Genomic DNA, 57,671 nt, shown 5'->3' on the forward strand with positions numbered 1-57,671 from the left:
CGGAGAAGCCCTGCACACTCGGCCGCACCGATGCCGGCACCGACTCCGACAGCAGGGTGGAGCCGCCCACCATGGTGCCGGACCAACCCAACCCGAGCAGGACCAGACCCACCGAGAGCTGCGGCGTGTGGTGGCCGGCGGTGCCGGCGACGGCGCACGCGGCGAGCAGCAGCCCAACCCCGCCGAGGATGACCGCCGGCCGGCCGAGCCGGTCGGCGAGCCAGCCCACCAGCGGGGACAGCGCGTACATGCCGGCGATGTGCAGGCTCAGCACGATCCCGACCACCCGTAGGACGTCCGCGTCGCCATGCGACTCGCCGAGCCGTACCGGGGTCATCGACATCACCGCCACCATCACCGCGTGCCCGACCGCCACCGCCGCGACGCCGAGCCGGGCCGCCGGGCGGTCGCGGACCACCTGCCAGGCCGCCCGCATCCCCGCGCCACGCCGGGCCGCCGGGCGCGGGGGCGTCATGGGCTCGGCCTCCGGATGCGGAGGCGTCATGGGCTCGGCCTCCGGATGCGGAGGCGTCGTGGACTCGGCCGCCGGGCGCGGGGGCGTCATGGACTCAGCCACCGACAGTCGCCGCGCGGTGCGCAGCGGGTCGGGCCGAAGCAGCGCGAAGAGCACGCCAGCGGCCAGCACGAAGGCGACGGCGCTGAAGGCGAACGGGCCGGCCAGTGGCGGCAGCCCCCACCCGCCGGCGACCGCGTCGGCGAGCCCCGCGAAGTTCGGGGCGGCCACCGCCCCGATGGTGGTGGCCCAGACGATCAGGGCGAGCTGCCGGCCCCGACGCGCCGGCTCGGCGAGGTCCACCGCGGCGTACCGGGCTTGGAGGTTCGCGGCGGTGCCGCCCCCGAACAGCAGACTGCCGAGGAAGAGCAGCGGCACGATTCGGGTGACCGCGGCGAGCACCACCAGCGCCGCGCCGACCGCGCCGACCAGATAGGCGACGACCAGCCCTGGACGACGCCCGTGCCCGTTCGTGATCCGGGTGATCGGGATGGCGAGCAGCGCGGCACCCACCACAGTGGCGCTCTGGGTTAGGCCGGCGACCGCGGTGCCGGCGATCCGGGCTGCGAGCAGCGCCCCGACCGCGATCCCGATGGTGACGCCGATGCCACCGATGATCTGGGTGCCGAACAGCAGACCCAGGGTTCGCCGTTGGATCGGCGCCGCATCCGACCGGATCCGGGCCGGCGCGATCAGCTCGGTAGTCACAGACGACTCCCGTAGGTAAGGGGTGAACGGTACGCCTATCCTTGCGCATCCCGCCCAACCGACACCTCCGGGGCTCGCCGGAAACCGCACTGCCGACAACCGCACTGCCGGCAACCCCACCCGCAACCACTTCAGAGTGCGTCGTATCCGCGGCGTCCTCGGCTCGTTCGATCGCTTCGGCCACCTCGGCAGGGACCACAGCGGCGAGGCGCTGCCCGCGGCGGGTGACATAGGTGATTCGCCCGGCGTAGTGGGCGCGGGAGACCACATCCGCAAGGCTGTCGCGGGCGTCGGATATCGGGAGTTCGGCGGCGGGCTCACTCATGAGCCTTGCGTACAACTCGTACAAGTCGTACGGGTCAATCAGTGAGCCCGCCGATCCGCCGGCAGCGGCACAGCCGGCGGCCCTCCACCTCGTCTAGCGCACGCCGTCCGGGTCAGGTGGCCTTGAGAGCGGCCTGGGCGTCGGCCGGCGGGTGCCCGTCGGGCGTCTCCTCGGTCACGGGGGACGCCTCCAGGTCGACCCGGGGCATGAGCCGGTCCAACCAGCGGGGGAACCACCAGTTGGCGCGGCCGAGCAGCACCATGATCCCCGGCACCAGGAACCCACGGACGACCACCGCGTCGAGCAGCACCGCCACGCCGAGCCCCACCCCGAACATCTTGATCAGCGGGTTGTCCTGGCCGGCGAAGCTGATGAAGACGCTGAACATGATCAACGCTGCCGCGGTGACGACGCGTCCCGCCGAGCCGAGCCCGGTCACCACCGCACGCCGGTTGTCCCGGACCGCGTGCCACCGCTCGGCGATCGACGAGACCAGGAAGACCTCGTAGTCCATCGACAGCCCGAACAGGATCGCGAAGAGGATCAGCGGGATGTAGCTCTCGATCGGCACCGGCCCGTCCAGCCCGAGCAGCCCCGTGAGGTGCCCCTCGGCGAAGGCGAAGGTGAGGATGCCGTACGCGGCGCCCACGGAGAGCAGATTCATCAGCGCGGCGGTCAGCGGAATCACGAAGGAGCGGAACAGGACGACCAGCAGCAGCACGCTCAGCGCGATCACCACCGCCAACACCAGCGGCAGCCGCTCCGCCACCTGATCGGTGAAGTCAATCTTCGCGGCGGTCTGGCCGCCGACGTGTAGCTGCGTACCGTCGGTTGCCAGCGGCGGCAGGATCTCCTCGCGCAACTCGGTGACGAGGTCACCGGTGGTCGGGTCGCTGGGCGCGGTCGTCGGCACCACCTGCCAGAGCGCGCCACTGCCGTCGGTGGAGACCCGCGGCCCCTGGACGGACTGCACGCCGGGCACGTCCGCCAGGGCGGAGCTGAGGGCGGCGGCCTGCCGCTGCACCGTGACCGGGTCGGTCTGGGCGGCGTCGCCCAGGTCGGCGACGACCAGCAGCGGCCCGTTCACGCCCGGGCCGAACGCCGACTCCAGCAGGTCGTAGCTCTGCCGGGTGGGCGTACCGACCGGGTCGTGGCCACCGTCCTGCTGGCCGAGCTCCAGGTCCGCCACCGGCGCGATGAAGACCGCCAGCACCATCAGCGAGCCGACCACTGCCAGCCACGGCCGCCGGGCCGTCCCCTCGCCGATCCGGTGCCACCAGCCCGCCTTCGGTGTCTTCTTCGAGCGACGCCGTGGCAGCGCCCCGGCGTCGAGTCGCGAGCCGACGGCCCCGAGAACGGCCGGCAGCACGCCGACCGCGGCCACCACCGACAGCCCGACCGCTACGGCGGCGGTCCACCCCAGCGCGGTCAGCAGCGGCAGCCCGGCCAGCAGCAGGCCGCCCAGGCCGACGGCGACGGTGGCGCCGGCGAAGAGCACCGCCGCGCCCGCGGTGGCCACCGCGACCCCCAACGCCCGCTCGTGTGACTGCCCCTCCTGCCGGGCCGTGCGGTACCGCACGACGATGAAGAGCGCGTAGTCGATGCCGACGCCGAGCGAGATCATGCTCGCCACCGTCGTCGCGATATCCGGGATCGCTCCTACCTGGCTGAGCAGCCCGATGCCGGCGAGCCCGAGCACCAGCCCGACCAGCGCGGAGAGCAGGGGTAGGGCCATCGCCGCGGCCGCGCCGAGGGCCACCAGCAGGACGACGGCGGCCACGGCCAGACCGATCAACTCGCTGCGGTGCCCCGGACCGCCGGCCGCCGCCTGGGCGAGCTGACCCCCGGGGAGCACCTCCAGCCCGGCGTCCACAGCCGGGCTGGCGGCGGCCAACACGCGGTCGGCGTCCTGCTCGCTGAGGGCGGCGGATGGCACGTCGAAGTAGACCTGCGCGTACGCGGTGTGCCCGTCGGCACTGATCCGCGGCGCGGGCTGGCCGGGCTCCTGCGGGAATGGGGGCACCACCTGCGTCACCCCATCCACATCTCGCACCGCCAGCAGCGAGGCCTCGATCGCCGCCCGCCCCTCGGGCGAGGTGACCGAGGAGTCCGCGTCGTGGAATACCAGGGTGCCGTTGCCGAGCGCGGAGGCCGGGAAGACCGCATTCTGGATCTCCTGCGCGCGGCTGCTGTCGCTGCCCGGAATGGTGATGGCGTCGTCGATGCTGGTGCCCACCGTCACCCACGTGCCCACGACGGCCGCGGCCACCAGGAGCCAGCCGGTGAGCAGCTGCCAGGGCCGGCGGGCAGCCAGCCGGCCATACGAGTACAGGGCGCTACGCAAGGAAACCTCCGAAGGGAGTGGGGTGGGTCTGGGTCACTGGATCGAGGGGGTCACGCGCGGCAGTCGCCCGGGGCGGCGGAGGTGAGCTCGTCGGTGTCGACACTGGCGTGCAGGGTCAGGCCGTCGGGACCGGCGGCGACGCGGTCGGGCACCAGACCGCTCGGGAGGCCCGGCAGGGCGACCTGGCGCGGCTCCAGCTGCCCCGCGAGCTCCGGATCGCGTCCGGCGAGAAGCGGGGCGACCAGGTCCACCGGCAACTGTTGCCCGGCCACCTCGACCGTGGCCGGGGTGAGCACCAGCTCCTCGCCGGCCATCGCGAGGTCCATGAGCACGCGAATATCGCCGCCCAAGACCATGCCCGGCCGGACCACGGCGAGTTGGTCACCGGCGTTCTCGAACCGCTGCTGGCCCGCTTCGGTGCCGGGTAGCTGGTCGTACGGCATGGTCACCGTCGCCTCGGCCCCGGCGACGTCGACTGGCTCGTCCGAGAACGGCCGGGCGTGCACGTCGCGCAGGGAGAGCTGGAGCTGGGTGGGCCCGGCCGCGGTGTCGACGGCGCCCTGCACGGTCACGGTGCCCAGGTCCCCGGTCAGTAGCCGCGGAATGACGAGCGGGCCGGGCAGCGAGGTGGTCAGCTCGGCGCCGTCGAGGCGACAGCCGACCGCCGCGGACACCCGCCGTTCGACCGCGCCGGCGAGGAACCGGTCGGCGCCGTAGGACAGCACCAGCGCCACCACGACCAGCACCAGAGGCAACCGCAACCGGCGGGCCGGCGAGCGATCGGTACGGCGGGACCTGGTCCGGCTCGAGGCGGAGGTCCGGCGCGGTCGGCGGGCCTTGGTCGACAGGTCAGTCCGGCTCATGCCCCAAGGCAAACGCACCGACCTGCCGGTCCCCTCCGGCGTACCTTCCCGTTTGCTGACGATCCGGATCGGGCGACTCGGACCCGGCCCCCACCGGGGGCGTTGCGCGGACGAGCCGTCGGGTCTTCAGCAAACCGTCAGCCGTTCGGCAGGTTCCCCGGTCCCCGCGCCGGAGATACTGACGCCATGGCCGGACCCACAGGACGTTCCGCCCGGCAACCACGGCCGGGATCAACCGCCGAGCTGAGCTCGGTCTGGCGAGCCCGCGTGCTGGTGGTGGACGACGAGCCGGCGCTGGCCGAGCTGCTGCTGCGCACGTTATGGGTCGCCGGGTTCGACGCCCGATCCGCCGGCTCTCGGGCCGAGGCGCTGGCGGTCGCCGGCGAGCTGGCTCCGGAGTTGGCGATCGTGGACGTGATGCTGCCCGACGGCTCCGGCTTCGACCTGGTCCACGACCTGCGCCGCGGGCTCCCGGAACTCGCGGTGGTCTTCCTGACCGCGAAGGACTCGCTGGAGGACCGACTCACCGGGCTGAACCTCGGCGGCGACGACTACATCACCAAGCCGTTCAGCGTGGCGGAGGTCGTCGCCCGGGTGAACGCGGTGCTGCGCCGCCTCGGTGGGCGACCCGCCGCGACCAACCGGCTCGCCGTCGCCGACCTGGAACTCGACGAAGACGCGCACACCGTCACCCGGGCAGGCACACCGGTCGAGCTGTCACCGACCGAGTTCCGGCTGCTGCGGCACCTGCTGGAGAACGCCGGCCGGGTCCTGTCCAAGCAGCAGATCCTCGCCCAGGTCTGGCAGTACGACTTCCCCGGCGACCCGGGGGTGGTGGAGAAGTTCGTCAGCCAGCTCCGCCGCAAAATCGACATTGTGGATCCACCGTTGCTGCACACGGTGCGGGGCTTCGGCTACGTCCTGCGGGAACCACCCGAATGAGGCGGCCGGCCGTGCGGAGTCTCCGCGGCCGGCTGCTGGTGGGCACGGTCGCGCTACTGGTGGTCGGGCTGCTGGCCGCTGATGTCACCGCCTATCTGGCGTTGCGTCGGTTCCTCGCCGAGCGGGTCGACAACACCATCGAGCTGGTTCTCGACCGGGGCTTGGCACGTGCCCGCCTCGCCGAGCAGGTCCTGCCCAACGCCGGCATGGAACAGCTCGTGCCCGCCAACGCCTACCTGGCCCTCTACGACGCCGAGGGCAACCTGGTGCTGGCCCGGCAGCCGCTGCAGCACGGTGGCACACGGCCGCCCGTGGTGCCACCGATCAGCGAACTGCCGGCGCATCCGGTGACCATCGGCGACGATCCGGAGACGGCGCTGCGGGTCCGCCGCGAGCTCCTTCCCCCCGAGCAGGCCCTCCCGGTGGAGATCAACGGGCAGGTCTATCCGGTGACCGGGCTGGTGGTCGGGGTGTCCCTGGCGGACAACGCGGCGACGCTGCGCCGGCTGGTCCTGATCCAGGTGGTCGCCGGGCTGCTCATCGTCGTCCTGGGGGTGGCGCTGGCCCGGCTGGTGCTCACCAACGGGCTACGACCGCTGCGCGCCGTGGCGGACACCGCCCGGGAGATCGGCCGCGGCGACCTACGCCGACGCGTACCCGTGGGCGACCCGGGCACCGAGATCGGCAGCGTCGCCACCGCGCTCAACGAGGCATTCGACCAGCGTGAACGCAGCGAGGCGCTGACCCGGACGTTCGTCGCCGACGCCTCACACGAGCTCCGTACGCCGCTGAGCGCGGTGCATGGCTGGGCCGACCTCTATCTCAACGACGGAATCACCGACTGGGACGGCGTGGACGAGGCGATGCGCCGGATCCGCACCGAGAGCACGCGGATGGGTGCGCTCGTCGAGCAGCTACTCACCCTGGCCCGGCTGGACGCGCACCAACCGCTGGCACAGGACGAGGTCGACCTGGGCCGCGTCTGCGCGGACGTGCTGGACAGCCTCCGGGTGACCGCCGCCCACCATCGACTCACCCTCGCCGTGGCGGAACGGGTGACCGTCATCGGCGACGCGACCGCGCTCCGCCAGGTGGTGCAGAACCTGGTCGGCAACGCGGTTCGGCACACCCCACCCGGAACGGCGGTCGAGGTTCGCGTTCACCGCGCCGACGACGTCGTTCTCGTCGTTCGCGACGAGGGGCCCGGGCTCGACGCCCAGGGGCTCACGCACGCCTTCGACCGGTTCTGGCGGGCCGACCCCGGGCGGGCCGCACCCGGCGGCACCGGACTGGGCCTGGCCATCGTCCGGGACATCGTCGAAGCGCACGGCGGCACCGCGACACTGGACTCGACGCCCGGGCGGGGGCTGACGGTCACCGTACGGCTGCCAGCGGCCACCGCGTGATCGTCCCGGACCGACAGCAGACAGGTCGGGGAGCGTGGTCACACCCAGCCTCGGCGGGTGGCCTGGACCCCGGCCTGGAACCGGCTGGCCGCCTCGAGCCGTTCGGTCAGGGAGGTCATCATGCGTTGGACGCTTCGCACCGAGATCGCTAGCTTTCGGGCCGCTGACTCGTCGGTGTTGCCCGCCGCGAGCAGGCGTAACAGTTCGCGTTCTTGGGCAGTGAGGCCCTGCTCGTCCAGAGATGCCTCCTCGCCGAAGGGCGTTGCCGTGTGCCAGACCTGATCGAAGAGCGCGACCAGTCCCGCGACAACGCCGGGACTACGCAGTTCCAGGGCGCCCCGGGCGGGGTCGTTCGGCTCGATGGGCACGAGCGCCAGTTCCCGATCGACGATCACCATGCGCATCGGCAGTGTCGGCGCGGTGCGGGACTGGCTGCCCAGACTCGCCATCCACCGGGCGTGCGTGAGGGTGGCGGGGTCGTTGCGGAAGCTGTCCTGATAGACGTTGCGGATGCGGACCCCCCGATCCAAGGCGACCTGATTGAGTGAACCCTCGGCCTCCATGGTGTCCGGCCGCTGGTCGCGGCCGGTGGTGAAGGAGAGGCACTCGCTACGGGCGTTGTGCGCGAGCTCGACCAGCCGTTCTCGAACGGCGTTGAGTCCGTCCAGGGCACGCCCCTGCGCTTCCTGCTCGCGGCCGTCGTGTGCGGCGGCGATGGCGGTGATCGCGGCCCGGGTCGCCTCGACCTGCCGCTGTCGTACCGCGACGTCCGCCTCCACCTTGGCCAGGAGCGCGATCAGCCCAGCCTGGGGCCGAACCGCGCGGGCGCTGTCACCGCCCGAATCGAGTCGGATCAACGCGAGATCGGCCAGCACGTCGAGCGCCTCCCGCACCTGATCGAGCGTGACGCCCAGGTGGTCGGCCAGACCGGCAACGTTCAGGTCCGGCCGCTGGAGCATGGCCCGATAGACCGTCTCGTGCTGCGCCGAAAGGCCTATCAGGTCAAGCATCGTTCCTCCCCGAATGAGTTCCCTCCACATTGTGCCGTTGCGCAACGTTTCGTGGTCGGCACGGGTAGTGGCGTGATCCCGCCAGGCGTTCTCACGCCAGGCCGAACCCACTGACAACGGTCGCCAACTCCGCAATGCTTTCCTCAGCCCGGCGATCGAAATTCGCGAAGCGCCCAAGGCGCACCTCACCTATTCGACACAGCCCTATGGGGGTAATACACCAATGCCAAGCAGTGCCGTTATTTCCGATTTTGCCATAATTAATACTGTGATGCCGACCGCTGCGATCGGCCACACAAAGACGCCGGGAGAGGGGTTCGGCTGGGGTTTCTCGAGGACCTCGGCGTGAGGGTGGCACACCTACGCATCGCACCCCTCACCCCGACCACGACCATTGACCCGTCGGCCCTCCGGGACCTTCTCCAAGCAGATACGGAGAACAGCGTGGAGCACATCCGCATCCGGGCCGGCCCGCATGGCACCGACATCCTGGCATTCGTTGACAGCGACAGCGCCGAGGTGGCCCTTGATGTTCTGCGGCGCCTAGTGCAGCAAAAGATAGCTACGTCGGTACCACTTCGTTCTTGGCGGATCGTATAACGATCACACTCACTACTAGCACCAAAGACGGACACCAGCCCGAAACGGTCGATATCAACAGCACCACTACCGCCACGAAACCGAGGAGAGCTTTATGAGTAGGTTCAGACTACGTCGAACACTGTTAGCACTAACTGCCGCAGCAGGAATCACCGCTGGGGCGGCCCTCGCCGCACCCGCTGCCCATGCAGCTCCCAGCCGCGATGGCATCGTCACCATCGCAGAGCGCGAATTCAACGACACCTATCGGAAATACGAAGTGGGCAACAACTGCAGCTACTACGGTGGCGAGATGTTCGGTTGGCCCGCCTGTGGAGGCAGACCCGGATGGGGCGGCGGCGGCGACTGGTACGCGTGGTGTGCCGCGTTCGCCAAGTACGTATGGCGGGAGGCTGGCGTCACCACCGGCATGTCTCAGATCGACGGATTCGCCAGGTCCTTTAAAACATACGGGGTCAACAACGGCACGTGGCATGCCCGGGGCGGCAGCTATGTCCCTAAGCCCGGCGACGCGGTCACCTTTGACTGGGGCAATGACGGTGACATCAACCACGTAGGAATCGTCAAGGCAGTGTCGGGCAGCAGCCTGTACACGATTGAAGGGAACACCAGCGACAGGATCGCCACACACACCTACCATAACTACAACAGCAACTCCCAGATCGAAGGGTTCACCGCACCGGTCGGCGTGACCGGCGGTAGCACCCCGACCGAACCGAAGCGCTGGATCGCCGATGTTACGGGTGACGGCTACCACGACCTGGTGGCGCGGGAAGACGACGGAACGCTGATGTTGTACTCGAACAACATCGAACGTGACAACGGCGTCCCCTACAGCACCCCCTCCTCCCGACAGATCGGCCAGGGCTGGGACGCCTTCGACACCGTCGTTAATGCCGATGTCACCGGCGACGGCTACACCGACCTCGTAGCCCGCAAACCCGACGGCACCCTCTGGCTCTACTCCAACAACATCGAACGTGACAACGGCGTCCCCTACAGCTACGCCTCCTCCCGACAAATCGGCCAAAGCTGGGACGCCTTCGACACCATCATCGGCGCCGACGTCAACCGGCGACGGCTACACCGACCTCGTAGCCCGCAAACCCGACGGCACCCTCTGGCTCTACTCCAACAACATCGAACGTGACAACGGCGTCCCCTACAGCTACGCCTCCTCCCGACAAATCGGCCAAAGCTGGGACGCCTTCGACACCATCATCGGCGCCGACGTCACCGGCGACGGCTACACCGACCTCGTAGCCCGCAAACCCGACGGCACCCTCTGGCTCTACTCCAACAACATCGTCCGTGACAACGGCGTCCCCTACAGCTACGCCTCCTCCCGACAGATCGGCCAAAGCTGGGACGTCTTCGACACCATCATCTAGCAGCACCTGGCGGTGCCCGGCCTCGGCCGAAAGCGCGCTGAACCCCCAACCTGGCAGTCTGCCGGGTTGGGGGTTCAGTGTTTCCGAAATGGTCGGTGGCTACCCCGCCGGGTGGGGTCAGGGCTGCCCGGGGAGTTGGGCGACAAATGCCCGCCACGCCGCCGGCCCGAACACCAACGCCGGCCCGGCCGGGTCCTTGGAGTCCCGGACACCCACGACGCCGGGAAGGTTGCCGGCGACCTCGACGCAGTTGCCGCCGTTGTTGCCGCTCTTACTGCTCTTGCGCCACTGCGCACCGATCAGGTCCATGAACTTGCCGCTTCCCTGAGCAGGTCTCGGGACTGCGCCCGGGAGAGAGCCTCCCCGCGGATGCGTTCCCACCGTCGACTCAGCGTAGCAATATCCGTGACGCCATCGACCAGTTGCGCCTTGGCCTGACTGTCCACATGGGCTACCACTGTGCCCTTCTCCAACTCGGCGAGGGTGAACGGACCGCCGAGACCCGGGTGCATGCCGGCCGAGAGCGGCACGACGTGAATCGACACATTCGGTAGCTCCGCGGAGGTCGCCAACTGCTCGCACTGCTCCCGCATCAACGCGCGGTCGCCGTAGGCGGAGCGGCGGAGGATCAGCTCGTCAAACACCGCGATGAACATCGGCGCGCGGTCCCGACGCAGGATCGCCTGCCGCTTGATCCGCACGTCGACCAGTTCCTCGACCGCCTCGGGGCTGAGCGCCTCGCCGGCGAGAGTCGCCCGGGCGTACGCCGCGGTCTGCAGCAGGCCCGGCACCCACGCGAGCTCAAAAGTGCGGATCGACAGCGCCTCCCGTTCGATGTCTACCCACGGGCGGAACCACGCCGGCTCGCGGCGCCGCACCGCATCCGGCCACAGGTCCTCCACCTCCCGCTTGAGGATCGCGGCCACCTTCGCGCGGTGCCGGGTCTGGGGAATCCGCCCACGGCTCGCCCACTTCGCGGCCGTCTTCGGATCCACACCGATCTGAGCTGCGAGGCTTTCGGCGGTTTCACCCGCCTCCGCCATCGCCGCGATAACTGCGTGGTTCATGCTCCAACCTCCCTCAAACGTTTCAGACGTCCCAAAAACCTAGTACTACGCGGTGTGTTGGCCCCACAACTGTCGGAAAACTGCCCGTAGACGGCGTGAGCCGGTGGAGGCCCGACCCGCCGGAGGCGCTGCCGGACCGCCCCACCACCCGGAGGGGTGATGGGGCGGTCCATTCCACAACCCACCACCACGCCCGGGAGGCGAGCCGTGCCAACGACCACCACCACGCCACCACCACCCCTACCGCGACGGACGCGCCGCACCGCGCTCGCCGGCGCGATCAGCCCCGACCACACGACGGCTGTCTCCAACGCGGAGTGGGAGCGGCTGCTCTCCGGTGGGCGGGCGGTCGGCCGGGCCCGCGTCGTGCACACCGTTCCCGGTGACGACATCCTCGCCGCGGTGCTCGCGGGGCTACGGAGACTGTGATGGCCGACGGCAATTCCCCCACTGACCAGCCGGCGCACCCCGACCAGCCGGCGCATCCCGACCAGCCGGAACAGCCGGCGCACCTTGACCGGCCGGCGTCCCCCGACCGGCGCGCGTATCGCGACCCGCACGGGTCGCCGCCGCTGCCCGACGGCGACCGGGTGCGGCCGACCACACCCCCGCCGCCAGCCACCACCCGGCACCAGGTGATCGCGGCGCTCATCCTGGTGATCATCGTGGCCGCCATCACGCTCCGGGTGCTGGGATGACGACCAGCCCGAGGCACCCACAGTCGAATCCGGACGACCCGGCCGCTGGCCCGCCACACCTACCGATGCGCCCGCTCTGGGGGTGCGGCGGCTGCCAGGCGGAGTGGCCCTGCCCGGCAGCCCGACACGCCCTCCTGGCCGAATACCGCAACGACCGCACGGCGCTGCGGGTCTACCTGGGCGCGCTCATGGCCGAAGCGGCCGAGCAGCTAGCCCAGGTCCAGCCCCACACGACAGCCGACCTGCACCGCCGCTTCCTGCGATGGGTATAGCGCTACGTGACGAGGTCGAGCGACCCATCGGTATCAGGCGGCACACAGGTGCTGACATGCCGATACCGGACGTTCAAGATTTTTAGCCACATCCCCGGTTTCCGGTGATATCCCGCATTACCTTCGATTAGCACGAAGCGGTCAGCTCAAGATCAGGTGGGGGTGGATGTCGCGGTCGGAGGCCCCGGGCGGGGCCGGGCACACCCGACGGTGGCAGATCATCGCCATCGCGGCGGCCGTCTCCTTCGTGAGCTTTTTCGATCTGAGCGTCATCAACGTGATGCTGCCCTCGATCGAACGGGCGCTCGGCGCCGGCAGCGGCGCTGTCCAGTGGATCGTCTCGGGCTACTCGCTGATGTTCGCGCTCGCACTCGTCCCCGCCGGACGACTCGGTGACGCCAAAGGGCGGCGCCACGCGCTCCTCCTCGGCCTCGCCTTGTTCATCGCGGCCAGCACCGCTGCCGGAACAGCCGACTCCGGCACCGCGCTGGTCGTCGCCCGGCTCGCGCAGGGCGCCGCGGCCGGGGTCCTCGTTCCCCAGCTCACCGCCCTGGTCGAGGAGTTGTTCCACCCCGACCAGCGGGGCCGCCCGTTCGGGCTTCTCGGCGCCACCGCCAGCGTCGCCACCGCGACCGGCCCGGTGATCGGCGGGTTGATCATTGCTCTCGGTGGGGCGGAACACGGCTGGCGACTGGTCTTTCTCAGCAACGTCCCGATCGGGGTCGTCGCGGCGGTGCTCGTCTGGCGACAGTTTCCGGCGAAGCCGCTGAGCGGCCCGAAGGATCACCGACCCGACCTGGTCGGCACGCTGCTGCTGGGCACCGGAATCCTGTTGGTGATCCTGCCCGCGCTGCAGCGGGAACAGTGGAACGGGCTGCTGCCGTGGCTGTTGGTGCCGGTCGGAATCGGCGTCCTCGTCGCCTTCCGGTCCTGGGAGACCTCCACCGCGCGGCGGCACCCACCGGTCTTCGACTTTCGCCTGCTCACCCATCGGACGTACCGCCTGGGGCTGCTGCTCGGCTTCTTCTACTACGCCGGTTTCACCTCGCTACCGCTGATCTTCAGCCTGCACCTGCAGTACGGTCTCCACCGCAATCCGCTGCACACCGGTCTCACCATCGCGCCCTTCGCGGTGGGCTCCGCGCTGGGCGCACTGCTCGGCGGCCGACACGTCAGGCGACTCGGCCGCCGGCTGATCGCCATCGGGCTGCTCACCGTCATGGTGAGCCTCGCCCTGATGACCGCCCTCACCAGCTTCACCGGGACCACGTTCTCCATCGTGAACGCGTTCCCGCTGCTTCTCGCCGGGGTCGGTAGCGGCCTCGTGATCACACCGAACAACACCCTGACTCTGGCGCAGGTGCCCAAGCCGGACGCCGGCAGCGCCGCCGGCATGTATCGCACCATGCGGCAGGTCGGATCCGCGATCGGGCTGGCGGCGATCACCGCAACCCTGCTCGGCGCGGTCGCGGCCAACGGCGGACACTGGTCGACCGCCCTTCGATACGCACTCGTCGTGGAGTTCGGCATCGTCACCGCCGCGCTGCTCACCAACCTCGCCGACATCATCGGCAGTCGCCGCCACCCATCCGCACCGGCGCGCTGACGTTCGCACAGCCATGCCCTGCCGGCGCGGTGGCCAACGACACAGACCAGCGCCGGGGAAAAGACTCGCCCGGGTGTCGTCGGCACCGGCATGATGTCCGGCGTGCTGGGGATCACCGACATCTGGACGTACGTGCTGGGCACCGTGGCGATCATCATGCTGCCCGGACCCAACTCGCTCTTCGTGCTCTCCACCGCCGCCCGCCGTGGCGTGGCCGCCGGCTACCGCGCGGCCAGTGCGGTGTTCGTGGGCGACGGAGTCCTGATGATCCTCTCGGCCGCCGGGGTGGCATCCCTGCTCCAGGCGTACCCGCCGCTCTTCCTGGTGATCAAATATGCTGGCGCCGCCTACCTGGGCTACCTGGGCCTGGGGATGCTGCGCGGGGCCTGGCAGCGGTGGCGGACCCGCCACGACCCGGCCACCCCGGGACTTCTCGACGCCGACGACCCCACCCCACCACGCAGCCCGTTCCGCCGGGCTCTGGTGATCAGCCTGCTCAACCCGAAGGCGATCCTCTTCTTCGTCTCGTTCTTCATCCAGTTCGTCGACCCGCACTACCCCTGGCCGGCGCTGTCGTTCCTCCTGCTCGGGTTGATCGCGCAGCTCACCAGCGCGCTCTTCCTGACCGTACTGATCTTCGCGGGCACCTTCCTGGCCGCCCAGTTCCACCAACGTCGCCGCCTGGCCGCGGGCGGGACGACCACGGTTGGTGCGCTCTTCCTCGGCTTCAGTCTGAAACTCGCCACCGCCAGCGGCTGACCGTCCCGCCCGTTCCCCCACCCCGCTGAACCGGCCGGTCACGTGCCATCGCCACCGCCACCGCCGCCGCCGACGCCCGCGCCCCCGGCCGTGCCGCCCAACCCGAATCCCGGCGGCAGCGGATCGTCCGGGGGCCGGCTCACGTGGGCCGACTCGTTGATCGGGGCCGACCAGTCGGCGTGCGCCGCCATCGCCGCGTGCCGGTTGATCGCGCTCCGCAGCCACCCATCCACGGTCGCCACCCAGTCCTGCCGCTCGGCGCCGTCATGCCAGATCCGAAACCGGCTGATGCTCTGGTGGGTGATTCCGGCCAGCGCCAGCCGACGATCGCACCAGAGCAGCACTTCGAGACCGGCCGAGTTGGCGATGAAGATCACCTCTAGCTCGGTGATCGGCCCGGAATACAGCGGCGCGACCCAGTAGCCCAGCCGTTGGTGCAGCGAGAGCTGCTGCTCGACCCCGGGCAGCCGGGCGGCGACCGAGCCGGCCTGCCGCAGGCTGAATCCCAGCATCTCCAGGGCGGTGAGGATGTGCGCCTGGGCGATCAGCGGGTGCACGAAGAGCGGCACCATCGCGCCCTGGTCCAGCCCGGGCTCGATCGCCACCTCGGTCCGCAGCCCCATCCGCAGGCTGAGCAGCGGCGCTCCGCCGACGACCGTTACCGGGGTCTCCCAGGGCATCGGGAACGAGAACGGAATACTGCGGGCCCGCCCGGCGCGCAGGACGAACCCGGTGGCGATCTCCGCCTGATGGAACTGCACCAGCCGCCGGGGCTCCTCCGGTTCGTCCGGCTCGGCCGAGGTGACCAGGCCGAGCCGGACATGCAGCACCGGAACGTCAACCGGGCCGGCGTGGACGGTCACCCGCCCCGGCAGCCGCAGGCCGGGACGGGTGCTCGGGTTGGCCAGCGCGGTCCGGACGGTCAGCCCCGTCCGACCGGACTCCGGCGACACCCCCGTCAACCGCACCGGCCCCGGTTACCCAGACCGAATCAGCGCAACCGCCGTCCCCGAGGAACCTGGTCCGTCTCGTCGTCGAACTCGCCGATGACCTCCTCCAGCAGGTCCTCCAGCGCGACGAAACCGACCGGACGGCTCGGCCCCCCACCGTTGCGGACCAACGCCAGCTGGGACCGCCAGGCCCGCATCGCCGCCACCGCCTCGGTGACCGTGGCGGACGAGGGCAGGGTGAAGGCGGTCGTCATCAAATCCTGCGCCGTCGCCGTCGGACGGCTGGCCGCGGCCCGAACCGCTTCCCGTACGTGCACCAGCCCGCACACGTCGCCGGCCTCGTCGAGCACCGCCAGGCGGGACCGCCCGCTGTCGCGGCTGACCTGCTCGATCTGGCCCGCACTCGCGTCCCGTCGCACGGTCACGATCCGGTCGAACGGCTCCATCACCTGTGCCACGGTGGTGCCCTGCAACTGCAGCATGCTGGTCAGCAACTCATGCTGCTCGGCTCCGAGGAGCCCGTGCTCGCGGGACTGCTCCAGCAGGAGACGCAGCTCCTCCGGGCCGTGCACCTGGGCCAGCTGATCCTGTGGTTGCACCTTGACCAGCCGCAGAATGCCGTTCGCCAGCGAGTTCAGCGCCGACAGCACCGGTCGGGCAACCCGGGCGAAAGCACGGAACGGCAGCGCCAACAACGTCGCCGACCGCTCCGCGTCGGTGATCGCCCACGACTTCGGCGCCATCTCCCCCACCACCAGGTGCAGGAAGGTCACCAGGCTCAACGCGAAGATCAGTGCGATCACGTGACTCGCCGCACTGGGCAGGCCCACGGCGTACAGCAGCGGGCTGAGCAGCTGCTCGATCGCCGGTTCGGCCAGCGCACCCAGCCCCAGCGTGCACAGGGTGATGCCCAGCTGCGCGCCGGCCAACATCAGCGAAAGTTCGCGGACGCCGTCCAACGCGGCTCGGGCACCTCGGCCACCACCGGCGGCGGCCTGCTCCAGCCGGTAGCTCTTGCTCGCCACGAGGGCGAACTCGGCGGCGACGAAAAACCCGTTCAACGCCAGCAGGACCACCGAGGCGGCGAGGGCAACACTGACGCTCATGACTGCACCTCCGGCTGGCCTTCCGACTCCTGCAGGCGCAGCCGAACCGAGTCGGCGACGTGCCGGTCCACCACGAGCACCTCGACCAGCGCCCGGGGACCGGCCGCTGCCTCATCCCCGTCTGCCGGCAAGGCGACCTCCAGTTGGTCACCGACCTCGGGTACCCGGCCCAGCTCCCGCATGACCAGCCCAGAGAGGGTGTCGTACTCCGGGGCGACCGGCAGCGAGATGCCGGTGCTGTCGGCGACCTCGTCGATCCGCCAGCGGGCCGGCACCACCCAGGAGCCATCGCCCTGCCGGGTCGGTATCCGCTCCGGCGGGTCATCCTCGTCGCGGATCGGCCCCACCAGTTCCTCGGCGATGTCCTCCAAGGTGATCACGCCGGCGAAGCCGCCGTACTCGTCGACCACACAGGCGAGCTGCCGGTGGCTGGAGCGCAGCCGGTCCAGCACCGTCGGCAGCGGCAGGGTCTCCGGCACCAGCAGCGGGGGAACGGCCACCGTACCGACCGGGGTGGTGGCTCGGCGCTCCAACGGCACGCCGAGCACATCGGCGATGCCGGTCACACCAATCACGTCGTCAACGCCCTCGGCCCCCTGGACGGGGAACCGGGAACGGCCGGTCTCGAGTAGCTCGACGACGCGGCTGACCGGCTCGTGGGCGCGGACGGTGTGCACGTCGACCCGGGGCACCATGGCTTCCCCGGCGGTGAGTTGACGGAAGTCCAACCCGCGGTCCAGCAGGGCGGACATCTCCGCGGTCAGGTGCCCGCCCTCGCGGGACTCGGCGATGATCTGCTCCAGATCCTCCAGGGTCGCCCCGCTGGGCAGCTCCTCGACGGGCTCCACACCCGCCCGGCGAAGCAGCCGAACGGCAGCCCGGTCGAAGAGTGTGATCACTGGGCCGGCGATCTTGAGGTAGATCAGGGTGGAGCTGGCGAGCGCCCGTGCGAGTACCTCGGGGCGGGCGATAGCGAGGTTCTTGGGTGCCAGCTCACCCAGCACCATCTGCACGACGGTGGCGATGACCAGCGCGAACGCGACGGACAGCGGCCCGCTGACCCGGTCCGACATCCCGGACAACCCGAGCAGGTCAGCCAGGCCGGCGCCGAGATACGGCTCGGCGACGTAGCCGACCAGCAGCGCGGTGACCGTGATGCCGAGCTGGGCGCCGGAGAGCATGAACGACAGCCGCCCGGTAACTTCCAGGGCCCGGGCCGAGGCCTTGTCGCCTTCGGCGGCACGCTGCTTGAGCTTGCCCCGATCCACGGCGACGTAGCCGAACTCCTGAGCCACGAAGTAGCCGGTGGCTGCGGTGAGGACAACGATGAAGAGGAGCCCAACGACGATCAACACGGGAGCTTCAGGGCTCCCGTCGATATCGGGGCCGGGGATAGCCGGGCATAACCCGGCTCGCTACTGCTGCCCTCCTGGGCAGACGAGTCGATCATGCGTCTATTTTATCGGGAGTCGCTGAAAGTCTGCTGACGGTGCCGGAAGGGTCCCGGCGACCCGGACCCTTCCGGCGCACGGTCAGCTATGTGTGATTCGCACGTCGTCGACGGCGGCCTCCACCAGGCTCGGGTCGCTGGCATCCGCCACGTCGATCAGGATTTGTACTGTTTGGCCGCTTAGAGATGATATATCCGCGCTGGCTAGCTGCCAGGACCCAGCCCGGTTGCTCGCCGTGCCGGTGACACTCAACGCCGTCACGGTGCTGCTGCCCACCACCCGGACTCGCAGGTAGTCGGCACTGGTGGCGTTGCTGAGATGGGCGAGGTACCAGGAGAAGCTGAGGGTCAGCGCTCCGGTCGACGGCAGGCTGACCGCCGGGGACTGGATCGTGGTGACGCCACCGTCGACGTCGTGGCTGCCCGCACTGCTGCCCGCAGCCGCGCCGGTGACCAGGTCGAAGCTACCGCTTACCGTGGTGCCGAGCTGGAGGGTGGTCCCGGAGCTGCTGGTGGTGGCGGGGTCGGCGCGTTCCCAGGCCCCGGTGGTGGCGGTGTCGGTGCCGGCCGGGTCCACGACCCAGCCGGTGGCGGTCTCGAAGGTGTCGCTCCAGACCGTCTCACCCGGCGGGGACGTCTGGGCCAACTCCCACACCGTGTACGCAATCGCGTCGGCGTTGCGATCCAGCGCCGTGTCGTTGACGTTGGCGATGGTGTCGCACGAACGGTGGTAGCAGGAGTCGAAAGCCTGTCCCGCCGTCCCGCCCCAGAGCGCCGCCTGGGCGCTGGACTTGATGCCCTCCGCGCCGGTGAACGTGCCCCCGGCCGGGATACCGACCGCGATGAACGGCCCGTAGTCGCTGCGGCCGTTGAAGTCGGTGCCCTGGGTCGTCACGCCGATCGAGGTGTAGTACGCCTGAATGGTCTGCTCGATCTCGGCGGAGCCCTCGGGTCCGGGGCCGGCACCCACCCCGTCGGAGTCGTCGCCGTCATAGACGAAGTAGCCGGCGTTCGGCGAACCCACCATGTCGAAGTTGAGATACTGCGTGATCCGGTCGCGCTCCGCGCCCGAGAGGCTGTTCACGTAGTGACGGGAACCGCGCAGACCCAGCTCCTCCGCGCCCCACCAGGCGAACCGTAGCCGCCTGTCCGGGGTAAAGCCGCTGCTCGGTACGGCCAGTGCCACCTCGAGGATGGCCGCCGAACCGGACCCGTTGTCGTTGATGCCCGGTCCACTGGTGACGCCGTCCAGGTGCGCTCCGGTCAGGACCACGGCGTCCGGGTCACCCGCCGGCCATTCGGCGAGCAGGTTGTAGCCGGTCGCACCGGCGTAGGTGAACGACTGCACGGTGGTGGTGTAGCCGACCGCGTCGAGCTGCGACCGCAGGTAGTTCACCGAGGCCAGGTAGCCGGGTCGACCGTGCGCCCGGTTTCCGCCGTTGGCGTTGGCGATCGACTGGAGCTGGGTCAGGTGGGCCTTCACGTTGGCCAGCGGGATGTCCGGGGCGTCGACGGCAGTCGAGGACGGCGCGAGGTGGGGGTGCACCGGCGCAGCGGCGGCCGCGGTGGCGGTCAGCGCCGTCGCGGCCACGACGGCCAGCACCGCCGGCCAGACGGGTCTACGGGTACGGGGTCTCATGGGTCCTCCGGGTCGGGGCGGGCCGTACCGGTGGGCACGACCGCACATCCGGGACTACATTGACAGCTTTCGCTATCTCAGCGTGCCCTGACACTCCCCGTACGGCAAGACGTGAACCGACCCTGAAGGCAACCAGCGCGGTGGTGGCCTCGGGGCAGTCAGCGCGGCGGACTCCCGGGAGGACGATCCCAACGAGCCTCGACCAGCAGGTCAGGGCGCCCGAGGTCGAGCACGACGCGGTTGACGACCCGCTGGGCGGCGGTCAGCGAGCGCACCGAGAGCAACCGACCCTGGCTCTCCCGCCGCAGGACGAAGTAATGCACGGCCGCGCGGACTCGACCCCGGTCCGCGGCGCTGGCCCAGGCGGTGGAGGCAACCAACTCCCGCAACACGGTGGCGAGTCGCTCCGCAAGCTCCAGCTCCGGGCCAGTCAGGCCGGTGCGGACAGCGGCGAGGTGGCCGTCGACCTTTCGGATGAGCACATCGGTGCCGGCCCGGACCGCCCGCCTGCTCACCGTCGGCACCGTGGGCGTCTTCTCGACCGTCATCCGCCCCTCCACCTCGCGCCGCATCCCGAGTGAAGTTACTTTATGTTGTGGGTCACAATCAAGCCGTTAAGTAAGACTTAAGCCGTCCATCGTTACATCCGACGCTTTTACCCTTCAGCCGGGACAGAACACGGCGCATCAGGTACCTGTCGGACGGTGGGGGCACGATGGGGGTGTGGAGAAGGAAACCGGCGGCAGCTCGGCGAGGGGCCCGGCCAGCGGCGCCGCCAGCAACGCGGCAACCGACGCGGCCGACGGCGGGGCGCTCGACGCGTTCGGCCCGGCCACCCGGGAATGGTTCGCCGCGGCGTTCGCCGCGCCAACCACCGCCCAGGCGGGGGCCTGGCGCTCCATCGGCGCCGGCCGTAACGCACTGGTCGTGGCCCCCACCGGCTCCGGCAAGACCCTGGCCGCGTTCCTCTGGTCACTGGACCGACTGGCCCGCGAACCCGCCCCGGCGCAGGCCCGACAGCGCTGCCGGGTGCTCTACGTCAGCCCACTCAAGGCGCTCGCGGTCGATGTCGAACGGAACCTGCGTACCCCGCTCACCGGCATCCGGCAGGCCTCCGCCCGGCTGGGTCTGACCCCGCCCGAGATCACCGTCGGCATGCGCACCGGCGACACCCCCGCCGACGAGCGCCGCGCCTTCGCCCGAACCCCGCCGGACGTCCTCATCACCACTCCGGAGTCGCTGTTTCTCCTGCTCACCTCCGCCGCCCGCGACTCGCTCCGGGGCGTGCAGACGGTCATCGTCGACGAGGTGCACGCGGTGGCCGGCACCAAGCGCGGAGCCCATCTCGCGCTGTCGCTGGAGCGGCTCGACGCGCTGCTGCCCACCGCGGCCCAGCGCATCGGCCTCTCCGCCACCGTCCGGCCGGTTGACGCCTGCGCCCGCTTCCTCGGCGGAGCCCGACCAGTTGACGTGGTCGCCCCGCCCACCGCCAAGACCATCGACATCGGCGTCCACGTCCCGGTCGCCGACATGACCTTCCTCGACGAGCCGGAGCAGCCCGGGCCCGACCTGGACGGCCCCCGCCGCGCGTCGATCTGGCCGGCGGTGGAGGAGCGGGTCTACACCCTCGTCCGCGCGCACCGCTCCACCATCGTCTTCACCAACTCCCGCCGCTCCGCCGAGCGGCTCTGCGCCCGGCTCAACGAACTGGCCGCCGAGGAGTCCGCCGGCGACGCCCCGGGCGTCGAGGCGCAGGGCACCCGCGCACCGGGCACCGCACTGCCCGGGACCGCGACACCAGACACCGCACCGCCGGGCGGGCCGGGGCACGCCACCCGACCGCCCGCCCAGCTCATGGCACAGGCCGGGTCGGGGGCCGGAGCACCGCCGGTGCTCGCCCGCGCCCACCACGGCAGCGTCTCCCGAAGCGAACGCGAACACATCGAGGAGTCTCTCAAGTCCGGGCAGCTCCCGGCGGTGGTCGCCACCTCCAGCCTGGAACTGGGCATCGACATGGGTGCGGTCGATCTGGTCGTGCAGATCGAGGCCCCGCCGAGCGTGGCCGCCGGGCTCCAGCGAGTCGGCCGCGCCGGGCACCAGGTCGGCGCCGTCTCCCGGGGTGTGGTCTTCCCCAAACACCGAGGAGACCTGCTCGCCTGTGCGGTGGTGGCCGAACGGATGGCCGACGGCGCGATCGAGGAGCTGCACCACCCACGCAACCCCCTCGACGTGCTGGCCCAGCACATCGTGGCGATGGTGTCACTCGAGCCGTGGCGGGTCAGCGACCTGGCCGACCTGGTCCGCCGTTCCGCGCCCTTCGCGGAACTGCCCGACTCGGCGCTGCACGCGGTGCTCGACATGCTCTCCGGCCGCTACCCGTCGACCGCCTTCGCCGAGCTGCGGCCCCGCCTGGTCTGGGACCGCGCCACCGACCTGCTGACCGGCCGGCCCGGCGCCCAGCGGCTCGCGGTGACCAGCGGCGGCACCATCCCCGACCGGGGTCTGTTCGGTGTCTTCCTGGCCGGGGCGGAGCGGGCCGCGCGCGTCGGCGAACTGGACGAGGAGATGGTCTACGAGTCGCGGGTCGGCGATGTCTTCCTCCTCGGCTCATCGTCCTGGCGGATCGACGACATCACCCCAGACCGGGTGCTGGTAACCCCCGCCCCGGGCCAGGCGGCCAAGATGCCCTTCTGGAAGGGCGACCAGCCGGGCCGCCCGGTGGAGCTGGGCCGGGCCATCGGTGCCCGCCTCCGCACCCTGCTGCGGACCGACGACGACACCGCCGTGGCCGCGCTGCGCGCCGGTGGCCTCGACGAATGGGCAGCCGGAAACCTGCTGGCGTACCTGCGCGAGCAGCAGGCGGCCACCCGTACCCTGCCGGACGACCGGACCGTGGTGGTCGAGCGCTTCCGCGACGAGCTGGGTGACTGGCGGCTCGCCGTACACAGCGTCCTCGGCGCCCAGGTCAACGCCGCGTGGGCGCTGGCCATCGGCCGCCGGCTCACCGAGCGATACGGGGTGGACGCACAGGTGCTCCCCGCCGACGACGGGATCGTCGTTCGCCTACCCGACACCGCCGCGGAGCCGCCGGGCGCGGACGCGGTCGTCTTCGAGCCCGACGAGATCACCCAACTGGTCGAGGAGTCGGTGGGCACGTCGGCGTTGTTCGCCGCCCGGTTCCGCGAGTGCGCCGCCCGCTCGCTGCTACTGCCCCGCCGCGATCCGCGCCGCCGGCAGCCGCTCTGGCAGCAACGGCAGCGCGCCGCGCAACTCCTCGACGTCGCCCGGGAGTACGCGGACTTCCCGGTCACGCTGGAAGCGGCTCGGGAATGTCTCCAGGACGTCTTCGACCAGCCCGCGCTCGCCGCGCTGATGCGCGACCTGGCCGCCCGCACCATACGTCTGGTCGAGGTGGAGACGGCGCAGCCGTCGCCGTTCGCGCGGTCGCTGCTCTTCGGCTACGTCGGGACGTTCCTCTACGAGGGTGACGCTCCCCTCGCCGAGCGGCGTGCCGCCGCCCTCACCCTGGATTCGGCCCTGCTCGGCGAGTTGCTCGGCCGGGTCGACCTGCGGGAGCTACTCGACCCGGCGGTGCTCGCCGAGACCGAACGCCAGCTACGCTGGCGCACCGAGCAGCGCCGCCCCCGCGACGCCGAGGACGTGGTCGAGCTGCTGCGGGTGGTCGGCGACCTCAGCACCACCGAGCTGGCCGAGCGCGGGGCGCCGGCGCAGTGGTTGACCGAGCTGGTGGCCGCCCGCCGGGTGCTGCGGGTCCGCATCGCCGGCGAGGAGCGCTGGGTGGGGGTCGAGGACGCCGCCCGGCTGCGGGACGCGCTGGGTGTGGCGCTGCCCGGCGGCGTTGCCGAGGCGTACCTGGCCCCGGTGGCCGACCCGCTCGGTGACCTCATCGCCCGCTATGCCCGCACGCACGGGCCATTCACCGCCGCCACCTGCGCCGCCCGATTCGGGCTCGGGGTGGCGGTGGTCGAAGGGGCGCTGCGCCGGCTCGCCGCCGCCGGCCGGGTGCTCGCCGGTGAGTTCGCCCCCGACACAGTCGGCGTCCAGTGGTGCGACGCCGAGGTACTGCGCATGCTGCGCCGCCGCTCCCTCGCGGCGCTGCGCCGGGAGATCGAGCCGGTGCCACCGCGGGCGCTGGCCACCTTCCTGCCCCGCTGGCAACAGGTCGGTACGGCGGGACGGGGGGTGCCGGCGCTAGCCGCGGCCCTGGAGCAGGTACAGGGTCTGGCCCTGCCCGGGTCCGCCCTGGAGCGGCTGGTGCTGCCGGCCCGGATCGCCGACTACTCCCCCGCCCAGCTCGACGAGCTGTGTACCAGTGGCGAGGTGGTGTGGGCCGGTTCCGGGGCGATATCCGGCGGGGACGGCTGGGTCGTGCTCGCGTACGCGGACACGGCCCCGCTGCTGCTTCCCCCGCCGGATGCGGCCCTGGCCCGAACCCCGCTGCACGACGCGGTGCTCGACGCCCTCGACGATGGACAGGCGCTGTTCTTCCGTGCCCTCTCCGACCGGTTGGGCTCCACCGACGACGCCGCACTCGCCGCCGTCGTCTGGGAGCTGGTGTGGGCCGGTCACCTGACCAACGACACGCTCGCCCCGTTGCGGGCCCTGCTGGCCGGTCGCGGGGCGCACCGGTCCCGGCCGGCCGCACCCCGTACCCGCTACCGGCGACCCGGCCGCGTCGCCCTGCCGTCACGCAGCGGCCCACCCACCGTCGCCGGCCGCTGGTCGCGCCTGCCCGAGCGGGACACCGACCCGACCCGCCGAGCCGCGGCCCTCGCCGACGTACTGCTGGAGCGACACGGCGTGGTGACCCGGGGAGCGGTCGCGGCGGAGCAGGTGCCCGGCGGGTTCGCCGCCGTCTACCCGGTGCTGTCCGCGCTGGAGGAGCGAGGCGCCACCCGTCGCGGCTACTTCGTGGAAGGGCTGGGGGCCGCGCAGTTCGCCGTACCCGGGGCGGTCGACCGACTGCGCGCGCTGGCCGACCCGGCCGACGGTGGGCGGATCCGCGCCGGCCTGGCCCTGGTCCTCGCCGCGACCGACCCCGCCAACCCGTACGGCGCGGCGCTGCCCTGGCCGGAGCGGGTGGTCGACTCCGGGGACGGCGGTGCCGCCCCGACCGGGCACCGGGCCGGCCGCAAGGCCGGCGCCCTGGTGGTGCTGGTCTCCGGCGATCTGGTCCTCTACGTCGAGCGGGGCGGTCGGACACTGCTCTCCTTCACCGACGACAACGACGTGCTGGCGACCGCCGGTCAGGCGCTCGCCGACGCCGTACAGGGAGGAGCCCTCGGGACGATCTCCGTCGAACGGGCGGACGGCGAGGCGGTGCGCTCGTCACCGCTGCGCGACGCGTTGACGGCCGCCGGGTTCCGGGCCACCCCCCGCGGGCTCCGGCTGCGGGGATGATCGGTCAACCGACCCAGCTAGCCTTCCCTCCATGCCGCCGACCCCCTGGATCTCCTTCACCACCGACTACGGCCTCACTGATGGTTTCGTGGCCGCCTGCCATGGAGTCCTTGCCCGGCTGGCGCCCGCCGCCCGGGTGATTGACGTGACCCACCTGGTCCCGCCCTGCGACGTGCGGCGGGGCGCCGCGGTGCTGGCGCAGACCGTGCCGTACCTGCCAGCCGCCGTCCACCTCGCCGTGGTTGACCCTGGCGTGGGCACGGCTCGTCGGGCGGTTGCCCTCGCCGCCGGGGAGGGTCTGCTGGTCGGCCCGGACAACGGGCTGCTGCTGGACGCGGCCGCGGCGCTCGGCGGGGTCCGCGCGGCGGTGGAGCTGACGAACCGGGACTGGCTCGGAGCGCAGCAGTCCGCCACCTTCCACGGTCGGGACATCTTCGCGCCGGTCGCGGCCCGGCTGGCACTCGGTGCGCCGCTCGCCGACGCCGGCCCGGCCATCGAGCCCAGCACCCTGATCCAGTTGCCGGTGCCGCTGGTCCAGCGGGAGGCCGACGGGTTCACCGCCGAGATACTGACCGTGGACCACTTTGGCAACGTGCAGCTCGCGGCATCGGGGGACCTGCTGGAACCACTGCCCCGGTCGCTCCGGGTCCAGCGTCAACCGGCGGTACGGGTCCACACCTTCGGTGACGTGGCGCCGGGCGAGCTCCTGGTGCACGTCGACTCGGCTGGCCACGTCGCGGTCGCGGTCAACGGTGGACGGGCCGCCGACCTGCTCGGGGTAGCGCCGGGCGATCGGCTACGCCTCACCGCCGGTTGACGCCGGGCGCGACCGAGGTCAGTGCCGCAGGTGCAGCCCAAAGCCGGTACGGCCGGCGGGCTCCACCCCTTCCCTCAGCCGTAACGAGGGGATCTCGTAGTCGCCGGAGTTCTGCTGTCGGAACGGGATCGGCTCAGTCGAATCCAGGGTGAGCAGGCGTTGCTTCCAGGCTTTGGCGACGTCCGAATAGTCTTCGCTGGTCAACCGGTCGGCGCCGTAGAGCACGAACGGCGGCAGGACCTCGATACCTGGGTGGTAGAGGATGCCGTGCTGGATCGGAAACAGGAGGTCATCGATCGGGCCGTTGATCCCACGAGCGCAGTAGTGCGACTCCGATCCACCGACGGTCACCGACAGCAGCGCCTTCCTGCCGGCAAGGGTGCCTTCGCCGAAACGGTCACCAAACCTGGTGTCACTGTACTCACCGACGCCGTACGCGAAGTGGCAGCTGAACACCCGGTCCACCCAGCCCTTGAGGATCGCGGGCATGGTGTACCACCACAGCGGGAACTGAAAAATGATCACGTCAGCCCACCGCAGCTTGTCCTGCTCGATGAGGACATCCGGGGTGAGTGTCCCGGCGTCGAAGGCCCGGCCTGAGTCCCGGGCGACCCGGAGCGGATTGGCGGCCTCGGGGCCATAGTCCGTGGCGTCCACAACCGCCTTCCACCTCATCGCGTACAGGTCGCTGACCCGCACCTCGTGCCCGGCGGTCCGCAGGGTGGAGATGGCGAGGTCCTTCAGCGAGCCGTTGAGCGACTTCGGCTCCGGGTGGGCGTACACAATCAGCGCGTTCATGGGGCTCCTTCGGATCATGGGTCTCAATCCTGGGCCCCGCGGCACCCCAACATTCAGGGGCAACGCTTCCTCGGACTGGATATCCTGGTAACGGCAGGACCACCCATCCGGCACCAAGCCAGTGATACTGGGAGGATGGACAATCTCGCGGGCTTCCTGCGGACCCGGCGTTCTCGGGTCGACCCGGCGGCTTTCGGCATCCCCACCGACCGGCATCGCCGGGTCCAGGGGCTACGCCGCGAGGAGGTCGCGCATCTGTCCGGAGTCAGCGTCGACTACTACGTACGTTTGGAGCAGGGCCGCGCGACCCAGCCCTCCGACCAGGTCCTCGACGCACTCGCTCGCGTCCTCGGTCTCGACGAGACCGAACGCGGGCACCTGCACCGACTCGCCCGGCAACGCCGGCACCGTGCGCGGATGCCGGGTGGGCGGGTCCGGCCGGAGTTGCTCCGCGTCGTCGACCTGATGGCCGATACACCCGTACTGATCATGAATCATCGTCTGGACGTGCTCGCCGGCAACCGCCTCGCCCGGCTCCTCTACGGCCTGCCGATGCCGGGCTCGAACACCGCCCGGCACGTCTTCCTTGAGGAGCGGGAACGCGGCCTGTACGCCGACTGGGAGGCGTGCACCCTCATCGTGGTCGGGCACCTGCGCCTGGCTGCCGGCAAGTACCCCGAGGAACCCCGTCTCACCTCGCTCATCGGCGAACTGGCGATGAGTAGCGAACGCTTCCGCGGCCTCTGGGCACGTGCAGACGTACGCGCCCGCCCCCACGGGCGGCGGTCCTACCGGCACCCGCTGGTCGGGCTGCTGGAATTGCACCAGGAAAGCCTCGCGCCACCGGACGACTCCGGTGTGGAACTGCTGGTGCTGTCCGCCACTCCCGGCAGCCCCAGCGAGGATGGGCTACGTCTCCTCGCTGGCCTGGACAGGGACGACGCGGCGGGCTGTCCTAGAAAGGGACGATTGGGTACTTCCCAACCCATCCCTTAGGTCCCATGCTGCAGATACGTGCTCACACACCGTCTGTTCTGCGCGTGCACCGCCACGCCGAGGTGGTCGGTACCGCGCCCGACGCCGGGAGAGCCATGGACCTGTTCCGCAGACTCCGGATCCCCTGGGCCGAGCGACCCGCTAGCGACCCACCGCAGGCCACCACCAACGGCTCCAGCCCGAACCAAGACAGCACCGACGACTCCACACCGCTGGTACCGGCGGCTCGGAGCGCAGACGGCACGGTGACGACACCGCCAAGATCCGCGACACCGGCATCGGCAACACCACGCCCGGCAGCATCAGGGCCAGCAGCATCAGGGCCGGCACCAGCGACACTGGACCCGGCGGCCCTGCCCCGCTACTTCGGCCCGGTGCCGAACCACGCCCACAGTCCGCTGCCGATTCTGGATGACGATGGCGACGTGGTGCCCGGCACCGGCATCCGCAAGTTCGTCGACCCGCTGCCCACGCTCGGACCAGCCAACGACCCCGGCCGCTTGCCGGTGGCCGTACCCGACACGATCACCTATCCGGGCTGCGACTATTACGAAATCGGTCTACAGGAATACGCACAACGGCTGCACCGGGACCTTCCGGCTACCCGGCTGCGGGGATACCGGCAGCTGAACCTTGGTACCGACTCGACCGGACACAACACTGTGGCCCCACCGGATTGCCCGGTCCACCTCGGCCCGGTGATTCTCGCGCGGCGCAGCCGACCAGTACGGGTCAAGTTCATCAACCAGCTCCCGACCGGTCGAGCCGGGGAACTGTTCCTCCCGGTTGACCCGACCATCGACGGCGCCGGTCACGGGCCACTCCGCGGGCCGGCACCGTACCCGCAGAATCGGGCGGTGCTGCACCTCGCCGGCGCGCAGACCGGTTGGATCAGCGCCGGAAACCCATGGCACTGGGTCACACCCGCTGCAGAGATAACCCCATACCCGACCGGTCCCGGGCTGGCCCCCGTGCCGGACATGCCGCTGCCCGGCAAGGGTGCCACCACGTTGTACTACCCGAACGAGCAGAGCGGTCGGCTGCTCGCGTTCCACGACAACACCGTCGGGCTGGCCCGGCTCACCAGCTACTCCGGACAAATAGGTATCTACCTCATCACCGAACCGGCCGAGGACGACCTGGTAGCCGACGGGGTACTGCCCGCCGACCAGATCCCGCTGGTCTTCGAGGACAAGACCTTCGTGCCCGACGACAGCCAGCTGGCCGCTACCGACCCAACCTGGGACCGCGACCGGTGGGGCGCGCGGGGCAGCCTCTGGCACCCACACATCTACCAACCCCGGCAGAACCCCTACCGCGACGACGGCATCAACCCGACCGGGCGCTGGGACTACGGGCCGTGGACACGAGCCGCCGAGGGGCTCGGGCCGGACAGCCCCGCCAGACCCCACAGCGCCGGGCCGAGGCCGGTCCCGAACCCACACCACGACCCGATCGGCGATGACGCGGATGAGCCGCCGATGACACCCGGCGTACCCCACCCATCGGCGGTGCCAGCCGCGTACGGCGACACGGTCCTGATCAACGGCGTGGCGTACCCCTGGTTGACGGTCGAACCACGCACCTACCGGTTCCGCGTCCTCAACGCGTGCCTGGACCGCAGCCTGAACCTCCAGCTCTACCAGCCGCGCTCCGCCGGCCCGATGTGGGACAACGATGGCGGACTGGCTGACCCGGACGCCGGCGAGGTTCCGATGGTGGCGGCGATTCCGGTGCCCGGCCGACCCAGCCGGTGGCCGACAGACGGGCGGGAAGGCGGGGTGCCGGATCCCCTCGCCGCCGGTCCCGACCTGGTGCAGATCGGCAACGACGGGGGCCTCCTACCGGCCCCCGCGGTGCTCCCCAACCAGCCCGTGACCTACCGATACGACCGGCGCGACCCCACCGTCCTCAACGTTGACCGGCACACGTTGCTACTCGCCCCCGGGGAGCAGGCCGATGTGCTGGTGGATTTCGCCACCGTCGCCCCCGGCAGCACCGTGCTCCTCTACAACGACGCCCCGGCCCCGCTCCCTGACGCCGACCCCCGCTACGACCACCACACCGAAGCCGCGGACCACACCGCCGCGGGCGGGACCCCACCGAGCCGTCCCGGGTACGGGCCGAACACCCGTACCCTGCTGCAGTTCCGGGTGACCGGCGTTCCGGCACCCCGCTACGACCTGGCCCGACTCCAGGAGCGGCTCCCTCGGGCGTACGCGGCCAGCCAGCGCCCCCCGATCGTGCCGCAGCCCGCCTACGACACCGCCTTCGGCACCCACACTGCTCGGGAGACCACCGTCCCGGTCCATGCCACCACGGTCGCATTCACCCCAGCCGGCGACGTGTCCCCGGTCCTGCTACCGCTCGCGGTGAAGATCATCGAGCAGGTCTTCGAGCCAACGTACGGCCGACTCGCCGGCCGCCTCGGTGCCGGCCCGCCGCCCGGAGGGCCACCCACGCCGGCCGTGGTGTCACTCGGCCCGACCGACCCGGCCACCGAGGTGGTGCCGGTCGTCGACCCGGCGGTACCGGGAGGCTCAGCCAGCGACGGCGTACAGTTCTGGCGGCTGCGCGGCGCCAACCGGCAGACCCAGCCGATCCGCCTCGACGGTGTCGACCTGCAACTGGTCAACCGAGCCGGGTGGGACGGCACGCTCCGCCCACCGGCACCGAACGAGATGGGCTGGAAGCAGGTGGTCCGGGTCAACCCACATGAGGATCTGGTGGTCGCGCTGCGCCCGGTCGCGCCGCCCCTCCCGTTCAAGATCGCGGACAGCGTACGGGCGGTGGAGCCGGGCTGGCCGGGCGGCGTCCACCTCGGCGGGGCACCGCGCGACGGCCGGGCTGTGCCGGTGACCCACCAGCCGGTCAACCTGGGCTGGGAGTACCGCTGGCACAGCCAACTCGCCGGCTATCGCGACCAGGGCCTGAGCCGACCGCTGGTGCTGCGGGTCGCGCCGCAGGCCCCGACCGGACTGTCCGCGACCCCGGGACCCGGATCGGCCACCGCGCTGCCGGCGATCCTGCTCGCCTGGACAGGCAACGGCAATCGGCCCGCCGCCACCAGCCACCAACTCCAACGCGCCATTGACCCGACATTCACCGCGGAGGTCGCCACGATCACGGTGGCCGCCAGCGCCACCCATTACACCGACGCGACCATCACCCCCGGGGTGACCTACCACTACCGCATCCGGGCGGAGAACGCCGTCAGCTGCTCGGCCTGGTCGAACTGCGCGCCCGCCTCGGTGTGGCTCACCGCCCCCACCAGCCTGGCCGCGGCGGTGCCACCGGCGGCACCGCTACGGGTGGGGCTGCGCTGGCGCAACCACTCCTTCGCCACCGGTGTTGATGTGCAGCGCGCCACCAACCCGACCTTCACCAGCGGGCCCAGCACCACGGCCATCAGTGTTGGGGACACCCATCTGGACACCGCCGTTGCACCGGACACCCGTTACTACTATCGGGTGCGCACCACCTACCTGGGCGCGGCCTCACCGTGGTCCACAGTGGCTCAGGTAACCACACCACCCCGGCCGGGCGTACCGGACTCGGTGACCGTCACCACCGCCACGTCCGCACCGGACACCGCGACGGTCATCTTCGGCTGGGCGGCGAGCTCACCCGCCGGTTCCGGCGCCGGGTTCACCGTGCAGCGGGCCACGGACCCGGCATTCACCCAAGAGGTAGCCACCTTCACCGTGAACGGACGGGGGTTCACCAACACCGGCCTGGCTCGCCGCACCACCTACCACTATCGGATCCGCGCGTTCAACGTCGTCGGCATGTCCCCCTTCACCGCCCCGATCGCCGTGACGACGCCGGGCTGAACGGCCTGGGTTCGCACCGTCAACGACCCTGTCGTCGAGGCCGGCCGCGGCGGGCGGGGCCGCAGGGGGCCGCGAGTGCGTACGCCCCCGGGCGGTCGTGCTCCTCGGTGTCAGCGCCATGCCGCACGGCGTCGGAAGCCCACTGCTGCGCCGGCCCGGTTGGCTCAGGAGGTACGGAAGGTGGGGTCGGTGGCGCGCAGCTCCGCCAACGCCGAAGCCACCCCGTGCAGCAGGTCCGTCGCCTCGGTGAGCCGGGCCACCGCCGGTTCTGGGACATCGGACCGCACGTTCTCGGCCACGTAACCAGCGGCGGCTGCCACCAGCCGCTCGTACGCCGCGACGCCGCTGTGCAGTTGGCCGGCGAGGGCCGTCCAGGCCTGCTCAAGCGAGGGCCGGGTCTCGGGTGGCGCGAACCGAATGGCCCGTTCGACCTCCGCGACCCGGAGGGCGAGGTCCCGGAGGGAGCGGTCGGCCGCGGTGGCCTCGGCGACCGCGGGCGCCGCCAGCCCGGTCAGCCGGCCCCGCAGGCCGGCGAAGGTCGACCCGGCCCGATCCAGCCGGCCCCACGGCTCGGCGGCGCTGGTGCCGCGTAGTGCGACCCGGGACCGCACCCGGCGGGCCTCCCCGAGGATGCCGGAGCCGGCGGGAAGGCGCTCCACCGCCGCGACCAGCCGGGCCCGCGAATGGGCCGCCGCCTCGGCCGGGTCCAACGCCGGCGGCGCCGGCTGGGCGGCGAGCGCCCGCAGATCGGCCCAGCGCCAGGCGGCGAGCACGATCGCCCCGCCCGCACCGGCGGCCCAGGCCGCGTCAAGCAACCCCAGACCGGCGTACGGCGTCAGCACCGCCGCCGCGCCGCCGAGCCCACCGGCGATGACACTCCATCGGCGGGCAGACCGCCGTCGGCGGCTCAGCCGCCGGAAGTACCGCGTCCGCTCGTCTGCCACGTCGCCTCCCCACCCGCGCCGCTCAGCCGGCGGCGGTGCTGTCCCCGGTGCCGCGTTCGCGGCCCAGAGTGGAGCGAATCTCGTCGAGCCGGGCCGCGGCGGCCGGGTCGGCGACCGGAGCACCCTGCTGCTCGGGCTGGGTGACGGCGGGCCGCTCGGCAGTGCCGCGTAGCTGCTCCCCGGCCATGCCGGCGCGGATCTGATCGAGCCGGGCGGAACCCGCCGCGTCGAGGGCTGCCTGCTGGATGTCGAGCATCTGGCCCTCGACCGAGTTGCCGGCGAGCTCGGCTCGGCCCATCGCGTTGGCGTAGCGCCGCTCGATGCGCTCGCGCACCTCGTCCAGGGTCGGGGTGGTACCCGGGGCGGTGATCGCGGACATCGACTCCAGCGACGCGGCGACGTTCTCCTGCATCTTGGCCTGCTCGAGCTGGCTGAGCAGCTTCGCCCGCTCGGCGAGCTTCTGCTGGAGAATCATCGAATTGTTCTCGACCGCCTTACGTGCCTGCGCCGCCGCGCCGAGCGCCTGGTCGTGCAGGGTCTTGAGGTCTTCGGTGGCCTGCTCGGCGGCGACCAGCTGGGTGGCGAGCGCCTGAGCGGACTGCTCGTAGCGGGTGGCTTCGGCGACGCCGCCCCGAGCGCGGGCCTGGTCGGCCAGGACCAGGGCTTGGCGGGCGTTGCCCTGCAGCCGCTCGACCTCGGACATCTGCCGGGACAGCTTCATCTCCAGCTGCCGCTGGTTGCCGATCACCGCGGCGGCCTGCTGGACGAGTAGCTGGTGTTGCCGCTGAGATTCCTCGATCGCCTGCTGAACCTGCACCTTCGGATCGGCACGCTCGTCGAGTGTGGCGCCAAAGAGCGTCATCAGATATTTCCAACCCTTGACGAACGGGTTCGCCATCTCCGCGGTATCCCCTCACTAGCGACGCGGCCGGCCGCGACCTGGCCGGCCGGGACGACAGTGGCTCCATCGTCGCAGGCGGGTGCCAGCTTGGGCAGCCGCCGACAACGCAGCGGGCCATGATAACCCTACGCGCGCTCAGGCGGCGCAGACCACATCCCGGTCCGTTTTACGAACCCGGGTGTGCAGAGTCGCCTTGAGCGGCGACTCCTGGCGAACCTGCACCGACACCGTGCCGTCGGAGGAGACCTGGCGGACCGACCGGCCGGCGGTCTTGCCGTGGCTGGCGGCCGGGACCGGGGCGGGCTGCTGCCCGGTCGGCTCATCCTGGACCGGCACCAGCACCCCCGGCATCTGCTCGGCGAGCGCCACCGTGTCGCTCACCTCACGCAGCAGCTCGGAGAGGCGGGCACCAAGCGCGTCACAGATGGCGGCCAACAGCTCACTCGACGGCTCCTTGTGCCCACGCTCAATCTCGGACAGATAGCCGAGACTGACATTGGCGGCAGAGGAAACCTCGCGCAGGGTGCGGTGCTGCCCCTGCCGGCGTGCCCGTAGCGCGTCACCGATCAGCCGGCGTAGCAGGACCATCACACCTCCCCAGAAGGAACACTCCGTGCCTCGACGACCCGGGGAGTCCGGGCCCCGACCACCGAAACCATCCCGCAACCGTACCCGGTGTCGGCCTGACCGACATACTGCCCCGCCTGCCCAATCAGACCGCGGCCCGGCAAACCCACCGAACGGCAATGCCATCGACAAAGAGTGCTGACCGTATCACGGTCGGTGTCGCTATGCACCACCGCCGGCAGCGCCGGGCATCTTGGCCACCTGCTCGGCCAGCAGTCGAAGCGCCTGCACCACGGCGGCGGACCGAATGAGATCACGGCCCCCGCCCAACTCCAGTCGCCGGACCACGCAGCCGCTCGGACCAGCCACCGACACGTAGACCAGGCCGACCGGCTTGCCGCCCTGCGGCTCCGGTCCAGCCACCCCGGTGGTGGCCAGCCCCCAGTCGGCGGCGCACCGTCGCTGGCCCCCCAGCGCGAGCGCCACGGCCACGTCCGGGTCAACCGGACCGCGCCCGGCGAGCAACTCCGCCGACACTCCGGCCAGCTGGGACTTCAACTCGGTCGCGTACACCACCAGCCCGCCGCGGTAGACGCTGCTCACCCCGGCGACCTCCACGATCGTGGCGGCGAGCAGGCCGCCGGTGAGCGACTCGACGGTGGCGAGCGTCTCCCGCCGCTTCGCCAGGCCATGCACAACGCTGGCGGCCGGGCCCTCGGCGGGCCGCTCACCGTCCGCTCCCAGCCCCACGGTGGCTCCCCCTTCGCCGGACCTGGTCAGCCCGTTTTCTGTCGGCGCAGGCGCAGCGCCCGCACCACGTAGTCGAGGCCACTGACCACCGTAACCGCCACCGCGGCACCCATGACCCATGGTCCGACCAGGTCCAGGGGCGCCGGCATGGGCCACAGATACCAGATGATCGCGAGGGTCTGCAGGGCAGTCTTGATCTTCCCGCCCCGGCTGGCGGCGATGACGCCGTGCCGGATCACCCAGAACCGCAGCGCGGTGATGCCCAGCTCCCGAAAGAGGATCGTTCCGGTAACCCACCACGGAAGCTGGTCATAGAAGGAGAGCAGCAGCAGCGCGACGCCGGTGAGCGCCTTGTCCGCGATCGGGTCGGCCACCTTCCCCACCGAGGTGACCAGGCCGAAACGGCGAGCGATCCAACCGTCCACCAGGTCGGTGAAGGCAGCCCCGACGAAGATCAGGCAGGCCACGATCCGCCAGCCGACGTGAGTCAACTCGGAGACGACCACCGAGACGGCGAAGACCGGCACCAACACCAGCCGCAGCAACGTCAGCGCGTTGGCGGCGTTGAGCACCGGCACCCGGGGGGCCGCCGGGGACGGCTCCGCCGCTCCGGTCATCGCCGCATCCCGCCGCCGGCCCGGCCCCGCACCAGGTGCGCCGGCCGAACCCCCTGGACCGACCGTCACCGTGCGACGCCAGGAGCCGCGGAGATCATCGCATCCGGTACGGCGATCAAGTCCACACCCTCCGTAGCGGTGACCGTGCACTGCACCAGGTCACCGGGGCGCAGGGCGGTCAGGTCCACCCCGCCCTCGGGGGGCGCGACCAGGGTGGTCGAGCCGTCCACCTCGGGAGCCTGGTGCGCGGCCCGGCCTTCCACCACACCTTCGTCGACCGAGTCGACCAGCACCTGCAGAGTCGAGCCGAGCCGCTGCTCGGCCCGCTGCGCACAGAGCTCGTCGGCGAGCGCGCTGAGCCGGTCGTAGCGGCGCTTGACGGTGGCGGCGGTGACCTTGCCGGGCAGACCGGCGGCCTCGGTGCCGTCCTCGTCGCTGTAGTCGAACACCCCGATCGCGTCCAGCCGCGCCTCCTCCAGGAAGCGGACCAGCTCCGCGACGTCGGCCCGGGTCTCGCCGGGGAACCCGACGATGAAGTTGCTCCGCGCGCCAGCTTCCGGGGCCAGCGCCCGGATGCTGCTCAGCAGCTCCAGGAACCGGTCGGTGGAGCCGAACCGACGCATTCGTCGCAACACCGTCTCGCTGGAGTGTTGGAACGACAGGTCGAAGTACGGGGCGACGCCCGGCGTGGTGGCGATCGCCTCGACCAGTCCGGGACGGGTCTCGGCCGGCTGGAGGTAGCTCGCCCGCACCCGAACGATGCCGTCCACCGCGGCGAGCTGGGGCAGCAGCTTCTCCAGCGCCCGCGGGTCGCCCAGGTCCTTGCCGTAGGAGCTGGAGTTCTCACTGACCAGCACCAGCTCCCGCACGCCGGTCCTGGCCAGCCACTCCGCCTCGGCGAGCAGCGCCTCCGGCGGACGGGAGACGAACGCACCGCGGAAGGCGGGGATGGCGCAGAAGGCACACCGTCGGTCGCAGCCACTGGCCAGCTTGAGCGACGCGACCGGCCCGGTGTCGAGCCGACGGCGCAGCACCGGCCGCAGGTGCGCAGGCGTGTGCTCGTCGACCTCGACCGGAGCGGACCGCCCGCCAGGACCAGCCGCAGCGGCCCGGGTGCCGTGGCCCGGCACCGACACCACCGCCTCCGCCCGCCGGACCGGGGTGAGCGGCAGGAGATCCCGCCGGTCCCGTGGGGTGTGCGCGTCAACCGCGGTTCCGGCGAGCACCGCTCCGAGCCGGTCGGAGATGTCCGGGTAGTCGTCGAAGCTCAGCACCGCCTGGGCCTCGGGCAGGCTCTCCGCGAGTTCCCGCCCGTACCGCTCGGCCATGCACCCCGCCGCCACCACCTTGGCACCGGTTTCGGCGGCGGCCAGTAGCGTCTGGATCGAATCCTGCTTGGCCTTCTCGACGAACCCGCAGGTGTTCACGACCACCACGTCGGCGCCCTCGCCGTCGGTGGTCACCTGCCAGCCGTCGGAGTGCAGCCGGGCAGCCAGCTCCTCGGAGTCGACCTCGTTGCGGGCGCAGCCCAGGGTCAGCAGGGCGACGCGGCGGCCGTCGGCGGGTGCGGGAGGGGTGGCAGACACCACCCGAGGGTACCGGGCGCGGGTTGACCTCCCGGCAACCGCCAGCGGCCGGCCTCGACGGGGATCCCGTCCGGGCCGGCCCGGTAGCGCCGCCTCGGCGGGTCAGACCGTCGCGGCGACCCGGACCCGGACCACGCGGTCGAGCAGGAAGATCTCGGTTCCGCCCAGGCCGGTGGAGCAGAAGACGGAGATCTCGTCCGCGCTGGTCCGGCCGGGCACCGCCGCCGCCAGGACCGCGCCCAGGTCACGCAGCCGTCCGGCGTACGGGGGCAGGGCGGCGAGCATCGGTGGGGCGTACCCGGAGGCCTGGGCCGGCGAGTCGGTGACCAGCACCTCGGCCCGGTCCAGCAGATCCGGGCCGAACTCGTGCCGGTCGACCTGCTTGAAGCCCACCGCGTTCACATGGACGCCGGGCGCGAGGTCCGCGGCGTCCACCACCGGGGTGGTGCTGGTGGTGGCGATCACCACGATGTCCCGGCCGGCGACGGCCGCCGCCGCGGAGTCGACTGCCCGCGCCGGTACGCCCAGTTCGGCGCGGACCCGGTGGGCGAAGGCGGTACGCCGCGCCGCCGAGCGGCTGTGCACGCGCACCTCCCGCAGGGGCCGTACCGCCGCGGCGGCCCAGACCTGTGCCCACGCCTGCCGGCCCGAGCCGACCACCCCGAGCGTGGCCGCGTCCGGGCGGGCCAACGCGTCGATGGCGACCCCGCCCAGTCCACCGGTACGCCGGGAGCTCAGCTCCCCTCCGACCGCGACCGCCCGGACGCCGCCGGTGCGGGCGTCGTGCAGCACCACCACCGGTTCGCTTCCCGCGAGCCCGAAGGTGTCGTAGGAGCAGGAGCCGTACCACTGATCGACGAGGTGCCCGGCGGCCAGCATCATCCGGCCCCCGTCCAGCGGCGCGGTGGCGCGGGGCGGGGCGACCAGTCGACCGGCGTAAGCGGCACGCAGCGCGTCCCGCATGGCGGCGATGGTCGTCGGAGCATCGAGCGCGGCAGCGACCTCGGAGTCGGTGAGAAGCAGCGGCATGGACTGATACTGCAAGATAAAGTCAGGTTTAGCCCCAGCCACAGTGGTGAAGATCACCTCTACCGAGCTGCTCCGCTCCGGTAGCTGCTACCGTCCGGCAATGGCCTGGATCGTGCTGGTGCTCTCCGGACTCCTCGAAACCGCGTGGGCCATCGCCCTCGACCGCAGCGCCGGCTTCAGCCGGCTCGTCCCCACGATCGTCTTCGCCATCACGGCCGCCCTGAGCATGATCGGCCTCGCCTACGCGCTCCGCGAGATCCCGGTCGGCACCGGCTACGCGGTGTGGGTCGGCATCGGCACGGTCGGTACCGCCGTGGTGGGGATGGTGGCGCTGAACGAGTCGACCAGCCTGCCCCGGATCCTCTGTCTCCTGCTGGTGATCGCCGGCGTGGTGGGTCTGAAGATCTACCACTGACGGCCGGACCGGGGCCGGACCAGCCCCGCCGGCACAACGGTGGTCGCGTCAGTCATCGCCGCCCCGCAGGCCGACCAGAACCTCCGTCAACTCGTCCGGCTTCACCAGCACATCCCGGGCCTTGGAGCCCTCGGACGGGCCGACCACGCCGCGGGTCTCCATCAGATCCATCAGCCGACCCGCCTTCGCGAAACCGACCCGCAGCTTGCGCTGCAACATCGAGGTGGAGCCGAACTGCGAGGTCACCACCAGCTCCACCGCCTGCACCAGCAGGTCGAGGTCGTCGCCGATATCCTCGTCGATCTTCTTCTTGCCCTCCTGGGCCACGGTGAGCACATCCGAGCGGAACTCCGGCTCCCGCTGCTCCTTGCAGAACCGGACCACATCGGCGATCTCCCGCTCGGTCACCCACGCGCCCTGAATGCGCAGTGGCTTGGCGGCCCCCATCGGCAGGAAGAGACCATCACCGCGACCGAGCAGCTTCTCCGCGCCCGGCTGGTCCAGGATGACCCGGGAATCCGCCAGTGATGAGGTCGCGAAGGCGAGCCGGGACGGCACATTGGCCTTGATCAGACCGGTCACCACGTCCACCGACGGACGTTGGGTGGCAAGCACCAGGTGGATGCCGGCGGCCCGGGCGAGCTGGGTGATCCGGACGATGGAGTCCTCCACGTCCCGCGGGGCGACCATCATCAGATCGGCCAGCTCGTCCACGATCACCAGCAGGTACGGGTACGGCCGCAGTTCCCGCTCGCTGCCGGGCGGGGCCGTGATCTCACCATTGCGAACCTTGCGGTTGAAGTCGTCGATGTGCCGGACCCCGTTGGCGGCCAGATCGTCGTAGCGCATGTCCATCTCGCGCACGACCCACTCCAGCGAGTCGGCCGCCTTCTTGGCGTTCGTCACGATCGGCGTGACCAGGTGCGGGATCCCCTCATAGCCGGTCATCTCGACCCGCTTCGGGTCGATCAGCAGCAGCCGCACCTCATCCGGGGTGGCCCGGGTCAGGAGCGAGACCAGCAGTGAGTTCAGACAGCTCGACTTCCCCGCGCCAGTGGCCCCCGCGATGAGAATGTGCGGCGTCTTCGCGAGGTTGGCCACCACGTAGCCGCCCTCGATGTCCTTACCGAGCGCGACCACCATCGGGTGGTGGTCGCTGGTGGCCGCCCGAGAGCGCAGCACGTCGCCGAGGGCGACATTCTCCGGATCAGTGTTCGGGATCTCCACACCGATCGCGCTCTTGCCCGGGATCGGGCTGAGAATGCGCACGTCCGGCGACTTCACCGCGTACGCGATGTTGCGGGAAAGCTGGGTGATCCGCTCCACCTTGACACCGGGGCCCAGCTCGACCTCGTACCGGGTCACCGTCGGTCCCCGGGTGAAGCCGGTGACCGCGGCGTCCACGTCGAACTGCTCGAACACCCCGGTCAACGCGGCGATCACCTCGTCATTGGCCCGGCTGCGCTTCTTGGGAGCGGCGCCACTGCCCAGCAGGGTCGCCGGGGGCAGCGCGTAGTCGCCCGCCAGCCCGGTCAACGCGAGCTGCTCGGCCCGGGTGGGCAGCGGCGAGTGCTCCGGCGGCTCCGCCGGCTTCCGACTGGCCGGCACCTTCGCCGACGACTTGCGGGGCAGCACGAGAGTCTCCTGCAAGTCCGCGCCCGCCAGGTCATCGGCGAAGTCATCGGGGTCCGGCGTTGGTCGCGGCGTCCGCTTCGCCGCACGTGTGCGAACCGGCTTGCCGGTCTCCGCCGCGGCCTCCTCGGTGGCCTCCGCGCCGGCCGGGGTGCCGACCACCGTGCCGGCCAACAGACCGAGCCGCTCCGGAATCTTGTTGATCGGGGTCGCGGTGACCACCAGCAGCCCGAAGACCAGGAGCAGCAGCAGCAGCGGCACGGCCACCCAGGCGGTCACCGCCCGCTCGAGCAGGCTCCCCACCCCCGCACCGATCAGGCCACCCGCGAAGTCCCGCTGCGCCTGCGAGGTCGGCTCCTGCCCGATGTGCAGCAGCGCGGCCGTAGCGACCAGCATGGACGCCCAGCCGATCGGGCCCCGCCCCCGGTGCTCCGGAGCGGTCGGCTCCCGCATCAGCCGCCAGGCGCCGATCATCAGCAGCACCGGCACCACGACGGCGATCGCACCGAGAAACAGCCGTATGGCGTCGGCCAGCCACTCCCCGACCGGTCCGGCCTTGTCGAACCAGATGCTGGCAGCGCTCAACAGCGCGAGGCCGAGTACCAGCAGCCCGGCGCCGTCGCGCCGGTGCTCTGCCTCGAGGCCACGGGCCGCGGCGGCCTGCCGGCCGGCGGCGCGAACCGACCAGCCCACCCCGTGCGCGAGCCCCATCCACAGTGCCCCGAGCGCCCGGCCCACCGAGCCGGCCGGGTTGGTGCGGGCCGGCGGACGACGCTTGGCGGCAGCACGGGGCTTCTTCGCCGGCTGCCGGGCACGGTTCTTCGTGCTGCCTCGCGGCGACGCGCCGCGCCGCCGACTCGCCTGAGAGGTACGGCCCGCCATAGCATCAACCTAGCGGCGGTACCCGGCGGATCGCCGCTATTTCAGGTCGTGTCCGCGCGTCGGCACGCGAATCCGCCGCCGGTCGTGATACTCGCCTCAGAAGGGATGCCGCATGGCGTCGCCGACCGGGGACATTCCGGACCGCCTCCTGGGCGGCTACCCGGGCGCCCTGAGCCCGCTCACCGATGAGCTGATCGCCACCGTACTCACCCAGCGGGGATACACGGTGGAGACCGACCCGGCGGGGGAACTGGTCGGCCGGTGGGCCGACAGCCTCATCTGGTTCCGGCGGCCCGGGACCGCCGGCGAGCTCCTCCAGGTACGCACCGTCGTGGCCCCCACGTTCGCGATCGAGTACGTTCCCACGCTGCACGCCTTCTGCAACGCCTGGAACCACGACCGGCTCTGGCCCAAGGCGTTCGTACACGTCGAAGATGACGGTCGGGCACGAATCTGTGGGGAGGTCATCACCGACCTCGAACGCGGCGTGACCCCGCACCAACTCGACCGGCTCCTCGACCGCGGCATCACCACCGGCTGCCAGCTCGCCGCCGAGGTGGCCCGGCTTCCCGGTGGGGTGCGGTCGTGATCGGGCAGCCCGGCGGCCGTGGGCTGGAGGAGTTCGGCTGGCCGGGGCGGCCCCCACGCCGCCAACGACCCGGGCGGGACGGCCGCCCCCTCGCCGAGGAGCTGGCAGACGCCCGGGACTCCCCCGACGGCGAGGCACGCAGCGCCGAGCTGGAACGGATCGCCGCGCGGGCCGATGCCGCCGGCGACGACCAGTCGGCGTTGGCGGCCCGGCTCGCGCTGATCGAGACCTACCTGCTCGACGAAGGGCGGTGGCGCCTCGTCGAGCCGGTCCGCCGCTGCCTCGCCGCCGTGGACCGGCGGCCCGACCTGCTGCCGCCCGACGGTCACGAGACCCTGGCCCGCTACCGGCGGTACGCGGTCGAAGCCCTGCTCGGCAGCCCGCGTGGTGGCCTGGACCAGGCCCGGGCCCTCCTCGACGACCTCGGCACCGCCGACACCGCGACCGCCGCCGAACTCTACTGCCGGATCGCCGACCACCTTGGCGACGAGCCGACCGCCCGGTCCTGGTATGACCGCTGGGTAGCGGCGCCCGCCACCCCGGCTGACGGCTGCGTCAGCTGCGCCGCCGTCCGACGGGCAGAGCTGCTCGCCGGGTGGGAGGAGTGGTCCGCCGCGCTGGACGTCCTGGCCGGCGTGGACCCGGAGGACTGCACCGGAGCACCCGAACGGGGATTCGCCGCGGGGATGCTGCCGTGGCTCCGAGTCGGCGCCACCGAGTCGGCCGCGGCGGCGCACGTGCGCGCATACCAGCGGCACCGACGCGAGCGGGCCGGCTTCGCGTACCTCGCGGCGCATCTGCGCTTCTGCGCGCTCAGCGGGAACCCGGTCCGCGGGTTGGCTCTGCTCACCGAGCAGCTACCCCGGCTGGACCGGGCTCCCGACGAGCTGTCCGCGATGGAGTTCGCCGCCGCCGGTGCGCTGATGTGCGGGGTCGCGGTCGCCGCCGACCTCGGCGAGCAGCAAGTGCACCGCCCCGCGTACGGGCAACGGCCCGCGGCCGACCTGGACATCGCCGCCCTCGGGGCCACGCTGACCGACCTGGCCACCGGGCTCGCCGGCAGCTTCGACGCGCGCAACGGCACCGGGCACCAGTCCGGCCGGGTCGCGTCCTGGCTGGACGAGCGGGGCGCAGCCGAACGGGCCCTGGCCCACCCGGTAGCGCTGCCGTTCGAGAGCTCGGACGACGACGAGCCCGACCGCGAGCCGGACGACCAACCGGACGACCAGCCCGCCCCGCTCAGCCTGGCCGCGATCACCAACGCCCTGGACCGCCGCGGCGACCAGTACGTCCTGGACGCCACGGACACCGTCGTGGGGCGCTGGGGCGAGGCGCTGATCCAGGTACGGCGGGCCGGCGAGCGCGGCGAGGTCCTGCACGTACGCGCCGTGGCCAGCCGCCGGCTGCCGGCCGACCGACGTGCCGAGGCGTACGCGTTCTGCAACGCCTGGAACCAGGACCGGCTCCTACCAACGGCGTACGTGCACGACTCCGGCGCCGAGCTGGTGCTGGCCGGTGATGTCAGCACCGACCTGTCCCACGGGGTCGCGCCCACCCAGCTGGATGTGCTGCTGGCCGCCGCGGTACGCACCGGCTCGGCGTACGCCGACGCGGTCGCGGAGCTGCCCTGACCCGGGCCGGCTCCCCGACCTCGCCCCACCTCGGCTCAGACCTCCACCACGTTCGGCACGATCATGGGGCGACGGCGGTAGGCGTCGTTGACCCACCGCCCCACCGTGCGCCGCACGATCTGCTGCAGTTGGTGCGGGTCGGTGATGCCGTCGGAGGCGGCGCGGTTGAGTGCCTCGGTGATCAAGGGCACCACCGGGCTGAACGCCTCCGGGTCCTCGGAGAAGCCCTTGGCGGAGACGGTCGGCCCACCGACCACCTTCCCGGTGACCGAGTCGACCACCACGGTGGCCGCGATGAACCCGCCGTCGCCGAGGATCCGCCGCTCGGTGAGCAGCGACTCCGACACGTCCCCGACGGCGAGGCCGTCAACGTAGACGTACCGGCTCTTGACCTGACCGACCAGGCTGGCCCGCCCCTCAACCAGGTCGACCACGTCGCCGTCCTCACAGAGCACCACCCGATCGGCGGAGACGCCGGATTCGATGCCCAGCCGGGCGTGGGCGCGCAGGTGTCGCCACTCCCCGTGGACCGGCATCAGGTTGCTCGGCCGAACGATGTTGAGCAGGTAGAGCAGCTCGCCCGCGGGGGCGTGCCCGGAGACGTGCACCTTGGCCACGTCCTTGTGCACGACGACGGCACCCGCCCGGGCGAGCCGGTTGATCACCCGGTAGACCGAGGTCTCGTTGCCGGGCACCAGCGAGGAGGCGAGTACCACGGTGTCGCCGGGGGCGATGGTGATATGCCGGTGATCACCGCTGGCCATCCGGCCCAGCGCGCTCATCGGCTCACCCTGGCTGCCGGTCGACATCAGCACGATCTGGTCGGGCGGCATGCTGGTGGCCTCGTCGAGCCCGACGACCAGGCCGGGTGGGATGTTCAGCAGACCGAGGTCGCGGGCGATGCCCATGTTGCGCACCATCGACCGGCCGATCAGGGCCACCTTGCGGCCATGCTCCACCGCGGAGTCGAAGACCTGCTGGACCCGGTGCACATGGGAGGCGAACGACGCGACGATGATCCGGCCCCGGGCCTTGGCGAAGATCGAGTCGAGCACCGGGCCGATCTCCCGCTCCGGCGTGACGAAGCCGGGAATCTCGGCGTTGGTGGAGTCGGACAGGAGCAGGTCCACCCCCTCGGCACCGAGCCGCGCGAAGCCGGCCAGGTCGGTGATCCTGCCGTCCAGCGGGAGCTGGTCCATCTTGAAGTCACCGGTGTGCAGCACCAGACCGGCCGGGGTACGGATAGCCACGGCGAGCGCGTCCGGGATCGAGTGGTTGACCGCGAAGAACTCACACTCGAAGGGGCCCAGCTGCTCCCGGCCGCCCTCCCGCACCGTCAGCGTGTACGGCTGGATCCGCCGCTCGGCGAGCTTCGCCTCGACCAGGGCGAGGGTGAACTCCGAACCGACCAGCGGGATGTCCGGCTTGTGGGCGAGCAGGTACGGCACCGCACCGATGTGGTCCTCGTGGCCGTGCGTGAGCACGATCGCCTGTACGTCGTCGAGGCGGTCCAGGATCGGGGCGAAGTCGGGCAGGATCAGGTCCACGCCCGGCTGCTCCACGTCCGGGAAGAGCACGCCGCAGTCAACGACCAGCAGCTTCCCGTCGTACTCGAAGACGGTCATGTTCCGACCGATGGCGCCGAGCCCGCCCAGCGGGATGATCCGCAGCCCGCCCTCGGGCAGCGGCGGCGGCAGTTCTGTCTCGATCCGCGCCTCGGTCACGCGTTCACCTCATTCTGCGACGCCGTCACCCGGCGTCCGTCGTGTCGTTCGTTCATTCAGGGAGGTCCAGGCCCGCCGCCGCACAGTCGGCGCGAAGCTGGGCGAGCTGGTCGGCGGTGGCGTCCACCAGCGGGGACCGGACCGGACCGGCGGGCAGTCCCTTCGCCGCCAGGCCGGCCTTGACCAGGATCGTGCCGGGGGCCCGGAAGATGCCCGTGTACAGCGGCAGCAGCCGCCGGTGCAGGGCGAGCGCGGTGGCGTTGTCCCCCGCGTCGAACGCCCGGATCATCTCCTGGGTCTGCGCCCCGGTGAAGTGGGTTGACGTGCCAACCACCCCGACCGAACCCACCGCCAGCGCGGGCAGGAGAAGGGAATCCTCACCGCTGTAGAAGGCCATCCCGGTCCGGCTGGTCACCCAGCTGGTGGCGGTCAGGTCGCACTTGGCGTCCTTCACCGCGACGATCCGGCCGTGTTCGGCCAGGCGCACCAGCGTCTCGGTCTCGATCGCCACCCCGACGCGGTGCGGAATGTCGTAGAGCATCACCGGCAGCCCGGTGGCGTCGGCCACCGCGGTGAAGTGTCGCACCAGGCCCGCCTGCGGCGGCTTGCTGTAGTACGGCGTCACCACCAGCAGGCCGTGCGCTCCGGCCTTCTCCGCGGCAGTGGCCAACTCGATGGTGTGCCGGGTGTCGTTGGTCCCGACCCCGGCCACCACCTTGGCTCGGTCACCGACGGTCGCGACCACCGTCTGGATCAGGCGTTCCTTCTCCGCGTCGGTCGTGGTCGGCGACTCACCGGTGGTGCCGTTGACCACCAGCGCGTCGTTGCCCTGCTCGTCGACCAGGTAGTTCGCCAACCGGGCCGCACCGTCCAGATCGAGCGCACCGTCGGCGGTAAGGGGTGTCACCATGGCCGTGAGCACCCGCCCGAACGGCCGGGAGGCTGTCCGGGGCGGAGTGTCGGGGAGGTCACTCGTCATGCGTCCAACCTAGCGGACGGCCTCCGAGCCCCCGACGGGGAAGGGCTCAGGACACCTCCGCGTGCGGACTGGCCGCCACCTCGGTGCCGTCGGGCAGGGAGGAGATCACGAAGTCGTTGAAGACGCTTGGGGCCACCCCCTGTAGCTGGCGGAGGCACTCCACCGCCAGCTCACGGATCTCCACGTCGGCGTGCTCGGTCGCCCGCATGCCGATGAAGTGCCGCCACGCCCGGTAGTTGCCGGTGACCACGATGCGGGTCTCGGTGGCGTTCGGCAGCACCGCCCGCGCCGCCTGCCGCGCACGCTTGCGCCGCAGGGTGGCGTTCGGCTCGTCGGTAAAGCGCTGCTCCAGGCCCTCCAGCAATTCGGTGTACGCCCGTACGCTCGCCTCGGCGGCCTCCACGAACCGCTTGTGCAGCTCCGGGTCATCGGCGATCACGGCCGGCTCCACCATCGCGGCGTCCCGCTCCGGCACGTACCGCTGGGAAAGCTGCGAGTACGAGAAGTGCCGGTGCCGGATCAACTCGTGGGTGAGCGACCGCGACACCCCGGTGAAGTAGAAGCTCACCGAGCCGTGCTCCAGCACGCTCAGGTGGCCCACCTCGAGAATGTGGGCGAGGTAGCCGGCGTTGGTCGCCGTCGCCGGGTTCGGCTTCTTCCAACTCTGGTAACAGGCCCGCCCAGCGAACTCCGCAAGCGCCTGCCCCCCGTCGGCGTCAGTCGACCACCCAACGTCGTCCGGGGCCGCGAATTGGGTCCACGCAATGAGCTTGACCTGGGGCTGCACCATGTCCGGCATTCCTGCGACTGTAGTGGCGCGACCGGTGCCAACGGAAATCGGACCCCGCAGTCGACGGAGATCAGGCCCGGTCACAGCACTCCCCGTGGCGGCCAGCACTAGCGAAGGCAGCAGGCCGGCACCAGCGAGATCAGCGGGCGGGCAGCAGCGACGGGCGGCGCGAAGACGGGAAAGCCTCAGACGTAGAGCGCGGTGAACGGCGCCCAGGGCAGGTTACGCACCACTGAGAAAGCCAACCAGGCGGCCAGGAAGACCCCGATCAGCTTGTTGCTGATCCGCAGCTCGGGCAGCCGCCACCCGAAGGCCTGCCGGCCCGCCCACGCCACGAAGAGGTACGCCAGGAACGGAAGCGCGAAAACGAAGAGGAGATGGTGCCGGGCAGCGGCCGGCAGGTCGGCGTGCAGCAGATACCAGAGGGCCCGGGTGCCGCCACAGCCCGGACAGTCAAGCCCGGCCGTCAGCTTGAACAGGCAGGTGGGAGCCGCGTCCGGCGCGGACCGGGTCGGATCGATCATCAGGGTGTAGCCAATGCCGGCGCCGATACAGCCCAGGGCGGCCAGCGGCACCGCCCACCGAGGAGAGCGTTCCTGGAGCCGGAGCACGAATCGGGTCAGTCGGTCGGGCTGCGGAGCCGGGTAGACCGGCACCGCCTGCACCGGCCGGCCATCAGGTGCCGGGGCCGCAGCCACAGACCACTGGCCAGCAGCATCGGGCGTCCGGGCAGCACCAGCAGACGGCCCGGCAACACCATCAGACGGCCGCGCAGCACCGTCGGGAAGAGGCGGAGCATCAGTCGCCGCGGCGGCCCGGCTCTGCGGCCCGTCAACGCTCGTCACGTCGATCACCGTACACCCGCCACGCTCCTCAGGGCGGCGGCCAGCGGCACCGCCAGGTCACCTGCCGCCGGTGGCGCCACGGCGTCCAGGCCCAGCCAGCCGGCGAGCCGGTACAACTCGGCGGCGAGCGCAAGCGCCGTCTCACCCACCTCAACGCCGGGCTCCTGCCAGGCTGCCGGAACGAGAAGCACACCGCTCTTCCGGTCGGCCTTCAGGTCGACCCGGGCGGTGAACCGCTCCCCCTGGAGAAAGGGCAACACGTAGTAGCCGTGCACCCGCTTCGGCGCCGGGACGTAGATCTCGATGCGGTAGCCGAAGTCAAACAACCGCCGGGTGCGGCTCCGCTCCCAGACCAGCGGGTCGAAGGGGCTGACCAGCCGATCGCCCCGCACCCAGCGGGGCAGCCGGGCCTCGGCGTGCAGCCAGGCCGGTTGCCGCCAGCCTGACACGGTCACCGGGATCAGCTCACCCGCCTCCGCCAGCTCGGCGATCGCCGCCCGAGCCTGCGCCAGCGGCAACCGGAAGTAGTCCCGCAGCTCCGGCTCCGCCGCCACGCCGAGGGAGCGGGCGGCCACGGCCACCAGCGTCCGGTACGCCTCGGCGTCGCTCGGGGTGGGTGCCGCCAGCACAGCCGCCGGCAGCACCCGCTCCGGCAGGGCGTAACGGCGGGCGAAGGACATCGTCCGCTCGGCGGCTGTCACCTCACCGGACCAGAACAGGTACTCCAGCGCCTGCTTCGTCGCGGACCAGTTCCAGCCCCAGTTGCTCGTCACCCGGTCAACGTCATGCTCGATCTCCGCGGCGGTGATCGGTCCGCGGGCCGCTACCTCGTCCCGGACCCACGCCACCAGATCCGGCTGCTCCTCGGCGACCCGACGCATGCCGCCCCAGGCCTGGCTGCGGGCACGCGCCATCCGCCAGCGCAGCGCCGGCTGCAGCGCGACCGGCACCAGCGACGCCTCGTGCCCCCAGTACTCAAAAAGATCACGGGGTTGGCGGTACGCAGCCGTGTCGAGCAACGTCGTCGGGTAGGGGCCGAGGCGGCTGTAGAGCGGCACATAGTGCGCCCGCTGGAGCACGTTGACCGAGTCCAGCTGGATCAGGCCGACCCGGTCCAGCACGCGACGCAGGTGCCGCCGAGTGGGAACACCGGTCGGCAACGGGTCGGTAAAACCCTGAGCTGCCAGGGCTATCCGGCGGGCTTGGGCGAGCGAGAGCGACTCCGGCACGGTCATCGCGGCGACCCTAGGTCACCGGTACGACACCGGTCTGGGCCCGGCCCTCCTCCTGCCCGGCCGTCCCGGCCGCGGTCCGGTGCGCCGCGGTCCGGATCGGCAGGAACGCCAGCAGGGCCAGGCTGATCCAGACGTACGTGTTGCTGCCGAGGAAGCCGTCAATCCCGGAGAAGTCCCGCTCCCAGGCCCACACGATCCGGCTGATCAGGAACGCGTACGCGATGCTCACGGCCGCCAACAGCCGGCGCCGCCGACGGCTGCCGGCGGGCGCCGCCATCGCGTTGTCCAACAGCAGGATGAGCGCCGGCAGCAGCCAGACCAGATGGTGCACCCAGGTGACCGGGCTGACCAGACACATCAGCACACCGGTCAGCGCCAGCCCGGTCGCCTCGTCACCGGCTGCCACCGCGGACCGGACCCGCCACGCCCAGAGCGCCAGTACGGCCACCACCAGCACCAGCCAGGCGACGGTGTTCGGATCCTCCGGGTTCAGCCGGGCCACCACCCCGCGGAGTGACTGGTTGGAGACGAAGGAGAGCTCGCCCACGCGGTTGGTGTTCCACAGCGCCTCGGTCCAGAACTCCCGGGAGGCGTCCGGGAAGAGGGCGGCGGCGAGCAGGGTCGCGCCGGCGGCGGTGCCCATCGCGGTAATCGCCGCCCGCCAGCGCCCGGTCACCAGCAGGTAGACGATGAAGATCCCCGGGGTCAGTTTGATCGCGGTGGCCAGGCCGATGGTGGCGCCGGCCCACCGGCTGCCCGAAGGCAGCAGTCGCAGCAGATCCACCGCCACCAGAAACAGCAACAGCATGTTGACCTGGCCGAAGTTCACCGTCTCCCGCATCGGCTCGTACGCGGCGACGAGGCAGAGCGCCACCGCGATGGCAAACCAGCGGGTCCAGCCGGCGCGGCGCGAGATCGGGTCCAGCAGCCACCAGAACAGCACCAGGGTGACCACCACGCTCGCGGAGACGCTGAGCACGATCGCCACCGTCCAGGAGACGTACGCCATCGGCAGCATGACCAGCGCTGCGAACGGCGGGTAGGTGAAGCCGTACTGGGTGAACGGGCGCAGGAAGTCGTAGATCTCGCCGCCGTCGTGCACCCAGTAGCGGATCGCGCCGTAGTAGACCCCGAGGTCGAAAAACCCGTGCCGCATTGCCGCCACGGACAGGAACAGGGCCACCCCGACGGCGAGCCCGGCCACACCGATCGCCTGTCTGACCGTCCGCCTGGCACCCTGCGCCATCGTCGCCTCCTCCACCCTGCGTAGGCTTTCGTGCCATGGCTCTCGGCTACGTCCGCCCGGCACGTCCACAGGACGCCGGCGACATCGCACGCATCCAGCTCGCGACCTGGCGGGTCGCGTACCGCCGCATCCTGCCCCGGCAGGTGCTCGCGAGCCTCGACGAGGCGTGGCTGGCCCAGCGGTGGACCGCAGCGGTGCAAGAGCCGCCCTCGGCTGCCCACCGGGTGCTGGTCGCCGTCGAACAGGCCGAGCAATCGTATCTGGTGGGCTTCGCCGCCTCCGGTCCGGCCGACGCCGAGGCCCAGGCTCCCGGCGAGCCCGCCGAAGCGCTGGGTCCGGATGTCGTCGCGGTCACCGACCTGCTGGTGGAGCCGCGCTGGGGTCGGCGCGGGCACGGCAGCCGGCTGCTCGCCGCGGCGATGGACCACTGGCGTGACGATGGGTTCACCCGTGCGGTGGCGTGGGCGTTCGACGGCGACGCGGCGACCCGGGGGTTCCTGACCGGCACCGGGTGGGAGCCGGACGGGGCGACCCGCGCGCTGGACGTGGACGACATGTTGGTCGCCCAGTTACGACTACATGTCGCGGTCCCCGGGGAGCCGACCCGACTTCCGGACGAGCCGACTCCCTGACCGCCCCGGCTCCGGCTCGCTGCCGGCCCCGACCCGGGGCCCAACTCCCTGACGCCCCGGCTCACCGCTGGCCCCGCGCCGCCGCTGGCCCCGATTCACTGCCGGTGCGCGGCGAACCCGCTCAGTCGAGCAGGGCGTCCAGGCCGACCGTCAGGCCGGGCCGGCTGCGTACCTGGCGGGCGGCCAGCAGCACCCCGGGCATGAAGGAGGCCCGGTCGTAGGAGTCGTGCCGGATGGTCAACGTCTCGCCGGTGGTGCCGAAGAGCACCTCCTGGTGGGCGACGAGGCCGGTGGCGCGGACCGAGTGCACGCGTACGCCGTCGATGTCACTGCCGCGGGCACCGGCCACCTCGTCCCGGGTGGCGTCCGGTGCCGGACCCTGACCGGCGGCGGCACGGGCCGCCGCGATCAGGCGCGCGGTGTGCGTCGCGGTGCCGCTCGGCGCGTCCAGCTTGCGCGGGTGGTGCTGCTCGATGATCTCGGCCGACTCGAAGTGGCGGGCGGCCCGTTCGGCGAACTGCATCATCAGCACCGCCCCGATGCCGAAGTTGGGGGCGACAACCACGCCCACCCCCGGCTTCCGGGCCAACCAGCCGCGCATCCGCTCCAGCCGCGCCTCGGTGAAGCCCGTCGTGCCGACCACGGCGCTGATGCCCTGGTCAATGCACCAGTGCAGATTGTCCATGACCGCGTCAGGGGTGGTGAAGTCGACGATCACCTCGGCTCCGGCGTCGGAGGCGTTGAACAACCAGTCGCCCTGGTCAACCATGGCCACCAACTCCATGTCGGGGGCCGCGTCCACCGCCTTGCACACCTCGATGCCCATCCGGCCACGGGCGCCCAGCACACCGACCCGGAGCGGCTCGTCCGCGCTCTTGTCCTGCTCGTCAGTCACAGCCGACAACCTATCCCAACCGGGACATGAGCATCGCCGGGTGGGGGCCGGGGTAGCCCGATGGCCGGCGGGCCCGACATTCGGGTGCCGGCGGTCCCGGCCGGAGCGGTCAGGCGAAGGTGGTCAGGCGGAGGTGGTCGGGGTCGCGCCGGCGGTGAGGTCGGACTCGCCGAACGGACCCACCACCGCCAGCGACATCGGACGGCTCAGCAACTCCGCGGCGAGCGCGTTCACGTCGGCAACGGTGACCGCGTCCACCTGGGCCAGCAGGGTGTCGACCGGCATCAGTTCGCCGTAGAGCAGCTCCCCCTTGGCCAGCCGGCTCATCCTGGAACCGCTGTCCTCCAGGCCCAGCACGAACGCACCCTTGCTCATGCCCTTACCCCGAGCCAACTCGGCCTCCGTGAGCCCGTCGGCGGCCATCCGGGCCAACTCCGCGCGGATCAACTCCAACACCTCGTTGGCTCGACCCGGCGCACAGCCGGCGTAGACGGAGAACAGGCCACTGTCGGCGTGCTGGCTGGCGTAGGAGTAGACCGAGTAGGCGAGCCCCCGCTGCTCTCGGATCTCCTGGAAGAGCCGGCTGGACATGCCGCCGCCGAGGATGTTGTTCAGCACCCCGAGGGCGAAGCGGCGCTCGTCCCGCCGATCGATGCCGGTACAGCCGAGCACGACATGTGCCTGCTCGGTCTCCTTCGGCGCCACCAGGGTGGTCGCGGGCTGCGGGCGTACCGCCGGGGTAGCGCTGCGGTACGTTGCGGGCGCCGCCGGGTCGGCGTCCAGGGGGGTCCCCCGCAGCGCCTGCCGGACCAGCTTGACCACGCTGGAGTGGTCAAGGTTCCCCGCGGCCGCGATGACGATCCGTGGCGGGGTGTAGTGCCGCCGGTAGAAGCCCTGGATCTGTCGCCGGGTCATCGCGGTGACCGTCTGCTCCGTCCCCGAGATCAGCCGGCCGAGCGGGTGCTCACCATAGACGGCCCGGGCGAAGAGGTCGTGCACCTCGTCGCCGGGCTCGTCGTCGTGCATGGCGATCTCCTCGAGGATCACGCCCCGCTCGACCTCCACGACCTCCGGGGTCAGCACCGAGTCGGCGACCAGGTCACACATCACGTCGATGGCGAGGGGTAGGTCCTCGTCGAGCACCCGCGCGTAAAAGCAGGTGTATTCCTTCGTGGTGAAGGCGTTGGTCTCGCCACCGACCGCCTCGATCGCGGACGAGATCTCCAGCGCGGTCCGCCGGTGCGTCCCCTTGAACAGCAGGTGCTCAAGAAAGTGGGCGGCGCCGGACTGGGGGCCGGTCTCGTCCCGGGAGCCAACCGACACCCAGATGCCGAACGAGACGCTGCGCATCGCGGGGATGGCCTCGGTGAGTACCCGCAGCCCGCTGGGGAGCACGGTCCGCCGGACCGTGCCGCCCAACGGGTCGTCGCTGAGCGTGCGGGTTACGGCACGGCTGGCCGCGCCGCCGGGAGCACCCCGGCCCACGGCCACCCCCCGTCGTTCCGGTGTGGACGGTACGGAGACAGTCCGGCTCACGAGTGGCTCCCGGTTCGACGAGGGGTGGATGGTGCGCTGGTCCGACGGTCAGCTACGCCGGGTACGCCGGCGCGGACGCGACTCGCCGCCCTCACCGCCGTCGCCACGGTCGCCGCTGTCGCCACGGTCCGGGCCCCGGCCGCCGCGCTCGCGGTCACCGCGGTCACGTGGCCCCCGGTCGCCCCGGTCCCGACCCGCCGGCCGCTCGCCGTCGCCCCCGGCCGGGGCCTCGGCCCCCTCCGGGCGCACCTTGTCCAGGTAGATCTTGCCCCGCTGGTCGATGTCGGCGATCTCCACCTCGACCTTGTCACCGACGTTGAGGAAGTCCTCGACCTTCTCGACGCGCTTGCCGTCGCCCACCTTGGAGATGTGCAGCAGACCGTCACGGCCGGGAAGCAGCGAGACGAACGCGCCGAAGGCGGCGGTCTTGACCACCGTGCCGAGGAAGCGGTCGCCCACCTTCGGCAGGGTCGGGTTCGCGATCCCGTTGATCCGCTCGACCGCGGCCTGCGCCGCGGGGCCGTTGGTCGCGCCGACGTAGATGGTGCCGTCGTCCTCGATCGAGATCTCGGCGCCCGTCTCGTCCTGGATCGCGTTGATCGTCTGCCCCTTCGGACCGATCACCATGCCGATCTTGTCCACCGGGATCTTGACGGTGGTGACCCGAGGCGCGTAGTCACTCATCGTGGCCGGTGCCTCGATCGCCGCCTGCATCACCTCCAGGATCGTCTGCCGGGCCTCGTACGCCTGCTGGAGCGCCGCGGCGAGCACGTCCGACGGGATGCCGTCGAGCTTGGTGTCGAGCTGAAGCGCGGTGACGAAGTCCCGGGTACCGGCGACCTTGAAGTCCATGTCACCGAAGGCGTCCTCGGCACCGAGGATGTCGGTCAGCGTCACGTACCGGGTCTTGCCCTCGACCTCGTCGGAGATCAGGCCCATCGCGATGCCGGCCACCGGTGCCTTCAGCGGCACCCCGGCGGAGAGCAGGCCAAGCGTCGAGGCGCAGACCGAGCCCATCGAGGTCGAGCCGTTGGAGCCGAGCGCCTCGGAGACCTGCCGGATCGCGTACGGGAACTCCTCACGCGAGGGCAGCACCGGGATCAGGGCCCGCTCGGCGAGCGCGCCGTGGCCGATCTCCCGCCGCTTTGGCGAGCCGACCCGGCCGGTCTCCCCGGTCGAGTACGGCGGGAAGTTGTAGTTGTGCATGTAACGCTTGGACTTCTCCGGGGAGAGCGTGTCCAGGGACTGCTCCATCCGAAGCATGTTCAGCGTGGTGACACCCATGATCTGGGTCTCGCCCCGCTCGAAGAGTGCCGAGCCGTGCACCCGGGGCAGGACCCCGACCTCGGCGGTCAGCGGGCGGATGTCCCGCGGGCCACGGCCGTCGATGCGGACCTGCTCGCGCAGCACCCGGTTGCGGACCTCGGACTTGGTCAGCGACCGCAGCGCGGCGGAGAGCTCCTTCTCCCGGCCCTCGAAGCGCGGGCCGAGCTCCTCGACCACCCGGGCCTTGATCCGGTCCAGGGCCTCCTCGCGGTCGGCCTTGCCCGCGATCTTCAGGGCCTCGGCCACATCCTCCCGGGCCAGCTCCGTGACCGCGTCGTACGCGTCATCGGAGTAGTCGAGAAAGACCGGGAACTCGGCGACCGGCTTCGCCGCCACCTCGGCCAGCTCGCTCTGCGCGCGGCACAGCTCACGGATGGCCGGCTTGGCCGCCTCCAGCCCGCTCGCCACGACCTCCTCGGTCGGTGCGGAGGCGCCGTCGGCGACCAGCTTCGCGGTGTGCTCGGTGGCCTCCGCCTCGACCATCATGATCGCGACATCACCGTCGGGCAGGGCCCGACCGGCGACCACCATGTCGAAGGTGGCGCGCTCCAGCTCCTCATGGGTCGGGAAGGCAACCCAGGAGCCGTCGATGTGGGCCATCCGGGTCGCCCCGATCGGCCCGGAGAAGGGCAGGCCGGAGAGCTTCGTGGACATCGAGGCGGCGTTGATGGCCACCACGTCGTACGGGTGACTGGGGTCGAGCGCCAGGACGGTCTCGACGACCTGGACCTCGTTCCGCAGGCCCTTGACGAACGAGGGACGCAGCGGCCGGTCGATCAGCCGGCAGGTGAGGATCGCGTCCTCGCTGGGGCGCCCCTCGCGGCGGAAGAACGAACCGGGGATCCGGCCCGCCGCGTACATCCGCTCCTCGACGTCAACGGTCAGCGGGAAGAAGTCGAACTGCTCCTTCGGCTGCCGGCCAACGGTGGTGGCGGAGAGGACAACCGTCTCGCCGAGCTGGGCGACGACGGAGCCGGCGGCCTGACGGGCCAGCCGGCCGGTGGAGAAGGTGATCACACGGGTGCCGAAGGCCCCGTTGTCGATCGTGGCGGTACGAGACTGGGTACCGAGGTTGCTCTCGGTCATCTGTGATTGCGCTCCTTCGCGTCTACGGACCGCGACGCGCAGCTGCTCAGACGGCCGGTCTTCGATCGAAGCGCCCGGGCGGGTCGGCGAGGTGCCGGATGCCCGGAGGCCACTACCGGAGACCGGTGCGCTGACCGGCTCCCGGTGGGTCGGGGGGTCGTGCGGCCCTGGTTGTCGGAGTTTCTGGCGGTGAACTGGAGCGGGGGAGCGGCCGGTTGGCCACTCCCCCGTCACGTCACCGGCGCAGACCGAGCCGCTCGATGAGCGACCGGTAGCGGTTGATGTCCTTCTTCTGCACGTAGTTGAGCAGCCGACGGCGGCGGCCGACCAGCAGCAGCAGCCCACGGCGGCTGTGGTGGTCATGCTTGTGCACCTTCAGGTGCTCGGTCAGGTCAGCGATCCGCTTGGTGAGGACGGCGACCTGCACCTCCGGCGAACCGGTGTCGCCTTCGACGGTCGCGTACTCCGCGCGGATCTTGGCCTTGGCTTGCTGGTCGAGCGCCATGTTCTCCCTGTTTCGGTGGGTTGATCGATGTCGTGTCCGCCAGAACGGGCCTACCCGGAGGGCCGGGTGATGCCCGGCGGCGGACGGTCCTTGCACCCGCGGCGTCGTGCAGGCACGCCAGGACCCACGTCGGTGCGCCGACGTCTCCGCCAGGCTACCAGCCCCGGTCCGCACGGGCCGGGCAAGGGGCCGACCGGGTGTCGAACCCGATCACTTTCCGTGATCACCCCAGGGCGTGGCGGGTACGCTCGACGTCCTCGGCGATCTGGGCCACCAACGGCTCGATCGAGTCGTAGCGGACCTGCCCGCGCAGGTGTGCCACGAAGTCCAGGGCCAGCCGCTCGCCGTACAGGTCCGCGTCGAAGTCGAGCACGTACGCCTCGACCCGCCGCTCCCGGCCGGCGAAGCTCGGGTTCGTGCCGATCGAGACCGCCGCCATCAGCGGCTCCCGCTGCCCCCGCCGCACCAGGCGGGCGGCGTAGACACCGTCGGCCGGGACCGCGGCATACCGGTGGCAGAGCAGGTTGGCGGTGGGGAAACCCAGCTCGCGACCGCGCCGGTCGCCGCGGACCACCACGCCCTCCAGCCGATGTGGCCGCCCCAAGGCGCTGGCAGCGGCCACCACGTCTCCGGCGGCGACGCACGACCGGATGTACGTGGAGGAGAAGACCGTCCCCGCCTCGGCCACCAAGGGCGCCCCCTCGACGGCGTAACCGAAGGTCCGACCGAGCCGCTCCAGCAACGCCACGTCCCCCGCGGCCCGGTGCCCGAACCGGAAGTTCCCCCCCACCACCACCAGCGCGGCGTGCAGGTGCTCGACCAGGACGTCGTGCACGAAAGCCTCTGCCGACAGCCGGGAGAAGTCCGGGGTGAACGGCACCACGCAGAGCACATCCACGCCGAGCGCCTCGATCAACTCGGCCTTGCGGGTCGGCTCGGTGAGCACCGCCGGGTGCGATCCCGGGCGCACCACCTCGGCGGGGTGCGGATCGAAGGTGACCACCACCGACTTGACGCCGAGTTCCCGGGCCCGCGCCACCGCGTGCCCGATGATCGCCTGGTGCCCCCGGTGCACGCCGTCGAAGACGCCGATGGTGACGACCGACCGCCCCCAGCCGCCGGGCGCCGCGTCGTACCCCCGCCACCGCTGCATAACGCTCCTCCCCTGTCGCTGTCCCCGGCCGCCGCGCCGTCAGGCCGGGGCCAACACGATCTCCGCACGGGCCCGACCGGCCCGCTCGCTGACGATAGCGATCAACCCGCCCGCCGGGCCGAAGACGGCGTACGGGCCGTCGATCCCCATCGGCTCCAACGGACCGCCGTGGGAGAGCACCCGCTCCTCCTCGGCGGTTGCCTCGCGGCGCGGGAAGAACCGGTCGGCCGCCGCCTCGAGGAAGAGCGTGACCACCTCGGGTGCCCGGCGCTCCAGGTCATCGAGGGTAGCGGCCTCGGCGAGGGTGAAACCGCCCACGGCGGTACGCCGCAGCGCGATGAGGTGCCCGCCGACGCCGAGCGCCCGGCCGGTGTCCCGGGCGATCGCCCGCACGTACGTGCCGGAGGAGCAGGTGACATCCACGTCCACGTCCACCACGTCCGGCTCGTCCCGCCGCAGCGCCCGCACATCGAGCTGGGAGATCGTGACCCGTCGGGGCGGCAGGTCAACACTGGCCCCCGCTCGAACCCGGCGGTACGCCCGCTGACCGTCGATCTTGATGGCGCTGACCGCGCTGGGCACCTGGTCCACGGCACCGGTCTGCGCTGCCAGCGCGGACCGGACCGCCTCCTCGGTCACCTGACCGGCCGGGGTGCTGGAG

At 71.4% G+C, this 57,671-nt stretch carries 48 protein-coding genes and 2 pseudogenes (2 of these 50 running past the window's edge); 17 read left to right on the forward strand and 33 right to left on the reverse strand.

Going from position 1 to position 57,671, the window contains the following annotated elements:
• The 3 genes and pseudogenes from SALPAC6_RS25790 to SALPAC6_RS0111535 form a co-directional block, all read right to left on the reverse strand.
• Window positions 1-1,222 (reverse strand): annotated as a pseudogene (locus SALPAC6_RS25790) (MFS transporter) (it extends 180 nt beyond the left edge of the window).
• A 437-nt stretch (window positions 1,223-1,659) separates the two neighbouring features.
• Window positions 1,660-3,891, reverse strand: a complete 2,232-nt coding sequence (locus SALPAC6_RS0111530) for an MMPL family transporter (protein ID WP_018253571.1) — start codon at window positions 3,889-3,891, stop codon at window positions 1,660-1,662.
• A gap of 50 nt (window positions 3,892-3,941) precedes the next feature.
• Entirely contained in the window at window positions 3,942-4,754 is an 813-nt protein-coding gene (locus tag SALPAC6_RS0111535) for an LmeA family phospholipid-binding protein (RefSeq protein WP_018253572.1), read from the reverse strand.
• A gap of 186 nt (window positions 4,755-4,940) precedes the next feature.
• Between SALPAC6_RS0111535 and SALPAC6_RS0111540 the strand changes: the two genes are divergently transcribed.
• Together SALPAC6_RS0111540 and SALPAC6_RS0111545 are read left to right on the forward strand one after the other, a co-directional pair.
• On the forward strand, window positions 4,941-5,696 hold the full coding sequence (locus SALPAC6_RS0111540; RefSeq protein ID WP_018253573.1) for a response regulator transcription factor: 756 nt from the start codon (window positions 4,941-4,943) through the stop codon (window positions 5,694-5,696).
• On the forward strand, window positions 5,693-7,102 hold the full coding sequence (locus SALPAC6_RS0111545) for a sensor histidine kinase (RefSeq protein WP_026189571.1): 1,410 nt from the start codon (window positions 5,693-5,695) through the stop codon (window positions 7,100-7,102). The genes SALPAC6_RS0111540 and SALPAC6_RS0111545 overlap by 4 nt, the downstream gene beginning before the upstream one ends.
• A 38-nt stretch (window positions 7,103-7,140) precedes the next feature.
• Here SALPAC6_RS0111545 and SALPAC6_RS0111550 read toward each other — a convergent pair whose 3' ends face one another.
• Complete coding sequence (locus SALPAC6_RS0111550) at window positions 7,141-8,112, reverse strand: helix-turn-helix transcriptional regulator (RefSeq protein WP_018253575.1); 972 nt, start codon at window positions 8,110-8,112, stop codon at window positions 7,141-7,143.
• A 694-nt stretch (window positions 8,113-8,806) separates the two neighbouring features.
• Between SALPAC6_RS0111550 and SALPAC6_RS30110 the strand changes: the two are divergent.
• Window positions 8,807-9,583: pseudogene (locus tag SALPAC6_RS30110) on the forward strand (CHAP domain-containing protein); the annotation flags it as partial.
• Between the two features lie 109 nt (window positions 9,584-9,692).
• Window positions 9,693-10,103 (forward strand): FG-GAP repeat domain-containing protein, encoded by a 411-nt coding sequence (locus SALPAC6_RS30115; protein WP_223874435.1) that lies wholly within the window; start codon window positions 9,693-9,695, stop codon window positions 10,101-10,103.
• Between the two features lie 117 nt (window positions 10,104-10,220).
• On the opposite strand, the gene SALPAC6_RS0111565 is transcribed toward SALPAC6_RS30115, so the two are convergent.
• Together SALPAC6_RS0111565 and SALPAC6_RS0111570 are read right to left on the reverse strand one after the other, a co-directional pair.
• Window positions 10,221-10,412, reverse strand: coding sequence for a DUF397 domain-containing protein (locus SALPAC6_RS0111565; protein ID WP_018253577.1), 192 nt, complete (start codon window positions 10,410-10,412; stop codon window positions 10,221-10,223).
• Window positions 10,403-11,170: a DUF5753 domain-containing protein gene (locus SALPAC6_RS0111570; protein WP_018253578.1), complete on the reverse strand. Its 768-nt coding sequence runs from the start codon at window positions 11,168-11,170 to the stop codon at window positions 10,403-10,405. The genes SALPAC6_RS0111565 and SALPAC6_RS0111570 overlap by 10 nt, the downstream gene beginning before the upstream one ends.
• Before the next feature lie 207 nt (window positions 11,171-11,377).
• Between SALPAC6_RS0111570 and SALPAC6_RS0111575 the strand changes: the two genes are divergently transcribed.
• The 5 genes from SALPAC6_RS0111575 (at window position 11,378) to leuE (ending at window position 14,505) form a co-directional block, all read left to right on the forward strand.
• On the forward strand, window positions 11,378-11,599 hold the full coding sequence (locus tag SALPAC6_RS0111575; RefSeq protein ID WP_018253579.1) for a hypothetical protein: 222 nt from the start codon (window positions 11,378-11,380) through the stop codon (window positions 11,597-11,599).
• Window positions 11,599-11,868 carry a hypothetical protein gene (locus SALPAC6_RS0111580; protein WP_018253580.1) on the forward strand — a complete coding sequence of 90 codons (270 nt, stop codon included), beginning with the start codon at window positions 11,599-11,601 and terminating at the stop codon, window positions 11,866-11,868. Before SALPAC6_RS0111575 ends, SALPAC6_RS0111580 begins: the two co-directional genes overlap by 1 nt.
• Window positions 11,865-12,140, forward strand: a complete 276-nt coding sequence (locus tag SALPAC6_RS0111585; protein ID WP_026189573.1) for a hypothetical protein — start codon at window positions 11,865-11,867, stop codon at window positions 12,138-12,140. Before SALPAC6_RS0111580 ends, SALPAC6_RS0111585 begins: the two co-directional genes overlap by 4 nt.
• Before the next feature lie 166 nt (window positions 12,141-12,306).
• On the forward strand, window positions 12,307-13,746 hold the full coding sequence (locus SALPAC6_RS0111590; RefSeq protein ID WP_018253582.1) for an MFS transporter: 1,440 nt from the start codon (window positions 12,307-12,309) through the stop codon (window positions 13,744-13,746).
• 90 nt (window positions 13,747-13,836) lie between these two features.
• Entirely contained in the window at window positions 13,837-14,505 is a 669-nt protein-coding gene (leuE, locus tag SALPAC6_RS0111595) for a leucine efflux protein LeuE (protein ID WP_018253583.1), read from the forward strand.
• 38 nt (window positions 14,506-14,543) lie between these two features.
• On the opposite strand, the gene SALPAC6_RS0111600 is transcribed toward leuE, so the two are convergent.
• From SALPAC6_RS0111600 to SALPAC6_RS0111620, 5 genes are all read right to left on the reverse strand, one after another.
• The gene (locus SALPAC6_RS0111600; protein ID WP_026189574.1) at window positions 14,544-15,473 is read right to left on the reverse strand and encodes a sporulation protein; all 930 of its coding nucleotides are present in this window, start codon (window positions 15,471-15,473) and stop codon (window positions 14,544-14,546) included.
• 23 nt (window positions 15,474-15,496) lie between these two features.
• Window positions 15,497-16,561: a hemolysin family protein gene (locus SALPAC6_RS0111605; protein WP_018253585.1), complete on the reverse strand. Its 1,065-nt coding sequence runs from the start codon at window positions 16,559-16,561 to the stop codon at window positions 15,497-15,499.
• Window positions 16,558-17,916, reverse strand: a complete 1,359-nt coding sequence (locus SALPAC6_RS0111610) for a hemolysin family protein (RefSeq protein ID WP_018253586.1) — start codon at window positions 17,914-17,916, stop codon at window positions 16,558-16,560. The genes SALPAC6_RS0111605 and SALPAC6_RS0111610 overlap by 4 nt, the downstream gene beginning before the upstream one ends.
• 177 nt (window positions 17,917-18,093) lie before the next feature.
• Window positions 18,094-19,650, reverse strand: a complete 1,557-nt coding sequence (locus SALPAC6_RS0111615) for a M20/M25/M40 family metallo-hydrolase (protein ID WP_026189575.1) — start codon at window positions 19,648-19,650, stop codon at window positions 18,094-18,096.
• 158 nt (window positions 19,651-19,808) lie between these two features.
• Window positions 19,809-20,198, reverse strand: a complete 390-nt coding sequence (locus SALPAC6_RS0111620) for a hypothetical protein (protein ID WP_018253588.1) — start codon at window positions 20,196-20,198, stop codon at window positions 19,809-19,811.
• 175 nt (window positions 20,199-20,373) lie between these two features.
• Between SALPAC6_RS0111620 and SALPAC6_RS0111625 the strand changes: the two genes are divergently transcribed.
• Window positions 20,374-25,071 (forward strand): ATP-dependent helicase, encoded by a 4,698-nt coding sequence (locus tag SALPAC6_RS0111625; protein WP_018253589.1) that lies wholly within the window; start codon window positions 20,374-20,376, stop codon window positions 25,069-25,071.
• 31 nt (window positions 25,072-25,102) lie between these two features.
• A complete protein-coding gene (locus SALPAC6_RS0111630; RefSeq protein ID WP_018253590.1) occupies window positions 25,103-25,888 on the forward strand; it encodes an S-adenosyl-L-methionine hydrolase in 786 nt (261 codons plus the stop codon).
• 18 nt (window positions 25,889-25,906) lie between these two features.
• Here the strand turns inward: SALPAC6_RS0111630 and SALPAC6_RS0111635 are convergent, their stop codons facing one another.
• On the reverse strand, window positions 25,907-26,686 hold the full coding sequence (locus tag SALPAC6_RS0111635; RefSeq protein ID WP_018253591.1) for an NAD(P)H-dependent oxidoreductase: 780 nt from the start codon (window positions 26,684-26,686) through the stop codon (window positions 25,907-25,909).
• Between the two features lie 135 nt (window positions 26,687-26,821).
• Here SALPAC6_RS0111635 and SALPAC6_RS0111640 point away from each other — a divergent pair, with 135 nt between their 5' ends.
• Both SALPAC6_RS0111640 and SALPAC6_RS0111645 read left to right on the forward strand, forming a co-directional pair.
• Complete coding sequence (locus tag SALPAC6_RS0111640; protein ID WP_018253592.1) at window positions 26,822-27,682, forward strand: helix-turn-helix transcriptional regulator; 861 nt, start codon at window positions 26,822-26,824, stop codon at window positions 27,680-27,682.
• 5 nt (window positions 27,683-27,687) lie between these two features.
• Window positions 27,688-31,515, forward strand: a complete 3,828-nt coding sequence (locus tag SALPAC6_RS0111645) for a hypothetical protein (RefSeq protein ID WP_188115229.1) — start codon at window positions 27,688-27,690, stop codon at window positions 31,513-31,515.
• 164 nt (window positions 31,516-31,679) lie between these two features.
• Here the strand turns inward: SALPAC6_RS0111645 and pspM are convergent, their stop codons facing one another.
• From pspM to SALPAC6_RS0111680, 7 genes are all read right to left on the reverse strand, one after another.
• A complete protein-coding gene (gene pspM, locus SALPAC6_RS0111650; protein WP_018253594.1) occupies window positions 31,680-32,459 on the reverse strand; it encodes a phage shock envelope stress response protein PspM in 780 nt (259 codons plus the stop codon).
• A gap of 22 nt (window positions 32,460-32,481) precedes the next feature.
• Window positions 32,482-33,357 (reverse strand): PspA/IM30 family protein, encoded by an 876-nt coding sequence (locus tag SALPAC6_RS0111655; protein WP_018253595.1) that lies wholly within the window; start codon window positions 33,355-33,357, stop codon window positions 32,482-32,484.
• 138 nt (window positions 33,358-33,495) lie between these two features.
• A complete protein-coding gene (locus tag SALPAC6_RS0111660) occupies window positions 33,496-33,948 on the reverse strand; it encodes a helix-turn-helix domain-containing protein (protein ID WP_018253596.1) in 453 nt (150 codons plus the stop codon).
• A gap of 201 nt (window positions 33,949-34,149) precedes the next feature.
• Window positions 34,150-34,677: a CinA family protein gene (locus SALPAC6_RS0111665; protein ID WP_018253597.1), complete on the reverse strand. Its 528-nt coding sequence runs from the start codon at window positions 34,675-34,677 to the stop codon at window positions 34,150-34,152.
• A 26-nt stretch (window positions 34,678-34,703) separates the two neighbouring features.
• Window positions 34,704-35,294 carry a CDP-diacylglycerol--glycerol-3-phosphate 3-phosphatidyltransferase gene (pgsA, locus tag SALPAC6_RS0111670; RefSeq protein WP_018253598.1) on the reverse strand — a complete coding sequence of 197 codons (591 nt, stop codon included), beginning with the start codon at window positions 35,292-35,294 and terminating at the stop codon, window positions 34,704-34,706.
• A gap of 65 nt (window positions 35,295-35,359) precedes the next feature.
• Entirely contained in the window at window positions 35,360-36,883 is a 1,524-nt protein-coding gene (rimO, locus tag SALPAC6_RS0111675; protein WP_018253599.1) for a 30S ribosomal protein S12 methylthiotransferase RimO, read from the reverse strand.
• Between the two features lie 99 nt (window positions 36,884-36,982).
• The gene (locus SALPAC6_RS0111680; protein ID WP_026189577.1) at window positions 36,983-37,909 is read right to left on the reverse strand and encodes an ornithine cyclodeaminase family protein; all 927 of its coding nucleotides are present in this window, start codon (window positions 37,907-37,909) and stop codon (window positions 36,983-36,985) included.
• A gap of 100 nt (window positions 37,910-38,009) precedes the next feature.
• Between SALPAC6_RS0111680 and SALPAC6_RS0111685 the strand changes: the two genes are divergently transcribed.
• Window positions 38,010-38,324 carry a DMT family transporter gene (locus SALPAC6_RS0111685; RefSeq protein WP_018253601.1) on the forward strand — a complete coding sequence of 105 codons (315 nt, stop codon included), beginning with the start codon at window positions 38,010-38,012 and terminating at the stop codon, window positions 38,322-38,324.
• 48 nt (window positions 38,325-38,372) lie between these two features.
• Here SALPAC6_RS0111685 and SALPAC6_RS0111690 read toward each other — a convergent pair whose 3' ends face one another.
• Complete coding sequence (locus SALPAC6_RS0111690) at window positions 38,373-40,838, reverse strand: FtsK/SpoIIIE family DNA translocase (RefSeq protein WP_018253602.1); 2,466 nt, start codon at window positions 40,836-40,838, stop codon at window positions 38,373-38,375.
• A gap of 112 nt (window positions 40,839-40,950) precedes the next feature.
• On the opposite strand from SALPAC6_RS0111690, the gene SALPAC6_RS0111695 reads away from it, so the two are divergent.
• Window positions 40,951-41,427 (forward strand): type III secretion system chaperone family protein, encoded by a 477-nt coding sequence (locus SALPAC6_RS0111695; RefSeq protein ID WP_018253603.1) that lies wholly within the window; start codon window positions 40,951-40,953, stop codon window positions 41,425-41,427.
• A complete protein-coding gene (locus SALPAC6_RS0111700) occupies window positions 41,424-43,058 on the forward strand; it encodes a type III secretion system chaperone family protein (RefSeq protein WP_018253604.1) in 1,635 nt (544 codons plus the stop codon). Before SALPAC6_RS0111695 ends, SALPAC6_RS0111700 begins: the two co-directional genes overlap by 4 nt.
• 35 nt (window positions 43,059-43,093) lie before the next feature.
• Here SALPAC6_RS0111700 and SALPAC6_RS0111705 read toward each other — a convergent pair whose 3' ends face one another.
• From SALPAC6_RS0111705 to SALPAC6_RS0111730, 7 genes are all read right to left on the reverse strand, one after another.
• Window positions 43,094-44,782, reverse strand: a complete 1,689-nt coding sequence (locus SALPAC6_RS0111705; RefSeq protein WP_018253605.1) for a ribonuclease J — start codon at window positions 44,780-44,782, stop codon at window positions 43,094-43,096.
• A 52-nt stretch (window positions 44,783-44,834) separates the two neighbouring features.
• A complete protein-coding gene (gene dapA, locus SALPAC6_RS0111710; RefSeq protein WP_018253606.1) occupies window positions 44,835-45,761 on the reverse strand; it encodes a 4-hydroxy-tetrahydrodipicolinate synthase in 927 nt (308 codons plus the stop codon).
• 46 nt (window positions 45,762-45,807) lie between these two features.
• A complete protein-coding gene (thyX, locus tag SALPAC6_RS0111715) occupies window positions 45,808-46,551 on the reverse strand; it encodes an FAD-dependent thymidylate synthase (protein WP_026189578.1) in 744 nt (247 codons plus the stop codon).
• Window positions 46,552-46,736: 185 nt separating this feature from the next.
• Entirely contained in the window at window positions 46,737-47,249 is a 513-nt protein-coding gene (locus tag SALPAC6_RS0111720) for a DUF2752 domain-containing protein (RefSeq protein WP_223874460.1), read from the reverse strand.
• Complete coding sequence (locus tag SALPAC6_RS30120) at window positions 47,171-47,386, reverse strand: hypothetical protein (RefSeq protein WP_223874469.1); 216 nt, start codon at window positions 47,384-47,386, stop codon at window positions 47,171-47,173. Before SALPAC6_RS30120 ends, SALPAC6_RS0111720 begins: the two co-directional genes overlap by 79 nt.
• Window positions 47,387-47,401: 15 nt before the next feature.
• Window positions 47,402-48,631, reverse strand: coding sequence for a winged helix-turn-helix domain-containing protein (locus SALPAC6_RS0111725; RefSeq protein WP_018253610.1), 1,230 nt, complete (start codon window positions 48,629-48,631; stop codon window positions 47,402-47,404).
• Between the two features lie 10 nt (window positions 48,632-48,641).
• A complete protein-coding gene (locus SALPAC6_RS0111730; protein ID WP_018253611.1) occupies window positions 48,642-49,877 on the reverse strand; it encodes a glycosyltransferase family 87 protein in 1,236 nt (411 codons plus the stop codon).
• Window positions 49,878-49,912: 35 nt separating this feature from the next.
• On the opposite strand from SALPAC6_RS0111730, the gene SALPAC6_RS0111735 reads away from it, so the two are divergent.
• Window positions 49,913-50,509 carry a GNAT family N-acetyltransferase gene (locus tag SALPAC6_RS0111735; RefSeq protein ID WP_018253612.1) on the forward strand — a complete coding sequence of 199 codons (597 nt, stop codon included), beginning with the start codon at window positions 49,913-49,915 and terminating at the stop codon, window positions 50,507-50,509.
• A gap of 121 nt (window positions 50,510-50,630) precedes the next feature.
• Here SALPAC6_RS0111735 and dapB read toward each other — a convergent pair whose 3' ends face one another.
• From dapB to truB, 6 genes are all read right to left on the reverse strand, one after another.
• Window positions 50,631-51,404: a 4-hydroxy-tetrahydrodipicolinate reductase gene (dapB, locus tag SALPAC6_RS0111740; protein ID WP_018253613.1), complete on the reverse strand. Its 774-nt coding sequence runs from the start codon at window positions 51,402-51,404 to the stop codon at window positions 50,631-50,633.
• A 123-nt stretch (window positions 51,405-51,527) separates the two neighbouring features.
• Window positions 51,528-52,895 (reverse strand): M16 family metallopeptidase, encoded by a 1,368-nt coding sequence (locus tag SALPAC6_RS0111745; protein ID WP_018253614.1) that lies wholly within the window; start codon window positions 52,893-52,895, stop codon window positions 51,528-51,530.
• Window positions 52,896-52,988: 93 nt separating this feature from the next.
• A complete protein-coding gene (locus tag SALPAC6_RS0111750; protein ID WP_018253615.1) occupies window positions 52,989-55,352 on the reverse strand; it encodes a polyribonucleotide nucleotidyltransferase in 2,364 nt (787 codons plus the stop codon).
• A gap of 235 nt (window positions 55,353-55,587) precedes the next feature.
• Entirely contained in the window at window positions 55,588-55,857 is a 270-nt protein-coding gene (gene rpsO, locus SALPAC6_RS0111755) for a 30S ribosomal protein S15 (protein ID WP_011905279.1), read from the reverse strand.
• 223 nt (window positions 55,858-56,080) lie between these two features.
• Entirely contained in the window at window positions 56,081-57,010 is a 930-nt protein-coding gene (locus SALPAC6_RS0111760; protein ID WP_018253616.1) for a bifunctional riboflavin kinase/FAD synthetase, read from the reverse strand.
• A 39-nt stretch (window positions 57,011-57,049) separates the two neighbouring features.
• A protein-coding gene (gene truB, locus SALPAC6_RS0111770) for a tRNA pseudouridine(55) synthase TruB (RefSeq protein ID WP_026189581.1) crosses the window boundary here: on the reverse strand, window positions 57,050-57,671 show its 3' portion. It continues 314 nt past the right edge of the window; 622 of the gene's 936 nt are visible here — the last part of the coding sequence; its start codon lies beyond the right edge, outside the window; it ends in the stop codon at window positions 57,050-57,052.

Source organism: Salinispora mooreana (assembly GCF_000379065.1).
Taxonomy (GTDB): Bacteria; Actinomycetota; Actinomycetes; order Mycobacteriales; family Micromonosporaceae; genus Micromonospora; species Micromonospora mooreana.

What these genes read in the sequence shown, in the direction of transcription:
- SALPAC6_RS0111535 (WP_018253572.1), bottom strand. Translation starts at nt 4,754, where the DNA reads ATGAGCCGGACTGACCTGTCGACCAAGGCCCGCCGACCGCGCCGGACC.
- SALPAC6_RS0111540 (WP_018253573.1), top strand. Translation starts at nt 4,941, where the DNA reads ATGGCCGGACCCACAGGACGTTCCGCCCGGCAACCACGGCCGGGATCA.
- SALPAC6_RS0111545 (WP_026189571.1), top strand. Translation starts at nt 5,693, where the DNA reads ATGAGGCGGCCGGCCGTGCGGAGTCTCCGCGGCCGGCTGCTGGTGGGC.
- SALPAC6_RS0111550 (WP_018253575.1), bottom strand. Translation starts at nt 8,112, where the DNA reads ATGCTTGACCTGATAGGCCTTTCGGCGCAGCACGAGACGGTCTATCGG.
- SALPAC6_RS0111565 (WP_018253577.1), bottom strand. Translation starts at nt 10,412, where the DNA reads ATGGACCTGATCGGTGCGCAGTGGCGCAAGAGCAGTAAGAGCGGCAAC.
- SALPAC6_RS0111570 (WP_018253578.1), bottom strand. Translation starts at nt 11,170, where the DNA reads ATGAACCACGCAGTTATCGCGGCGATGGCGGAGGCGGGTGAAACCGCC.
- SALPAC6_RS0111580 (WP_018253580.1), top strand. Translation starts at nt 11,599, where the DNA reads ATGGCCGACGGCAATTCCCCCACTGACCAGCCGGCGCACCCCGACCAG.
- SALPAC6_RS0111585 (WP_026189573.1), top strand. Translation starts at nt 11,865, where the DNA reads ATGACGACCAGCCCGAGGCACCCACAGTCGAATCCGGACGACCCGGCC.
- SALPAC6_RS0111590 (WP_018253582.1), top strand. Translation starts at nt 12,307, where the DNA reads ATGTCGCGGTCGGAGGCCCCGGGCGGGGCCGGGCACACCCGACGGTGG.
- leuE (WP_018253583.1), top strand. Translation starts at nt 13,837, where the DNA reads ATGATGTCCGGCGTGCTGGGGATCACCGACATCTGGACGTACGTGCTG.
- SALPAC6_RS0111605 (WP_018253585.1), bottom strand. Translation starts at nt 16,561, where the DNA reads ATGAGCGTCAGTGTTGCCCTCGCCGCCTCGGTGGTCCTGCTGGCGTTG.
- SALPAC6_RS0111615 (WP_026189575.1), bottom strand. Translation starts at nt 19,650, where the DNA reads ATGAGACCCCGTACCCGTAGACCCGTCTGGCCGGCGGTGCTGGCCGTC.
- SALPAC6_RS0111620 (WP_018253588.1), bottom strand. Translation starts at nt 20,198, where the DNA reads ATGACGGTCGAGAAGACGCCCACGGTGCCGACGGTGAGCAGGCGGGCG.
- SALPAC6_RS0111630 (WP_018253590.1), top strand. Translation starts at nt 25,103, where the DNA reads ATGCCGCCGACCCCCTGGATCTCCTTCACCACCGACTACGGCCTCACT.
- SALPAC6_RS0111635 (WP_018253591.1), bottom strand. Translation starts at nt 26,686, where the DNA reads ATGAACGCGCTGATTGTGTACGCCCACCCGGAGCCGAAGTCGCTCAAC.
- SALPAC6_RS0111640 (WP_018253592.1), top strand. Translation starts at nt 26,822, where the DNA reads ATGGACAATCTCGCGGGCTTCCTGCGGACCCGGCGTTCTCGGGTCGAC.
- SALPAC6_RS0111645 (WP_188115229.1), top strand. Translation starts at nt 27,688, where the DNA reads ATGCTGCAGATACGTGCTCACACACCGTCTGTTCTGCGCGTGCACCGC.
- SALPAC6_RS0111655 (WP_018253595.1), bottom strand. Translation starts at nt 33,357, where the DNA reads ATGGCGAACCCGTTCGTCAAGGGTTGGAAATATCTGATGACGCTCTTT.
- SALPAC6_RS0111660 (WP_018253596.1), bottom strand. Translation starts at nt 33,948, where the DNA reads ATGGTCCTGCTACGCCGGCTGATCGGTGACGCGCTACGGGCACGCCGG.
- pgsA (WP_018253598.1), bottom strand. Translation starts at nt 35,294, where the DNA reads ATGACCGGAGCGGCGGAGCCGTCCCCGGCGGCCCCCCGGGTGCCGGTG.
- SALPAC6_RS0111680 (WP_026189577.1), bottom strand. Translation starts at nt 37,909, where the DNA reads ATGCCGCTGCTTCTCACCGACTCCGAGGTCGCTGCCGCGCTCGATGCT.
- SALPAC6_RS0111685 (WP_018253601.1), top strand. Translation starts at nt 38,010, where the DNA reads ATGGCCTGGATCGTGCTGGTGCTCTCCGGACTCCTCGAAACCGCGTGG.
- SALPAC6_RS0111690 (WP_018253602.1), bottom strand. Translation starts at nt 40,838, where the DNA reads ATGGCGGGCCGTACCTCTCAGGCGAGTCGGCGGCGCGGCGCGTCGCCG.
- SALPAC6_RS0111695 (WP_018253603.1), top strand. Translation starts at nt 40,951, where the DNA reads ATGGCGTCGCCGACCGGGGACATTCCGGACCGCCTCCTGGGCGGCTAC.
- dapA (WP_018253606.1), bottom strand. Translation starts at nt 45,761, where the DNA reads ATGACGAGTGACCTCCCCGACACTCCGCCCCGGACAGCCTCCCGGCCG.
- thyX (WP_026189578.1), bottom strand. Translation starts at nt 46,551, where the DNA reads ATGGTGCAGCCCCAGGTCAAGCTCATTGCGTGGACCCAATTCGCGGCC.
- SALPAC6_RS0111725 (WP_018253610.1), bottom strand. Translation starts at nt 48,631, where the DNA reads ATGACCGTGCCGGAGTCGCTCTCGCTCGCCCAAGCCCGCCGGATAGCC.
- SALPAC6_RS0111730 (WP_018253611.1), bottom strand. Translation starts at nt 49,877, where the DNA reads ATGGCGCAGGGTGCCAGGCGGACGGTCAGACAGGCGATCGGTGTGGCC.
- SALPAC6_RS0111735 (WP_018253612.1), top strand. Translation starts at nt 49,913, where the DNA reads ATGGCTCTCGGCTACGTCCGCCCGGCACGTCCACAGGACGCCGGCGAC.
- SALPAC6_RS0111750 (WP_018253615.1), bottom strand. Translation starts at nt 55,352, where the DNA reads ATGACCGAGAGCAACCTCGGTACCCAGTCTCGTACCGCCACGATCGAC.
- rpsO (WP_011905279.1), bottom strand. Translation starts at nt 55,857, where the DNA reads ATGGCGCTCGACCAGCAAGCCAAGGCCAAGATCCGCGCGGAGTACGCG.
- SALPAC6_RS0111760 (WP_018253616.1), bottom strand. Translation starts at nt 57,010, where the DNA reads ATGCAGCGGTGGCGGGGGTACGACGCGGCGCCCGGCGGCTGGGGGCGG.